Consider the following 57671-nt stretch of genomic DNA (forward strand, 5'->3'; position numbering starts at 1 on the left):
AGCACCTCGCCGACTGGATCGCCACCCGCGGCTACGCCACCAGCTGACCCACACCACGGCAAGGCCGCACCACCGCAGCACCGCACCACGGCAAGGCCGCACCACGGCAAGACCGCACCACGGCAAGGACGCACCACCGCACCACCGCAAGGGCCGGACCCCACCACGGGGTCCGGCCCTTCGTCGACTTTTCCACCAACTGCGGCACGTATTGACAATTGTCGACTTCGGCATGAGGCTGAGGGGCAGTGAGAGCGCTCTCTCGCACCGGCCCCAACCGGCCACCACCCAGTCTGGCCAGGCACAACTCCGATGCCTTCGGCGGCGGCACCGGAGCTGTGCCTGACCCGTCCCCGACAGGAGTCACGATGGACAGGGCCGCACCCCTCTCCGGCATCCCCCGCCGACTGCGCCTCGCCACGGCGATCGGCGCACTGCTACTGCTACTCGGCACGTACCTGGTGTCCACCACCAACCGGGCCGACGCCGCCCCCGGCGGAGCCGGCGCTGACTTCGGCGCCAACGCCATCCGGGTGGCCGAGTTCCCCGCCGACTGCACCTACAGCCACCGGCTGCCGGACGACCCGATCGTCTTCCCGGGCCTGCCCGGGGCGTCGCACATGCACAGCTTCTTCGGCAGCACGGTGACGAACGCCAACACCACGGTGTCCGACCTGGTCAACTCCCAAAGCACCTGCAACCCGCGGGTGGACGTCTCGTCCTACTGGGTGCCGACCCTCTACCGCGACGACGTGCCGGTGGAGCCGGCGATCGCCACGTTCTACTACCTGGGCGAGGGCGTACGCGCCGACGTCGTCGCGAATACCCAGCCGTTCCCGCTCGGGTTGCGACTCGTCGCCGGCAACGCGAAGGCCACCGGGTCGAACGACAGCATCGCCCGGTGGTCGTGTCTGCACGCGGGACAGGTGCCGCCGTCGAAGAACTTCGTCACCTGCCCGTCCGGCACGATGCTGGAGTCGTACCTGGATTTCCCGCAGTGCTGGAACGGCCGCGACCTGGACTCGCCGGACCACAAGAGCCACCTGGCGTACCCGGTGAACCAGGCCTGCCCGAGCACCCACCCGGTGCACGTGCCGAAGTTGCGGCAGGTGCTGCGGTACCCGGTCAACGGTGACCCGTCGCGGTTCCGGCTGGCCTCCGGGCCCGGCTACACGATGCACGGCGACTTCTTCAACGCCTGGCCGGTCGCGGAGATGGCCCGGCGGGTCCAGGACTGCATCCGTCCCGTCATCAAGTGCGGTGCCGACGGGCGTCCGCTCTGAGCCGACAGTCGCACCCGCGGCGGCGGGTCCGGTCATGCCGGATCCGCCGTCCCGGGCGAGAGGAGGCCGGATGAGCAGAACCCCCGTGCGTACGCCCGGTTGCCTGTTCCTCGCGGCGCTGCTGCTCCTCGCCGCGTGCACAAGCGGGTCACCGACCGAGCCCGCGACATCGACCGCCGCGAGCGCGGCCACCGAGTCATCCACCACGGCGCCGTCCACCGCTACGACCGCTACCGCCGCACCGGTCGGGTCGGCTTCGCCGAGCGGCTCGGCGGACCCGTTCAGCGCCACCGACGTCGCGTGGCTCCAACTGACGGTGGCGATGAACGAACGCCTCCTGCCGGTGCTGGACCTGGTGTCGAGCCGGACCACCGACTCGGCGTGGCTGACGTTCACCGCTCAGCTCGGCACAGCGCATCGCGCCGATCTGCGCACGGCGCGACGGCTGCTCGCCGAGTCCGGCGCCCCGGCGACGAACCCGCACGAGGGCCACGACATGCCGGGCATGGTCACCGACGAGGAGTTGGCCGCGTTGCGGTCGGCCACCGGGGCCGCGTTTCAGCGGCGGGCCAGCCAGCACGTACGGGCACACCTGGACCAGGCGATCCGCATCGCCACCGCCGAGCAGCGGGTTGGAACCCACCCCGCGACCACGGCGTTGGCCTCGGCGGTCGTCCGGACGGGAGACGCCGACCTCGCCGGGCTTGGACGGTTGGACCGGCCGTGATGGCTGCTCGGCAGCGCGACGACGTGGGTCGACGCCACCGTTCACCCCCGCCGACGATCAGCGGAGCGGTCCTGTGCAAACGTCGGCGGCAGCGCGTTCCCGGCAGCGAGGGTCACCTCCCGGCCCGACCATCGGGACCGGAGCCGCCGATCGTGGCTGGCGACGACGATGGCACCCGGTCCGGTGCCGAGGGCTTCCTCCAGCTCGTCGCAGAGCCGCGGCGAGAGGTGGTTGGTCGGCTCGTCCAGCAACAGCAGTTCCGGCGGGTTGGCGACGACCACCGCCAGACCGAGGCGACGACGCTGCCCGGCCGACAGTTCGGCTACCGGACGGTCGAGGTCCGCCGACGCGAGCAGCCCGAGCGCCGACAGCGGCGCCGCTTCGGCCCGTTCTGTCCCGACCGCCGCGTCGAAGACCTGCCGGGCCGTCCGCCGCGCATCCGCGAAGATGCTGTCCTGGCTGAGCAATCCGATACGAAGATCCGGTCGCCGCCAGACGGCTCCGCCGTGGGTCAGGCAGCCGGCGATGACGGCGAGCAGAGTCGACTTGCCCACGCCGTTGGGGCCACTCACCAGGAGCCGGTCCCGGGCCATGATCTCCAGGTGTGCCAGCCGCAGTCGGCCGGGAACCTCCAACCGGTCTGCCGTGACGATGGCGTCGGTGCCGTCCCCGGGGGCGATGACCGGGGCGTGGAAACGCAGCGGCTCGGGCGGCGCGAGGACCTGTTCGCGTTCCAGCGCCGCCAGTCGACGGGTGGCGTCGCGTACACGGCGGGAGATCTGGTTCTGTACGCGACCGGCGGTGTGCCCGTACCCCATCTTCTCGCTGTCGCGTGGACCCCGGCCGTGGGCGACCTGCTGCCCGGTCACGGCAGCGGTCTCGCGCAGCTCGGTGAGGAGCGCCTGCTCGTCCTCGTAGCGTCGGCGCCAGCGTCGTGCCTCGGCGTGCTTGGACGCCAGGTAGGAGGTGTAGCCACCACCGTGGCGGACCGGCCCGTCCACCGCCGGGTCCAGATCGATGATGTCGGTGCATACCGCGTCCAGAAAGGCGCGGTCGTGACTGGCGACCACGACCACTCCGGGCATGGCGCGGAGCTGGTCCTCGCAGAACGCGGCGGCCGTGTCGTCGAGGTGGTTGGTGGGCTCGTCGAGCAACAGCGCGTCCGGCCGGCGGATCAGCATCGCCGCGAGGGCGAGGCGGCCACGTTGCCCACCGGAGAGCGCGGCCAGGGTCCGGTCGTGAGGTATCCCGCCGAGGCCGAGGCCGGCGAGCACCAGCTGGGCGCGCCGGTCGACATCCCAGGCGTCGCGGTCCTGCGCCCGCTCCAGGACTTCCGTGTACGCGGTCAGCAGCCGGTCGTGCTCCTCGGTGCCCTCCGGCGAGTCGGTGAGCGCCACACCGATCCGCTCCAACTCGGCGAGGTCGGACCGGGCCTCGCGGAGCGCGTCGTCGAGGATCCCAGCGACGGTCGCGGACGGGACGAAAGGCAGCTCCTGGTGCAGGAAGCCGAGGCCCGGTGGGCGTACGACGGTGCCGGAGTCGGGTTGGTCGACGCCGGCCAGGACCCGCAACAGGGTCGTCTTGCCGGTGCCGTTCTCGCCGATGAGGCCGATCCGGCGACCGGGCGCGGCGGTCAGCGAGACACCGTCGAGCACCCGGCGGGTACCACGGATCCGCACCAGGTCGTGGGCGATGAGAGCAGGTCGAACAGACATGGGACCTCGGGGAACAGAGATCCGGGCGCACACGGGTGGCCCGGCGGGAGCGGACATGACGACAGGGGCCGCGGCGACGGCGGCGCGATCACGCGCCCGTCGGCGGCCGGTCCGGGTGCTCACCCGGAGATGTCGTCGTCACCTGCCACGCTGCTCCGATCTCTGGCAACTCGGATCGAGGTTAACTCACGCCAACGGACCAGGCCCCGCCTGCCGTCCAGCGGTGCTGTCCCTGTTTCGGCCGATGCGCCTTCGTCCTCAGGCGGTCGTCAGTAGCCGGGCGATCGTCGCCGGCTCCGCCAGGTGCGGGAAGTGGCTACCGGGGAGCACTGTCACCATGACCTCCGGCAGGGTTTCCGTCAGCCAGGTCAGATAGCGGGGCGGCGGCGCGGAGGAGGTCACCCAGCGGTAGGGGATCCCCCGCTCGCCGATGGACCGCAGATCACGCTGCCGCTCGGCGGAGATCCCCTCGTCGGACCCGCGCAGGATCTCGCCCCAGTAACCCAGCAGCAGGTCCGGCCGGGGATCGGTCGCGGTGGTCACGATCTCGCGCGCCTCGGCCGGCAGGGCCTCGATGCCCATCCCGGCGAGCATGCCGTCCCACACCCGTCGCCAGTCCGGGCCGCGCAGCGTGGGCTCGGCCTGGCGTACGGCCGCACCGAACGGGCCGGGCAGCAGGATCTGGTCCAGATTCACCACGCCGCGCACGGGGTGGCGGGCCGCGTACGCGGTGGCGACCACCGCGCCGACGGAATGTCCCACCACGATCGGCTGGGCGAGACCCGCCCCGGTCACCTGCTCGTGTACGACGTCGGCCACCTCCGCCATGTCGTACGACGGCAGCCGGGGTGCGTCGCCGTGCCCGGGAAGGTTCAGCGCGAGGACCGGCCGGGCCGGTTCGATCGCCGCCAGCTCGCGGCGGACCGGGTCCCACTGCCGCGTGTCGAAGGTGAGGCCGTGCAGCAGCACCAACGGTGGGCGCATGTCGTCCGTCATTGCCTCACCCTCCTACGTCCGGGCGCTCGCCCGCAGCGAGTCGATGGTGAGGTCGAGGACCGCCTCCAGATGATCGATCTTGCCGGTGGAGAGCAGCAGCAGGACGCCACCCTGGATTCCGGCCAGCAGCGCCGCGGCGGCGCGCTCGGCGTCCACGTCCGCGGCGATGTCCCCGGTCGACTGCAGGTTCCGGATTCCCTCGGTGATCGCTTCCTGCCAGCGCCACATGAGCCCGGTCACGATCGCCTGCGCGCCCGGTGCGCGCCGGCCGGTCTGGCCGAGCAGCCCGTTGAGCGGGCACTTCACGCCCTGGGCGAGGTAGCGCTCGATGAGCCGGTCGCGCCACGCCAGCCAGGCCGGCCAGGAGGTGAGGTTGCTGAGCATCGGCTCCTGGTCGGTGAGCACCTGGTCGGCCTCGTGCTGGGCCACCGCGAGCAGCAACTCCTCCTTGCCGTCGGGGAAGTAGTGGAAGAGCTGCCCCTTGCTGGTGCCGGTGCGGGCCAGCACGTCCTCGAGGCGTACCTCGTCGACGCCGCGCTCGCGGATCTCGGCGGCGGCGCCGGTGACGATCCGCGCCCGGGTGGCCTCGCCCTTGCGGGTCAATGCCCGTGTCATGAGACCTCCTGGTCTGGACCTGCGGACCCAACCCTATCCAATTTTCTGGACTTGCAGGTCCAAATTTGGCGAGCAAAGGTTTGCGGCGCGGTCCGATCCGGGCCGACACCACGATCGGGAGGGGCACCACCGTGAACCACTACTACCTGCTCGGGCGGTCCGGCCTGCGGGTGAGCCGGCTGGCGCTGGGCACCATGAACTTCGGTGTCGACGGGTTCCACGCCGCGTACGGCAAGACCGAGGAGGAGGCGGAGCCGATCTTCCGCCAATACCTGGAAGCGGGCGGCAACCTCATCGACACGGCGGACTTCTACACCGCCGGAGAGAGCGAGCGAATCCTCGGCCGCCTGATCGACCGGGCCGGCGTCCGCGAACGGCTCGTGCTCACCAGCAAGGCCACCAACACCGTCGACCCGACCGACCCGAACGCCAGCGGCAATGGCCGCAAGCACCTCGTGCGGGCCGTGGAAGGCTCGCTGAGCCGGCTCGGCACCGACTACATCGACCTGTACCTGGTGCACACCTGGGACCGGATCACGCCGGTCGAGGAGGTCGTGCACACCCTCGACGACCTGGTGCGCGCCGGCAAGATCCGGTATGCCGGCCTCTCCGACGTACCGGCCTGGTACGCGGCCCGGGCGCAGAGCTACGCCGAGGCACACGGGCTGGCCCCGATGATCAATGTGCAGCTTCCGTACTCCCTGGTGACACGGGGCATCGAGGCCGAGTTCGTGTCGATGGCGCAGAGCCTGGGGATGGGGCTCACCGCGTGGAGCCCGATCGGCGGCGGGCTGCTCAGCGGCAAGTACCGACGGACCGGTGAGGGCCTGAGCGGGACCGGCAGGTTGACGAACCCCGACGCCGCGGGTCGGGAGATCAACCCCGGCGACTGGAGGGTGATCGAGGCGCTGGAGAGCGTGGCCGACGACCTGGGCCGCAGCATGGCCCAGGTCGCGATCAACTGGGTGGCCACCCAGCCCGCCGTGGCCTCGGTGATCGTCGGGGCGAGCAGCCCCGAGCAGCTCGCCAGCAACGTCGGCGCGCTCGACTTCGAGATCCCGGCCGACGCCCGTCGCCGGCTCGACGAGGCCAGCGCTCCGGACCTCGGGCTGCCGTACGGCATGTTCACGCCGCAGTACCAGTCCTGGGTGGTGAGCCCCGGCCTCGGCATCGGCGACAAGCCGGCGGGTTACACCCCGCCGGTGTTCAACGGGACCACCCAGCCCACGACGTGAGTGCCCCTGCGGACCACCGGTACGGGCGCCGCGCGCGCAGCGCCCGTACCGGTGTCACCGGACGGCGACGGTCACGGCCGGCTCTGCTCCGGAAGCTGGTTGCCGTAGTAGGCGCCGGCGCCGTGCTTACGGGTGAAGTGGCGGTCCAGCAGCCACTGTGGCGCGGCCGCCGCCGGGTTCAGCGACAGCGTCTTCAGGGCCATCTCCGCGACCGCCTCGCAGACGATCGCGTTCTCCACCGACTTGAGCGGGTCCTTCGCCCAGGTGAAGGGGCCGTGGTTGGCGGCGAGGGCGACGGGGTTGGCCAGCGCCTCGGCCTCTCCCCCGATCAGCTCGATGATCGCCCGAGCCGTGTTGAACTCGTAGTCGTGGGCGCACTCGTCGGCGGTCAGGTCGCGGGTCACCCGGATCGGACCGGCGAAGGTGTCGGCATGCGTGGTGCCGAGCACCGGCACGTCCCGCCCGGCCTGGGCGAAGGCCACGGCGTGCGTCGAGTGGGTGTGGGTCACCCCGCCGACGGACGGCCAGTGCAGGTAGAACGCGCGATGGGTCTCGCTGTCGACGGAGGGCCGCAGCTCTCCGGCGACGACCTGCCCGGTCTCCAGATCCACCGGGACCAGAAGGTCGGCGGTGAGATCCTGGTACGCCACGCCGGAGGGCTTGATGACATAGATGCCCGCCTCGCGGTCGACCCCGCTCACGTTGCCCCACGTCAGCTCGGCCAGGCCGGCCTGGGCGATGAGGCGGTTCGCGGCGAGGACTGCGGCGCGCAAGTCGGTGGATCCGGCCGTACTCATTGCAGGTGACGCCTTTCGGGTGGGGGTGGCATCCGACGCGGCGCGACGCGGTGCCGCGGCACGTTAGCGCTAACATTCTGCCCGGTCAATAGCAGGTGCGCAGTGCCGGACCGGGGCGCCGCGCCCACTCGTGGCACGACACGGGCGCAGTTTAGACGCCGACGCGGCGCGCGGCCCACCTCACTCGTCGACGCCGGCCACCCGGCTCAGCCCCGGCGTCGGCGTCGGATCGCCCTCGTAGAGCGCCACGTACCGCCGACGCAGCTCGGACGCCTGCGCGCCGAGCGCGGCGAGGTTGAGGATGTTGTGGCCGACGCCCCACGCCTCGGGCAGGGTGCAGACCCGCAGCGGGATCGCGTTCGCGTCGGCGATCCGGCGGGGCACGGTCACCGCCGTGGCGAGGTCCACCACGCCGTCGAGCGGGCTGATGGCGACCGCGGCGGTCCGGAGACCGGTCCGGCGCGACGGCTTCGGCAGGCTCCGCGCGATCGTCAGGTACTGGGTGACGGCGGAGAGCGAGTAGCCGCGTGACGTGATGCGATCCGGGAGGATGCGCCGCCCGTACAGGGTGACGAGCGGTCGGACCGCGAAGGCCGGCGCCTGGCGCGGATCCGGGCCGAAGAACGGCGAGAGCAACAGCAGATGCCGTACGAGGTCGCCGGGCACCTGGGCCAGCCAGGCGGCCAGCACCGCGCCGCCGGAGATCCCGACGACGCCCACCTCGTCGCCGAGGCCCGCCGCCACGGCCAGCGCCCGCGCGGCGTACGTCGTCAGCTCCTCGGCCTCGACCCGGTGGTGGGCCCGCTCGTCGACGGTCCCGTGGTGGGGAGCCCGGGGGATCCAGACGGTGTACCCGCGGTCGAAGAACTCCTCGGCCAGCCCGTCGTACTGCTCGGGCGCGAGGGTGTATCCGTGCAGCAGCAGGACGACCCGGCCGGTACGGGAGCCGTGGCTCAGCAGGCGGCTGCGCGATTCCGGCCGGATCGCCGGGTCCGCCGCCTCGGCCGCGATGACGGCCTCGGCGGCGCGGGTGGCGGTGTCGAAGTCGAGCGGTTCGGACGGTGCGACGCGTAGTCCACGGCGGCGCGGCGGCCAGAGATACAGCCCGGCGACCAGCGCCACGACCAGCGCCGACCCACCGAGGGCGAGGGCGATGATCTCCGGCATGCGCCGATGCTGACAGGAGTGCGGGTCGGGCTGTGCCGAGGGGTGCGCCCCGGTGACAGGGCGCACCCCGGTCAGCTATTCCTGAGCGTCCCCCGGCGCGAAGACGACCCGGGCGCGCAACTGCCGGAACCCGGTCCGTTCCAGTTCCGCGAGCACCGCGACCTGGTGGGAGTCCACGTCGGCGATGACCTCCCGGGCCCCGCCGGCGGCCAGCACCCGGACCGCCTCGGCCAGCAACTCGGGTCGGGCCGCCTCGTCGAGCAGGCCGAGATAGGCCAGCAGCGGGTAGCAGGCGTCTCCGGCCGTGCCGACCAGACCCACCGGCTCCCCCGCATCCAGGGCGACGCGCCATTCCTCGGTCGCGTCGCCGAGCCAGGCCAGCGGGTCGGTGGCCAGGTCGACGCCGGCGACCGCCCGCGCGATCTCGACGCCGGTCAGCACGTCCGGCTCGGCGATCCGGCCCACCAGGGCATTGATCTCCGCCACGTCGGTGGGCCGCCGGAAGTCGTAGCGCCCGGAGGACGCGGGCAGCGGGGTGCCCGCCCAGGAACACCTGAGCCGCTCCCCCCGCTCGACGAGCCCGGCGAGCCGGGCGGCCTCCATCGGCGCCCGCACCACGGCCAGCACCTCCGCGCGACGCCGCCAGTGCGCCGGCAGCGCGGCGTAGTACAGGCCGGGACCACCGAGCGCATCGTGGGCGGCGTGCAGCAACTCGGCACCCACCTCCGGCTCGGCGTCCAGGTCGAACCGGTCCAGCCAGGGCGCTCCGACGGCGCCCGGCGGTTGCAACCAGGCGGCCCGGCCGACCACCCGGCCGGCGCGCAGGGCGACCCAGGTGGTCTCGGGCCGGTAGCCGCCGCCGGCGATTCCGTCGGCGTAGGCGACCTGGCGCAGTTGGGGCAGCGGATCAGGCATGGAGTCGAACAGGTTTTCCTCGCCCGCGACGAGCGGACGGATGACCAGATCGGTCATGGGTGGGGCCTCCGGGAAGCGCGCGCCCCGGATCAGATCCGCGCGGACGCCGGAGCGCGGAGGGGGCGCAGAACATCGGACATTGTTCTGACCTCCTTCCAGCTCGACGGCGTGCCAGAGCACCATACGCGCGCCAGCCGTCGGGCCGCAACGGTGTGTCACAACGTCGGATTGGTCTCCGACCCACGCCGGTGGGCGCGCTGGTCGAACACGGCGATGCCGGCCAGGATCACCGCCGCCGAGGCCGCCACGGCGACCGGCGGAAGCAGCACCATCGGTAACGCCGCAACGAGCAGCGCCGCCGCACCGACGTACAGCATCCGGCAGCGTGGCGCGGATCGGCTCTCCTTCTCCAGGAAGCTCCGCCCGAGCAGGAACAGCACCGGGCCACCGAACATGATGACGACCAGGGCCCAGTCGATCGGCGGGCGCGGGTGCTCGATGACCTGCCCGAAGCCGACCGCCGTACAGATGATGCCCCCGACGATGATCAGCAGGCTGTAGCTCGCCCACCGCGACAGCTGGATCCCCTGCCCGCCCGGGGTCGCGGCCTGACCGGACCGGACGTGGTAGAAGTAGATCCGCCAGAACGAGACGGCCGTCACGAAGGCGGCGACGAGGGTGATGATCCCCGCCATCGTGAAGCCGGGAAAGCTGACGGCGGCGCCGGCTTCGAGCACCACCTCGGCGAGGGCGATCATGAAGAACTGGTTGTACCGCTCCGCGAGGTGGACGTGGGAGACCGCGACCCCCGCCCTGCCGAACCACCCCGAGCCGAGCCACGGCACGGGCCAGGCCGCGGCGGTGCCGGTCAGCTCGATGGCGAGGGCGAGGGTCCAGAAGACGCCCCGACCGAGGCCGCCGCTGATGCCGCCACTGATCCACAGCACGGCGGAGGCCGTGTGCCAGGTCAGCACCCGGGCCGCAAGCCTCCGACCGGGGTGGCCCCGCAGGGCGAGCGTCAGGAAGAGTGGTCGGCCGATCTGGATGATGACGTACGTGCAGGCGAAGACCACGCCGCGCCTGCCGAACGCCTCCGGCAACGAGACGGCCAGCACCAGCGTGCCGAACATCGTCACCAGCAGGACGGCCTGGAGGTCCGCTCGGCGAGGGTCGTAGGTGCTCGCCAGCAGGGCGTTGAGCGACCAGATCATCCACATCGCCGCGAAGAACAGGACCGTCTGGCCCGCCTCCGACAGCAGCGTGTGCCGGACGATTGTCAGGTCGTCCGCCACCCGCCCGGCGAGGCGGGCGAGCGCGAAGACGTAGACGATGTCGAACAGCAGTTCCAGGACTGTCGCCGAGTCGGGGCTCCTGCTGTCGCCGAGCCCACGCATGATCCTGGGGCGCGTCAGCACGGACGGCGGGACAGCTCAGCCGGCCACAGCCGCCGGCACGGGCACGCCGGGGCGGTGACGGTGTTCGACGACCTGCTCCGCTGCCATCGTCCCGGGCCCTCTCGCCGACCGTGCCGCCTGCTTCCTGCTCTGCGTACCTTATCCGGGTATGTGAGATTCTTCGTGATTTTGCCGGATACCCCCGTGTACGGGTCCGGCCGGTGCGGCCTCGCCCGTCGCGCCCCCATCGGCGGTACGGGCGATCATGCGTGCCGTCACCCCCCGGTAGGAGCGCGGGTCGACGGGGAACAGCCACTGCCGGGCGCGGGTCAGCGGGCCGAGGTTGAGCCCCACCTCGTCGAGCACCTCGTCGATGTTGTGCATCGAGAACGGGATGATGTTCGTCCCGCGGGCGTGCCGCCCGTTGGTGCGCGCCGCCATCCAGGCCAGGCGGGTGCGCACCTCGTCGCGCATCCGGTCCTCGGCGGGCAGGGTGATCCCACCCCGCAGGTACGCGGCCGTCCACACCGCCGCCATCTCCGCGCTGAGCGGACTGAAGAACGACGAGTTGTAGCCGGCGAACGTCAGCCGTGGCACGCCGAGCGGCAGGATCTGGCGGTAGAGCTGGAAGTTGCCCGCGTCGTCCTGCAGCCGGGCGTGCAGCGCGTCGTCGAAGAACGGCACGTGCTGACGGAAGCCGGTGCCGCAGATCACCAGGTCGGCGGGGAGCACGGTGCCGTCGGCCAGGCGGGCGGCGGGCCGACCGTCGTCGTCGACGAGCAGTTCGGTGATCACCTGGTCGCGGTGCACGACGACGCGGCCGTCGGCGACGCGCTCGAAGAAGCCCTCGGTGGCGAGGCTGACCGTGCTGCGGGCGATGTCCTCGAAGCTGCCGTTGGGCACCAGACCCAACTCACGCAGTTTGAGCTGCCGGGTCGCGACCGAGCCGACGCTGTCGACCATCCGTTGGCGTAGGCCGTTGCCCGGACCGTGCAGGAACCGCTCGAAGCCCTTCAGGTTGAGGTAGCGGAACAGCGCCTCACCCATCCGACTGAGCAGCAGGTACTTGTAGTTGAGCACGCCGCCGAGCTTGCGGGGCATCTTCCAGAGCAACTCCCGGGCCACCACGTGGGTGTGGGCGGCGAGGTCGCTCAGCGGGACCGCCACGTCGCACGACGACTTGCCGTACCCGACGACGAGGACGTTGCGGCCCCGGGCCGCCTCGAGGTCGTGGAACTCCCCCGTGGCCAGGACCCGCCCACCGGCGGCGGCGAAGGCCGCGTGCCCGTCGTACGACGGAACGACCGGGTCGGAGAAGATGCCGTTGGCGACGATCAGGTGGTCGTACCGCTGGACCGTCACCGGGTCCTGGGCCCCCGCCGGCCGCGACGTGACAAGCCACCCGGTGTCGTCGTTGATCAGCTCGGCGGAGGCGACCTCCGTGGACAGACGCAGCACGCCGGCGAGCCCGAACTTCTCCACGTAGCTCTCGAGGTAGCGCTGGACCTGCTCCCCCGACGGCCACTGCGGATAGTCGGCGGGCATCGGCAGGTCGGACAGGTGATAGGTGCCCTTGTTGTTCTGCGTGTGCAGACCGGGATATCGCCGGGTGCGACTCCACACCCCACCGACATCGGGCGACCTGTCGAACACGGTGACGTCGAACCCGCTCTGCCGCAGCACCTTGGCTGCGCTCAGACCGGCGAATCCGGCACCGACGATGGCGATCCTCATGGCATCCTCCGAAGCGCGTGAACCACTGCGGCAGCGGTGGTGAGCGCACGCTAACGAGCGGGGCGCGGCTGTCGCTATCCGCTGCGCGCGAGGTGTGTCCGCATCGCGCGGCCGACCGTTCCGTGTCGGGTGCACGGCTTTCCGACACGGTCCGTCCGGGTCGCGCCTTACGGTCAGCGCACCAGGACGACCGGGAGGGGTCGGATGGATGCGGTGACGGTCCGGACGGACGACGTCGACCAGGCCCGCGCCGAGGTCGGCCGGGTCTTCTGTCCGCATCGACTCACCCCGCAGACGGGAGTGCACGCCGTCCAGTTGCGGATGGCGGCACACCGGGTCGGCGGGGTCGGTGTCATCGACCTCGACTACGGGCAGGCGGTACGGATCCAACCGCCCGCCCTGGAGAGCTTCTACCTCGTCCAGATCCCCCAGGCCGGCAGCACCGAGGTCCGGCACGCCGGAGACACGGTGACCTCGACACCCGACGTCGCCTCGGTCCTGTCCCCGTACGACCCCTCGGACATGCGGTGGTCCGAGGGATCCCCACACCGGATCTTCTACGCCGACCGGCGCTCCGTCGACCGGGAGATCGCCCGCCTGCTGGGTCACCCGGTGGACGACCCGGTCCGCTTGGACATCGGCATGGCCATGACCACGCCGAGGGCGCAGGCGTGGGCACGCGGGGTGGCGTTCCTCGCCGACGAGCTGGCACAGCCGACGGACGCGTCGCTGTTCGACCACCCACAGGTCTCCGCCCGTTTCGAGCAGGGGCTCATCGGCCAACTGTTGCTGGCCCACCGGCACAGCCATTCCGACCTGCTCGCCGAGCCGGGCCACCACGCCAACCCCGGGCGGCTGGTCCGCCGGGCCTGCACGCTGATCGCCGACCACCACGGCGAGGCGCTGACCGTCGGTGACGTCGCGGAGGCGCTGCGGGTGAGCGTACGGACGTTGCAGGACTGCTTCCGGCGGGAGCTGCGGACCACCCCGACGGCGTACCTGCGTGCGTGTCGCCTCGACGCGGCGCAGCGATCGCTGCGGGCGGCCGAGCCGGGGGTCTCGGTGACGACCGTCGCGCTACGGCACGGGTTCGTGCACCTCGGTCGGTTCGCGACCGAGTATCGGAGCCGGTTCGGCGAGTCGCCGTCCGCGACCCTCCGCCGCTGAGCGGACCGGTCGCCGCCGGGTCAGCCCGGGCCCGAAGGGTGGACCGCCGAGAAAATCGTTATCCCGCAGCGGTCGGCGAGTCTCCTGAGGGGGGCGCTGCTGGCGATCAGGCACCGTCCTTCGTCGAGTAGCGATGTGACCACACGAAGGAGTCGAGACGATGCGCGCAACCGGCCCGGGTGAAGCGGACACCCCGAAAGGGTCCCGTGGAGTCCACGCGGAGCCCCGACGCCTGAGGCTTCCGATCGGCGTGCGGCGTCTGCTGTGGCCCCTGGCCGTGGCCGCCGTGGTCGCCGTACTGGTGACCGGGGTGATCGTCGTGGTGCAACCGACCGGGCCGACGCCCGCTCCCGCCGCGACGCAGGCGCTCGACCCGCCGCAGCCGACGACCCCGGAGGCCGGCCCACCCACCGCGACCACGCCCGCCGCCACGACGAGCCCGACCGGGCTGACCCCGACGCCGACGACCAGGCCGACGGCGACGCCGACGACTCGGCGTCCGGTCGCCCCGGCGGCGACAGCCGTGACCTCGAAACGCAAGGGTGTCGGGGTGTGGACCTTCGACGGGGTCAGCGCGGCGCTGGCCAGCTCCGGGGCGAGTTGGTACTACACCTGGGACGTGGCCCACCCGGGAGTCACCAGCCCGAAGACCGCCGAGTTCGTCCCGATGATCTGGGGGGCGAAGAGCGTCACCGCCGGCAACCTGCAGAAGGCCAAGCAGAACGGCCGCTACCTGCTCGGGTTCAACGAGCCGGACCTGAAGGGTCAGGCGGAGATGACCGTGGAGCAGGCGTTGGAGCTGTGGCCGCAGCTCGAAGCGACAGGTCTGCCGCTGGGCAGCCCGGCCGTGGCCTGGGGCGGTGACCGGCCGGGCGAGTGGCTCGACCGCTTCCTGGCCGGGGCGAAGCAGCGCGGTCACCGGGTCGACTTCATCGCCCTGCACTGGTACGGCGGCGACTTCACCACGGACAACGCGGTCAACCAGCTCAGGTCGTATCTCCAGGCGGTGCACGACCGCTACCAACTGCCGATCTGGCTCACCGAGTTCGCCCTGATCGACTTCGCCAACGGCGTTCGCTTTCCGACCCAGGCACAGCAGGCCGCGTTCCTCACCGCGGCGACCCGGATGCTGGGCGGCCTGTCCTGGCTGCACCGGTACGCGTGGTTCGGCCTGCCGGCCACCGACAAGGACCAGACCGGGCTCTTCCGCACCGGCAGCGAGGTGACCGCCGTGGGCCGCGCCTACCAGGCCGCGCGCTGAACCGGGTCCACGTGGTCCCGCCAGGAGTGCCGCGGCTCGTACCCCAGCACCCGGCGTGCCTTGTCGATGCTGAGCAGGGTCTCGTGCTCGCCCAACTCCTTGCGGACCTCGACGCCCGGGTAGACCTCGGCCAGCAGGCTGGCGCTGGACCTGCTCATGACGGTGTCGACGCCCGCGATGATGAACACGTCGGCGCCGGGCCGGTCGTGGGCGAGCGCGCGCTCGACCGCCTGGGCGCCGTCGCGGGCGTCGATGTAACCCCACAGGTTCCACCGCCGGGCCTGGGGGTCGGCGTCGAAGGAGGGGAACGGGGCGTAGTCCTCGACGTCCATCACGTTGGAGAAGCGCAGACCCACCATGACCAGCTCCGGGTCCCAGCGGCAGAAGTGCCGCGCCATCTCCTCCTCGAGGACCTTGTTCAGCGAGTACGTCGACTCCGGTCGCGGCGCGTACTCCTCGTCGACGGGCGCGTACGGCGGCGGGGTGTCGAACGGCAGCCCGAGCACCGTCTCGCTCGACGCCCACACCACCCGCCTGATCCCGGCCGCCCGGGCCGCGGCGAAGACGTTGTACGTGGCGGCGGAGTTGTTCGCGAACGTGGTCGCGTTCGACATCAGCCCGGGGGCCGGCACCGCCGCCAGGTGCACGATCGCCTCCACCCCGCCGGCGTGCTCGTCGGCGCCCCCGGTGAACGCCTCCACCACCTGCCCGTAGTCGGTCAGGTCGACCAGGAGGAACTCGCCGTCGACGTCGCGCGGATCACGGCCGCCGGCACGGTCCACCGCCAGCACGTCGACGCCCGCGGCGCGCAGGTGGGCGACCACGGCACGGCCGAGCTTGCCGGTGGCACCGGTGACGACGACACGCCTGGGCAGTGCGGAGTTGGTCATCACCACATCTTCGCCGGGAGCGGCGGGTGGCCCGCACGCGGGTGGCGCACTAACCGCCGGGGGTGATGAGCCCGCTCTCGTACGCCAGGACCACGAGCTGCGTGCGGTCTCGGACGCCGAGCTTGGTGATGATGCGGCTGACGTGGGTCTTCACCGTCAGGGGACTCATCCGCAACGCCTCGGCGATCTCCGCGTTGCTCGATCCCGTGGCGACCGAGGCCAGCACCTCTCGTTCGCGGGCCGTCAACGGGGCCAACCGCTCGGGTGAGCGCTGCGGCGGGCGTGGGCGGCGGGCCAGCTCGGCGATCACGGTGCGGGTCACGCTCGGGCTCAACAGGGCCTCCCCCTCCGCCACGACGTGGACGGCCCGACACAGCTCCTCCCGGCTCGCGGTCTTGGCGAGAAACCCACTCGCCCCGGCCTGCAACGCCTCGATTCGACCCGGGGCGAGGGTGAGCTGGAATCGCCGAACCCCGTCCGCCGCCACCGACGGAGGAAGTATCGGCGGGATCCTGAGCCGGTTCCGGAACGTCAGCGTGCCGACGTTGCTCCGGCCCGAGTCCGCGTACAGGTAGCCGGCGAAGCCGGCCGCGGGCACGACGACGAGCCCGCCCACCGCGCCGAGCCAGCCGAGCACCCGGCGGCGGCTGATCACCGGCGGACCCGGCGGCGCACGGCCCAGGCGATGAGCGCGAGGCCGATGATGATCACCCACCAGCCCAGCAGCACCTCGGGCATCGGGACGAAACCAGGGTCGTCCAGCCACACCTGCGGGGGGACGAAGAACCAACCGAGGCTGAAGACGAGCCCGACGAGGACGATGGCCAGCCCGGCCCAGAGGCGGCGGCTGACGAGCAGCGGAGCAGGTGTGCCGTTCATGCCGCAGACCGTACGAACCATCGGGTGGATCTCACATCCGCTGCACGAGGTACTCCCTGCGATGTACCTGCCGGTCCGCGCGTGGCCGGGCCCGCGGGTGCGTAACGTGCAGGGGTAAACGTTGACGCGACGAGGAGACTGCATGTCCAAGCCACCGCTTCCCGAGGCCGCGATCGCCATGCTCCGGAAGCCGAACCCGGCCGTGATGACCACGCTTCGCAACGGTGGTCAGCCGGTGTCCGCCGCCACCTGGTACCTGTGGGAGGACGGCCGGATCCTGGTGAACCTGGACGAGAGCCGCCGCCGGTTGGAGCACATCCGCAACGACCCGCGGGTGTCCCTGACCGTGCTCGACGAGGCCGGCTGGTACACCCATGTCAGCATCGTCGGGCACGTCGCCGAGCTGCGCGCCGACGAGGACCTGGCGGACATCGACAGGTTGTCCCTGCACTACACGGGCAACGCGTACCCGCGGCGCGAGCGCGCCCGGGTCAGTGCCCTGATCGAGATCGACAGGTGGCACGGTTGGGGTTCGCTCAAGGACAACGACCAGGTCGGCTGACGGCTGACTCTTGACCGTGGAGGGTGATCGGCTTAACTTCATCAATCAGATAAGTGTCTTTACTGATTGTGCGTCCACCCGACGTGGGAGTGTGCCGATGCGACAACTCCGCCACCGCCGTCTCACCGCCGTCGTCGCCCTGGCGACCCTGCTGATCACCGCCAGCCCGCCCACCGCCGCCAGCGCCGCCGAGCACCAGCAGCGCCGCGCCGGCTACCACCGGGTCGGCTACTTCACCCAGTGGGGCATCTACGGGCGGGCCTTCCCGGTCAAGAAGCTCGACACCTCCGGGGCGGCGAGCCGCCTCACCCACGTCAACTACGCCTTCGGCAACGTCAGCGAGGACGGCCGCTGCTACCTGGACGGCGGGCCGGGCGAGGGCGACGCCTGGGCCGACTACCAGCGACCGGTCCCCGCCGAGGAGAGCGTCGACGGCGTCGCCGACGCCCCCGGCCAGGCGCTCAACGGCAACTTCGGCCAACTCGCCAAACTGAAGGCCAAGCACCCCCAACTCCAGGTGCTGATCTCGCTGGGCGGCTGGAGCTGGTCGACGTACTTCTCGAACGCCGCCCGCACCGACGCCTCCCGCAGGGCGTTCGTCGCATCCTGCGTCGACCTCTACCTCAGGGGCAACCTCCCGGGCGCCCCGGGCGCCGCCGCCGGCGTCTTCGACGGCATCGACCTGGACTGGGAGTGGCCCAACTGGGCGGGTGAGCCCGGCAACGTCATCCGCCCGGAGGACCGGGAGAACTTCACGAAGCTGCTGGCCGAGTTCCGCCGGCAGCTCGACGCGTACGGGCGCACGACCCGGGCGCACCACCCGCTGACCGCGTTCCTGCCCGCGAACCCGGCCACCATGGACGCCGGCTACGAGGGCCGCAAGATCTTCACGTACCTGGACTTCGCCACCGTGCAGGGGTACGACTTCCACGGCGGCTGGGAGGCGGTGGCCAACCAGCAGTCGGCGCTGCGCGTACCGGCGGGATCACCGGACAACCCGGACTTCTCCGTCGAGGTGGCCATCGACGGCTGGATCGCCCGGGGCGCGCCGCGGGACAAGCTCGTCCTCGGCATCCCGTACTACGGCCGGGGCTGGACCGGCGTCACCGGCGGCGGCAACGGCCTCTTCGGGCCGGCCACCGGGCCCGCACCGGCCACCTTCGAGGCCGGCTACGAGGACTACAAGAAGCTCAGGACCCTGGTCGGCAACGGCTACACCGTGCACCGCGACCTGCGCGCCGGGCACGCCTGGCTCTTCGACGGTACGACGTTCTGGACGTACGACGACCCGGCGGTCGTGTTGCAGAAGACGCTCTACATCCGCCGGACCGGTCTGGCCGGCGCGATGATCTGGTCGCTGGACGGAGACGACGACAACGCCACGCTCACCAGGACCATCGGCCTCGGCCTCACCACCTGGTAGGCGTATTCGATCCACCCGCCCCGCCGCCGGCCGACTCCTCGGCTGGCGGCGGGCCGGCGGGACCGTGCCGGCAACTGCCGCTGCGTCACGCCGTCGGGATGCTGTTACCCGACGTGCCGAGGCGGATGTCGACGTCGGCGGGCTCGGTCATCTGGTCGTACGCCTTGGTCTTGAGCCGGTTGGTCTGCAGCTCGCCGTCGAGCAGCGCCGCCCGCAGAGCCTCCGCGTCCGCGATCTCTCTGCTGGTCACCGCGTCGGCCGCGGTCGTCGCACCCTGCACGACCTCCAGGTGAGTGCCGTCGGTGGGCATCAGCTCGGCCCACCTGGCCAGGCAGTAGACCCGCTCCGGCACCTCCTGGCACTCGCTGGTCAGGTCCGGCATCTCGTCACCGGTGCCGAGGTGGCTGGTGCGAAACGCGCCCAGTTCGTCGACGAACGCGGCCAGTTGCTGCTCCACCGCCGGCGCGAGCCGGGTCGCCACGACCTTGCCGAAGATCCACCGCAGCGCCGCCAGCTCCATACCGGCCCGCACCGGGAGGTAGAGCTTTGCCCAGCTGGCATTGAGGAAGTCACTCGGGTCGCGCTCGGGGGCGCGGGCCTCGCCGGCCGACCACCAACCGGGGTACGACACGAACGAGGCGCGCTCCCAGTCGAAGACGCGGTGCCAGAACTCGATCTCCCACGCCTCGTCCCGCACACTGGCCGGGAAGTGCGCCTCGACGATCTGCGAGACCATCTCGTTGACCGGCGAGAAGCCGCTGCGCAGGCGCGCCTCGAACTCGTCCGCGGCCTCCGCGGCTGCCGCCAGCGCCGCGTCGCGCCTGTCCTGCCAGTCCTGCAGGTCGGTCAGATAGCCCGCGACCAGCGCGTTGTAGGCGGCGTCGTCGGCGTTCTCGGCGACAGGCGTCGGGGTACGCCGGAACGTGGCGGCGAGCTGCACGTCGGCGCCGGGCCCGGCGAGCCAGCTGGCCGCGCCGACGTGGATGCGTACCCGCAGCGCCGGCTGACCGTCGGCGTCGGTGACCACCGGAACGCCGACCACCCGAGCCGCGATGCCGGACGGCGGCCGGCGAGTGATCAGGGTGAGGTTCTGCCGAATGGTCTCGATGTCGCCGTCCCACTCCCAACCGCTGTCGAAGACGACGTCGATGTCGTAGTCGGCGCTCATGTCGCCGGTGAATCCCCACTTGTCGAGTGTGACCACCGGGGAGTGGATGGTGCGGGTCTCCACGGCGGCCGGCACGCCGGGCGCCGGGGGCACCGGCTTGACCGGCATGGTGGGCAGCGCGGCGAGAGCGTTGTCCCTGATCCGCTGGCGCCCGTCGGTGATCTTCTTGGCGAACGCCAGCGCCGGGTCCTTCACCGTCGGCGCCCAGCACACCCGGGCGCCGTACCGCTCGTGGGCCAGCTCCAGCCGCTGCAGCACCTTGAAGTAGTGCAGCGTGATCGGCGTTGCCCGGTTGGGATTGCGGACGGTCCGCTTCGAGGTCGACTCCATGCCGGTCTCGCTGACCAGCTTGAAGTCGGTCCGGTGCTGGGTGCGGTAGCGGGCGGCGACCTTGGACGTGGCGGTCTGACTGTCCTTGACCGCACGGCGACTGGTCTCCTGGCTGGCCGCCGTCACGCTGCGCGTGTAGCCGATCGTGTGGCTGGCGTTGAAGGTGCCCCAGACGCCGGTCGGGCTGGTGTACTGGCCCGTGTGGCTGGCGTTGAGCCCCCAGGTGTCGGTGAGTGACTTCTGCCGCTCGAAGCCCTCCTGCAGTTCCGTGGTGAGCGCGCTGGTCAGCTCGACGTCGGTCTGCTTCTCCGTCTCGTCCTGCTCCTCCAGCGTCAGCTCGCGCTTGGTGTAGGTGCGCTGTTCCAGCACCGCCTCCTCGCCGGGCGCGAGCGCCAGCGCGTAGACGTGCTCGCCGAGCGCGAAGCCCACCGGCCGGATCCGGGTCCGGTCGAGGAACGCGATGCCCACGTCGGACTGGAGCAGACCGGCGACGAACTCCGCCTCCTGGTCACCGAGGAGGCTCTGGCGCCGGGCCGCTGGCTCACGGTTGGTCATGCCCGAGTCCTGCCCCGGCAGCGCCGCCTCCGCGGCGTCCATGTCGTTGGCCTTCCACAGCCCCGACAGGCCGAGTTCCTTGAGCAGGTGCGGCAGCCGGTCGGAGGAGAGCCCGCCGTACCGCATCGCCTCGATCAGCGCCTGCTTGACGTAGAACGGCAGCAGAGGCGTCTCGCCGTCGTCGAAGGTGAGTTGGACCGGCACGAAGTAGTTGGAGTAGACGTAGCGGTCGGAGTGCGCGGTGCTGAACCCCAGCGTCGCCAGATCCGCGTCGGCGACGACGACTTCACCCATCGGTGCTCCTCTAGAGTGGCAGTTTGAACAGGGTTTGCAGGCCCTGGTAGGTCATCTCGTGCGAGGTGACGAAGAACCCGGGAAACAACTGGCTGAGGGCGGCCTGCCGGACGACTGTCTCCCGCACGGCGTGCGCCGTCAGCTCCTCCAGGCCGGCGACGACCTCCGCCGGCACCCCGCCCTTCCTGGCCCGCTGGTAGGCGTCCGCGATCGCCTCCCAGCGACCGTCGAACGCCTCGCCGAGATCGTCGGCGACAGTGCCCCACGTCTTCTCGAAGCGCTCCAGCTTCGTCGACGCGGTCCAGTCCACGTTCGTGACCCGGGCCGCCTCGGAGTCGACCAACAGCAGGTCGCTGCGAAGCTCACCGACGGTCGTGGACGCCTTCCACCCGAACCGCTCGGCGAGGTGCGTGGCCAACGCCTTCTCCGCGCCGGCCGCGGACGGGCTCCGGGTGAACCCGACGAGGCGCAGCAGCAGGTCCCGGTCCGGGTGGCTGAGCAGGAGCTGGGTGACCGTCTGCCGGAGCACCGCGTCGGAGCCGCGCAGGGCCGCGGCCAGCTCCGGGTTGGCCGCGCGGACCGCCTCGACGACAGTGGCGAGCGACTTCTCCGCGAACGGCTGCAACCCCGGTGAGCGAGCGACCAACTGGGCGGTCTCGGCCGCCATCCGGCGGTGCACCTGTTGGCCGAGCCGCCAGGGTTGCGCCTGCCCGGCCTTGCGCAGCGCGCGGAACTCCTCGTACGCGGCGGTCTGCAACGCCCGGTTGAACACGGTGGTCAGGCGCTGCTCGAGCTGGCGGGCGATGGCGGCCCGCACCGCGGCGGCCCCGATGTCGCGGGGGGTCTTGGGCGGTTTGAGCTCGCGCAGGTCCTCGACTCGCTTGATGATCTCGTCGAGCGCCTGGTCCAGCTCTGCTCGGCTGGCCGAGCGACCGGCCGACGACACCGTCTCCGACATGCACGCCATCAGGACCGGCTTGCCGTCGGCGCTGATCAGCGCGCTGAGCCGGGCGCCCGCACCCGCGCCGGCGAACGCCTCGGCGTGCGCGGCCTGGTTGAACACGGTCAGGGTCAGCTCGGCGTCGACAAGCAGCGTCCGGCCCTGCCGGAACAACGCGTCGAGCACCTTCGGCGGAAACAGGGTACGCAACACGGCCAGGCCCACCTGCGGCGTGGCCAGCAGTGCCGCCCGGCCGATCGCGACGAGCAGCGCGGCGATCTGGGTGGTCAGGAGACGGACCTCGGCGGCGGCCTCCCGGGCACCCACGATCAACAGCGGCACGTACCGGATCGCGGCGCGCACCGCCACGCCACCGAGTAGCCGGACCAGGTGGACCAGGCCGGTGAGCAGCTGGAACAGGTCGCCGGCGATCCGGCCGAGCAGTCGACCGGCAGCGAACGGGTCGAGATCCTCCAGGTGTCGCCCGAATTCCGCCGCCCAGCCGCGCCAGAGCGTCAGCAGCCGCTCGGGCACGGTGCTCGGGTCCAGCGCGGCAACGACGCCGGCCAGCGCCTCGCGGACGACGGTGGCCTGCTCGGCAAGACGGTGCAGACCGGCGCGGGGGTCCGCGGTGAGCACGATCAGGGTGGTCAACTGCTCCTGCTGGAGGCGACCGACCAACTGCACGAGTTTGCCGAGGTCGACCACCACCGTCGCGAACGACTCCCCGACGCCCACCAGGAAGCCGTCGAGGAACAGCTTGGGATTGATGCCGTTCCAGGCCGCGTAGTGGCGCATCGCGTCGAGCAGCGCGGGGTCGAGGCCGAGCAGGAACCGGCGGAACTCGCCGTCGGTGTCGACGTCGGAGGCCGCCAGGTCGAAGAACTCCTCGGCCAGCCTGAGCCTCGCCAGCATCGCGACCAGGTCCCAGACGTTGTCGGCGGAGATCCGGCCGGTCATCGCCTGCAACACCCGGTCGCGGGTCATCGAGCGGGTGGCGTGCGCGTCCATCCAGTACCGCACGGTCAGCGCGACGACCTCCACCCGCGGATCCTGGGTACGCACGCCGTAGACCGCCGCCCGGTTCTCGGCGGACACCCGCGGCACACTGAACCAGTCCTGGATCATGACGGTCTCGCCCGTCGGCTGCCCCACCTTCCCCACCTCCTCCGGCGCAGTGCACTGTCCGGGCAAGGGGATTCGGGCGGTAGCGCTGGGTCGAGAACCCGACATCACTCCACTTCGGAGTGGGCTGGCGGAGGTCCGCGAAGGGATCGATATCGGCCAGCACTGTCGGGCCGACCGTCGACCCGTGAACGACCCTGGGGTGCGGGCGGTGCGGTCGACCGGGTCGGGCAGCTCAGCTGTCGTTCGTCTTGGCAGACGGTTGGCGATCGGCCAGCGCGCGCACGGCGGCCTCGATGAGCGCGGTCACCTGATCCATGTCACGAGCACGGTGTACGTCCACCTCGGCCGTCCAACCGTCGGGCCGGGCGAGCCGCACCGTCACGTCGTCGCGGCGGTGGACGAGCCAGCCGGCGACCGCCTGCACCAGCACCATGGCGGCGCCCGCGTCGTCGACCGCCACCCGCAGCGAGTCCGTGCCGTCTGCCGGCGACTCACCAGCGGACGGCTCACCGGCCGGCGTCTGACCGGTCGGCGTCTGACTGGCCGGCGTCGAGGTCACCCCGTCGCGCAGCCGATCCTCGGCGCGCAGCCAGGATGCCAGCGAGCGCCGCGCATCGGCGGACGGCCGATCAGGATGGACCGAAAGCGTGATCATCTCTGGCACGCGTCCTCCTCCCCAGACGACGACAAGCTGCCACCATCCTGCCACTCCGCGTCGGAACCGGCACGCCGTGTAGTCAACACCGTCGATCGGACCTTGACCACGTGTCGAACGGTTCATAGGCTCCGGCCACTGCGAGGCTTTCCCCGAGAAGGGAACCCGATACATGGCCCCATCGATGCGCTCGTTCTGGACGGTCCCCCCGAGACGGCTGGCGGGCGTCGCCACGATCGCGCTCCTGCTCGGCCTGACTCCCCTGCTCGGCGGCACACCGGCCGCGAGCGCCGCGCGGCCCGCACCGTGCCGCGACGACCCGACCGCACGGTTGGCCACGGTGCCCGCGCCGGAGGCCGTGTTCGGCTTCCCACTCGGCGTGGGTCAGGAACGGGTCGTCACCAACGAGGAGGTCCGCACCTACCTCACGGCTGTCGACAGCGCCTCGGACCGGGTCGTCACCGGAGTGCTGGCCACGAGCGTGGCCGGGCAACCCCTGCCGTACGCGGTGGTGTCCAACGAACGGCACGTCCGGCCGTCCGCCCTGCGCAAGATCGCCGACGACGTACGGGACCTGCGTGATCCCCGTCGGACCAGCGCGCGGACCGCCGCCCGGACGGCGAAGGACAGCCCGGCCATCGTCTGGGTCACCGCGAACGTGCACGGCGGCGAGAAGAGCGGCACCGACGCGGCCCTCAAGACGCTGTACGAGTTGGCGGCGGGCCTGTCCTGCGAGGTCGCCCGGCGCAACGACAACCTGGTCACCGTCATCGTCCCGACCCAGAACCCGGACGGCCGCGACGCGACCCGCCGGCAGAACGAGTTCGGCTTCGACCTGAACCGGGACTGGTTCGCCCGCACCCAGCAGGAGACCGACGGCAAACTCGAACTGCTGCGCCGCTACCCGCCGCAGGTCTTCGTCGACGCCCACGAGATGGGCGGCAAGCAGTACTTCTTCCCGCCCAACGCCGACCCGATCCACCACGAGATCGCCGGCGAGGCGGTGGACTGGATCAACCGGATCGGCGAGGCCAACAAGGCCGGCTTCGGCTACAACGGCGCCTGCGACGACACCGCCTTCACCGAGTGCTACTTCAACTACGACACGTACGACCTGTTCTTCATGGGTTACGGCGACACCGTGCCGACCACCGGCTTCGGCGCGGCCGGCATGACCTACGAGAAGGGCAGCGCGTCGGCGGTCGCCGACCGGGTCCAGCAGCAGTTCCACACCCAGTGGTCGACGCTGGGTTGGGCCGCCGCCAACAAGCGCGAGGTGCTCGACGGCTACTTCGACATCTGGACCGACGCCCTCGCCCAGGGCCGGGCGGGCACCCTCGAACCGAACGAGGTCGTGCAGCCCACGAACGAGGTCCAGTTCCCGGTGCCCGACCTCAAGATCCGCTCGTACTTCCTGCTGCCGGATCGGCAGCTCGCCGACGTCCGCCAGCTCGTCGAGCGGCTGCGCCGGATGGACGTCGAGGTGTACGAGGTGCAGACACCGACCCGGGTGCCGACCGCACGCGTCTTCGGCGGCCGGAGCGCCACGAACGTGACGGTGCCCAGGGGCGCGTACTGGATCCCGATGGACCAGCCGCAGAAGCACTGGATCCAGGCCATCATGGGCGAGGATCCGTACACGCCGTTCCCCTACTTCTACGACGTGTCGTCCTGGAGCAACCCGCTGCTGATGGGTGTCTCCACCATCTACACCGGCGACAACGTCCGACCGAAGGCCCAGCTCGTCCGCGCGATAGCCGGCGGCCGGACCGCCCCGGCGTGGCCGTGGGGCTCGTACACGTACCGGCTCGACTCGGCAGCCGCCGCGGAGCTGACATTCGGCCTGCTCGGTCGCGGCGTGCCGCTCACGCGCAGCGCGGACAGCAGCCTGGTGGCCCTGCCGGCGAAGACGCTGACCCGGGAGATCGACCAGCTCGCCACCTCGCTCGGGGTGAACCTGGCGCCGGGCGGGCCAGCCACCGGTACGCCCGTGACCCTGCCCGACGTGGGGCTGTTCCAGGGCACCGGCGTCTCCACCACCTCCGGCTCGCACGGCGAGGCCCGTTACGTGCTCGGCAAACGGTGGGGGCTCGACCTCACCCCGGTCACCACTGCCGACATCAACGACAACACCGAGGCGTTCACCGGTCGTACCGTGCTGGTGGTGCCGGACGGCAGCAGCGCGACAGGCGGTCTGACCGCCGCCGGCCAGGCCAACCTGCGTGCCTGGATCGCCCAGGGCCACACCTACGTCGGGCTGCGCAACGAGGGCACCCGGCTGGCTCGCGCGGCCGGGCTCACCTCCACCACCGAGAAGACCAGGCCGGCCGACTATGTGGTGATCGGCTCGCACCTGCGGGTCGACGTGGACACCACCAGCCCGGTCGCCCTGGGTCGCCCGGCGGAGGACTTCGAGTTCAACAACAGCGACCCGATCCTCAACCCGAGCACCACCGGCACGAACGTGCTCAGCTACCCGACGGGCGACACGTTCTGGGCCAACGGCTACACCGTCGGCGCGGACACCCTGAAGGGCACGGCCGCAGTCGTCGACGAGCCGACCGGCGCCGGTCGGGCGGTGCTGTTCGCGTTCAATCCGCTCTTCCGGGCGTACAACGAGAATGGCCTGCACCTGGTGGCGAACGCGCTGCTCTACCCGGCGGGCGCACCGGACGCCCGGCGCTCCGCCGGGGTCGACCCGGCGCGCGCCAGCGCCGCCGCCGCGCCGGTCACGCCGGACCTCGGCGGCGGGTGGCGGCCGATCACCGTCGAGGTCGCGGCCAGTGACCTGCCGCGCACCCGGGCCATCGTCGAACGCTTCACCACCGACGCGCGGACGTCCGCGAAGGACAGCTCGGCGTACGTCGTGATCCCCAACCCGCAGGGCCTCCAGGTCGACGAACACCCGTTCGCGAGGGACCTGGTACGCGCGCTGCGCGACGCAAAGGTGCCGCTGCGGTCGGTGGTCGGCTGACGATCCCGCACCGCGAAAGCGCCCGTCCCCGTGGTTGCGGGGGCGGGCGCTTCGGCGTGTGCTGGGGGACGGCTACGACCGGGCGTGTGCTGGGGGACGGTTACGACCGGGCGTGTGCTGGGGGACGGTTACGACCGCCGGGTGACCTCGGTGACGAACGCGCGCCAGGCCGCCGGCCCGAAGACAAGCGCCGGCCCGGTCGGGTCCTTGGAGTCCCGCACACCGACGATGCCGGGCAGATTGTCCGCAACCTCGACGCAGTCGCCACCGCTGGAGCCGCTGCGACTGGACTTGCGCCACGTAGCGCCGGTCAGGTCCATGACGTCACCACTTCCTTCATCAGGTCGGTTGACTGCCGCCGAGGTAGAGCCTCGTTCCGTACGGTCTCCCACTTCGAGAGAAGCGTAGCTATGTCATCGTCGTTGCTGATGACCGCCCCGCCAAGCTGGTTCTCCAACTGGCCCACCCATTTGCCATCGGCGGCCCGTGCCAGGATGAACGGACCGGTGAGCCCGGCATGCATGCTCACGTCGGCCGGCACGACGTGGACACTGATGTTCGGACGCTCGACCAAGGTCAACAAGTGCGTGATCTGTCCGACCATGATCCCCCGAAAGTCTTCGCCCGCCCGTCGCAGCACCTCCTCGCCGATGACCGCAACGAATTGCGGTGCCTTCGGCTGGGTGAGAATCGATTGCCGGTCGAGCCGAGCTGCAAGTCGCTTTTCGACATCCTCATCACCCAGCGCGTCGTCGCAGCGAATGACCGCTCGAGCGTAGTGCTCGGTCTGGAGTAGGCCAGGAATCAGGGACGGTTGCCAGGACCGAAGCTGAGTCGCGACGCGCTCGGCGTCGAGCCACGGCAGGAACCAGGATGGTGCGCCCAGCTCCGCCACCATGCGCTGGAACAGGCCGCCGTTCTTGACCGCCCGGTCCGCGCCCTTGATGAAGTCCATCGTCAACGCTCGCGTCTCACTCTCCACGGCACTGACGTGGGACGCGCTGAAACCGGCGCCCCGGCCGAAAGCCTCCTGCGTCATCCCGGCGGCCCCTCGGGACCGGCGGATCTCGTTCACGATGAAAGCGGCGAGCGGGTGCGGTAAGTCGGCCATGCAAAGCTCCCCAAACCGGAAGATCGACTACTCATGCCACTGACGGCGTGCGTTCGCCAGCTCGACCCGATCGAGCGAAACGCCTCCCGAGCGTAAGGGTCTCCACAGCAGAGTGTCACCACCGACGCGGCCAGCGCGGACCCAAGTCCCGGCAGAGGCGTCCGCACCGGGCTGTCAGCGGTCATCGGCGCAGATCTTGGACACTTTCCGTTAGGCGCACAGTTAGGCGCGAACGGAAAGTGTCCAAGATCTGGGGATGCGGCGGCGACCTGCGTCGTGCGGCGGCCCCTCGGGACCGGCGCGATTCACCATGAACGCCACGAGGGCGTGCGTCGCGTCGGCCAGGCGACGTTCCCCGACCTGCTGTCCCGGGAAGCTACGTAGCTGATGTCGCCAACCAGTCACGCCTGCGGTGACGGGTGCGCAGGTTCCGAGGAGAGCTTGCCCGAGTCGAGGATCAGGTCGATGGCAGTGATGCGATCGCCGTGAATGGTGACGCCGACAACGGCGACGAGCCTGCCGCGCCGGTCGCGGGCGACAACGCCGGCGAGCCCGTTGACCAGCGCGGGAGCGCAGAGGCGCGCGAATCGTGGTCCCGCGTCGGCGGCGCGGGCGGCCACGGCGTGGGCGCCGGTGAGCAGGGCGGGTGCGAGCCGCGCTCGGCGTCCGTGGTCGGCACGGAGCACCACGTCGGGGTCCAGCAGGGCCAGCAGTGCGTCGAAGTCACCGGCGCGGGCGGCGGCCAGAAACGCGTCGACGACATGTCGCTGGGCGGGCAGACCTGCCCTGGGCTGCGAGGCGTGGTCGCGCAGTCGTCGGCGGGCGCGGCTGGCCAGTTGCCTCGTGGCCGCTGGTGTACGCCCCACGACTGCGGCCACCTGCTCGAACGGCATACCGAACATGTCGTGCAACACGACCGCGAGCCGCTCGGCGGGTTCGAGGCTGTCCAGCACCACAAGCAACGCGATGCCCACCGCGTCCGTGTGCAGGCTGGCTGCCTCCGGATCACCGTACTCGCTGACCAGCGGCTCCCAGGTCGCGCCGAAGAACTCGCGGCGCGCCTGCCGGGCCCGAAGCATGTCGATGCACACCCGGCCGACGAGCGTTGTCAGCCAGGCCGCGGGATTGGTGATCGTGGCCGGGTCGGTGCGCGTGGTGCGCAGCCACGCCTCCTGCAGCGCGTCGTCGACCTCGGTCGCCGATCCCAGCAGCCGGTAGGCGACCGACCGCAGACGCGGGCGGTGCTGTGCGAACTGCTCCACGAACCACTGCTGGTCGTCCATCTCGTCTATCTCCCGAACGCTTCCCGCCGCAGCATCGCCCAGAGTGTCGGGGCGCCGTCCGCGGTGGTGACAGCCACGGTCTGCTTGACCCACGCCGTGTCGCCAGCCTGGGCCAACAGGCAGGCCGCCAGGTCCGCGCGGCTGGTGAAGATGCCGTCGGAGCGATTCTCGGAGAGCCGGTAGCGGGTGATGGTGTCGCCGTCGAACAGCCCCGACGGGCGCACGATCGTCCAGTCGAGATCGCTGTCGCGCACCAACGCCTCCATGGCGCGCATGTCGTCGTAGGTGGTCCTGCCGATGGTGGCGGTGACCAACGGCTGGATGACGCGGTTGAGGAGGAAACCACCCTCGGCGTGGTGATGTGGCTCGGTGGCGCTGGAACTGACCACCACGAGCCGCCGCACACTCTCGCGGCGCATCGCCGCCAGGATCGTCGCGGTACTGCGGCTGTAGAGCAGAACCGGTTGCCGGGTGAACGGCACTCCGAGCGTCGACAGCACCACCTCGGCGCCGTCCAACGGGGCGTCCACTGTGACATCGGCCGCCACCACCTCCAGGCCGGGGCCGCTGACCGGGAACGACTGTGGCTGCCGGGTGACCGCCCGTACCTCGTGGCCGGCGGCCAACGCCTGCTGTACGAGGCGAAGGCCCGTGCCCCCGTTCGCGCCTAGGACGACGATACGCATCTGGTGTGCTCCCCTTCGAGATGGTCTGTCGAGGAGAACGTCGATCCACGTGGTTCGTCTGTGACAAACCGCAGGTCACGGCGATCGACGTACGGGTGACTACGGCGCGGCCACCTGCATCGACACCGGCGTACGGCCGGCGGCGAGGTAGCCCCGACCGGGCGGGCCGGTGAGGTACTGGTCGGGTTCCAGAGTGATGTTGTGGGCCACCGCCGCCGACCGGTTGCCCGGGACCAGCACGAGACGTGTCCCCGCCATCACGATCGCGTTGACCAGACGGGTGAGCGGGCTGGGAAAACCGGTCAGCAGGGGGGCGGCGTCCGCGGTGACGACCAGGGCCCGCTGCCCGCGCGCGGCGGGGCTGCTGATGTCGTCGAGCAGCGTGGGGCTGCTCGCGAAGCCCTGTTCGCTGGGCAGCACGGTGATGCGGTCGACGTCGTCGACGACCACCGCGTACGGCTCGTCGCCGAACGCGGCGGCGGCCTCGCGCAGGTCGCTGTCCCGGAACGTGACACCGGTGAGCACCCGAAGCCCGGCGTCGTCGGGGAGCAGCTTCGGCAACGGGGACTGGGGCGAGGCGACAGCGAGTACGCCGATCCCCCGCCGCCGCAGCGCGTGCGCCACGGTGGCCGCCGCGGTGGTGCGGCCCGTCCCGCCGGCGCCGGAGATCAGCAACAGGTGCGAGTCGGCGTGGAACAGGTCGATGCCCACCGTGGTGTGGTCCGGCCCGCCGATGCCCAGCGGTATCCAGGTGGACGGCGCCCCGGTGTCGGCACTCGAGGAGAGCGCGGCCAGGTCGATGCGCGCGGGCAGGGCGGGGAACCGCCGGGGCAGCAGGTGCGCGGGTGTGTCGTGCGGCGCGACGGCGTCGGCTCCCGTCGCTAGGCACACCTGCACGTGCCGGCCGCTGCCGGCGTCGATGGCCCGTCCGGGCAGGATCTGTGGGCTGGCCATGCCGGTCTGCAACTGCATCCGGCGCGTCTCCTCCTTGGGAAACGGTAGGAGCAGCCGTCGGTTGTAGAGCGTCGGCAGCCGGTGGTTGAGCATGTCCTGGCCGCCGAGCGGCACCACGTGCACGCCGAGCGGAGCGCCCGCGGTGATGACGCCCCGCAGGGTGACGAGCAGTGACGTCTCGACGAAGGCGGGGTCGCTGTGGTCCTCGAAGTGCTCCCACCCGTCGACGACGACGACGATGTGCGGCCGGGGGCCGTCCGACGGAGGCACCGTCGCGGCGCGGCGTTGCACCTCCTGATCCAGCCAGGTGACCAGGCGACGGATCCGGTCCGGCTCGGCCGCCGAGAGGACCCCGCCGCAGTGCGGCAGCGCCGCGTACTCGGCCAGGCCCGCCGGGTGCCGTTCCACCACGTACAGGTGGGCCTGGTCGGGTCGGAAGCGGGCGGCCAGGCCGGTGATCAGGGTGCGGGCGAACGTCGTACGCCCAGACTGCGGGCCACCGGCGACGAGCAGGCGGTCGACTCCGGCCAGGTCGAGGTAGTCCGCCGGCTGCGCCTGCCGTGCCGGGTCGTCGGCCAGGCCGAAGGGCACGGCGGTCGCCGGCGCGGCGGCCGTCCACCGCGACGGCAGCTCGTCCACCGTCAGGGTGGCCGGCAGCGGGGGCAGAATCGGCCGGAAGGGCGCCGACAGCCCGGACCGACCGGCGGCGTCCTCGATCGCGGCGATGACGCGTTCCTGGTCGGTGGGTCCCGCGCCGGCCGTCTGCGCCGCGACGGGCCGAGGGGCGCCGAGGTCGGTCGGGGCCAGGACGCGCACGGCGGCCGGGGCGGCACCACCGCTGGGCGGGGGGTCGCCGAGGTAGCCCGACTGGAACGGCTGCGGGATCCGGGTCTCGGCGGTGGTGCACAGGATCATGCCGCGCCCCCGCAACGCGCCCGGGATGGTGGCGGCGTCGGGGACTCCGAGCACCTCCGTGCTGTCCGCCGGCTCGTTCTGGCGAAGGCTGATCCGCAGCGACACGTTGTTCTTCAACTCGGGCGACAGTTTGCCCTGCAACGACTGGGTGGCCAGCACGAGGTGCATGCCCAGGGACCGCCCCTTCGCGGCGACGTTCACCAGCTCCTTGACGAAGTCGGGTACGGCGTCGAGCACCCGCCCGAACTCGTCGAAGATCATCACCAGTCGGGGCAGCGGCGGCAGGTCCGCCCCCGCCAGGCGCTTCTGCCAGTACCTGTCGATCTCCCCGTCGTACCGGGCCAGCAGGGACTCCCGGCGGCTCACCTCGGCCCGGATCGAGGCGAGCACCCGGGCCGCCGCCGCGTCGTCGAACACGTCGGCGGGAGTCTCGCCGGTGGACCGGATGAGGGAGACGACGTGCGGACACCGTTCGAAGGGCAGAAACGCGCTGCCGCCCTTGAAGTCGACAAGCACCAGGTTGAGTTCGTCCGGCCGGTTCGCCAGCAGCAACGACGTGACGAGGGTCTGCAGCAGGATGCTCTTGCCGGCACCCGTCGCACCGCCCAACATGGTGTGCGGTCCCTGGCCGGCGAGATCGACGTACACCGGGCCGGTGGCGTCCGCGCCGAGCACGACGCGGGTCCGTGGGCCCCGCCCCCGCTCCCAGAGCGCGCGCACGTCGTCGCCGGTGGGCGCGCCGAGGTCCAGGAGGTCGAGCAGACGCACCGCGCCGGGGATGGCGTTCTGGGCCGCGCCGAGCGTCGCCCGGTCGCGCATCGGCGCCAACGCCCGCGCCAGCCGCTCGGCGGTCGTCGCGTCGAGACGATCGACCCAGACCGTCGTCGCCGGGCCGTGCGGACTGCTGGTGAGCTGTGCCGAGTCACCCGCGGTCTCGATCAGACCCCGGCACTCGTTCATGCTGTGCCGGTCGGCGCAGATGAGATAGACCCCGACCGCCGGCCCGTCCCGCAGCACCTCGTCCATGCCGGACAGGTCCCGTAGCGCCAACGCGCCGTCGAGGACGACGACCACGTCGTCGAACTGCTGCGGGCCGCGTTCGGCACGCCGCGACGCGATGAGGGTACGCAGCTCCCGTACCCGGTCGGCCCGGGTGGCGGTGGTGTTGCCGATCCGGCAGGGAAAGGACGTCGTCTCGCCCGCGTCGACGTGCGGCAGCCAACGCGCCCAGGCCAGTCGGCCCGCCGCGTCGGCGCTGAGCAGCACGATCCGCAGGTCGTCAGGGCCGCGCAGGGTGGCCAACTGGACCAGCAACCACCGCAGGACGGCGTGCACCGGCTCGTCGTCACCCGTCACACCGAGCACTCCGACGGCACGCAGGTCCACGGTGACCGGGACGGCCGACAGCTTCGGGGGCTGGAAATCCGGCCAGGGCTCACCGCGTACGGTCACCGACGCCAGCTCGTCGGCGACCCCGACCCGCAGCGCCAGCGCGTGCGGGGAGTCCGCCCGGCGCGTCCACAGATCGGAGCGGGCCCCTCTGGCGATGTCGACGATCTCGGCGCGGCTCGGCGCGAGCGCCCGGCGTGCCTGCTGCTCGGCGGTGACCTGGGTGGCGATCGTCGCCTCGACGACCTTGCGCGCCGCGGTGAACTCGGCCTCGCGCTCGGCGTCCTGCTTCTTCTGTGCGGACTGGTGCAGCAGCAACCCCCCGATGGAGACCGCCGCGCCGAGCAACAGGATGGGTGACTGGGTGAGCAGAGCGGCCCCCACGGAACCCGCGGCACCCAACAGGTAGGCGGCCACCACGGGACCCCTGGTCACGCTCGGCTGGATCGGCAGGGTCACGTCGGCGGTGGGGACCACCGGGGCGCGGCCGAAGGCGCGGTCGAAGTCGAGTCGACCGTCCGGGGCTCGGACGAGTCGCCGCGCCCCGGCCGGCACCGGGGTCCACCGCAGCTCGTTGCCGCCGATCTGGAGCACTGTGGTCGGCGAGACGGCGGTCCGCTCGGCGATCCGCACACCGTCGACGTACGTGCCGTTGCTCGATCCGCCGTCGGTGACCGTGGCCGTGCCGTCCGGTGCCACGTCCAGCAGCGCGTGCGTGTTCCGGGAGACGTCGGTGTCCCGCAGTGGCAGCGCCGCCGCGGAACGACGAGCTATCGGGTGGGCCCCGGGGCGCAGCGCGACGGCCAGGCCGGCGTCCGGGCCGTCCAGCACCTCCAGCACACCCGTCGCGCCAGCCGTGGCCAGGCGACCGACCGGCCCGGGGCCGCCCACGCTGATCACCGAGCCGCTGAGCAGCGGACTGTCGCCCAGGCTCGCGGCCGGGTCCAACGCGACGGCCCCGACGAAGCAGCGACGACCGGCCACGGAGGCGGGCAGCGCGGCGAGCACAGACCGCACGCTGCTGGTGGGCGCGGCGATCACTTCGACGTCGTGCGCGGTCCCGGTGCCGGGATCCCACACGGTCAACCGCAGGATCATGACTGTGCCCTCACCTGTCCGAGCCGTACGTCCACAGTTGCAGCCCCTCGTCCCCGCCCAGGGCGGCAGCGCCGGCGGGGCTGAGCGCCACCACGTCGGACGCCAGGTCAATGCCGGTGAAAGGTCCGGGCCGGTAGGTGTGCACCGTCCGGCCGGTGGTCGTACGCCAGATCCGGACCTCGTCCCGGCGGACGGTGACGAAGAGGTCGTCCGGGCCGAATGCCGTGGCACCGGGAGTGCCGGCCTCGCTGACCAGGGTGGCGAGGATCCGATTGGGGCCCGTGCTGCGGATCAGCACCTCACCGTCGCCCGTGACCTCCGCCCACGGCGTCACCGGTCCGTCGATGCGGGCCGCGTCCTGGCCGCTGGTGGTCTCGAAGGCGCGCAGGGAACCCCGCTGGTCGAGCGTCATGAGCACCCGGCCGTCCTGGCTGAGGCGGATGGTCTCGACGTCCGCCTGTCGGGTGACCACGTCGATGCGGCTGTCCGGAGACAACAGGGGCCACACCTTGACCTCGCCGTGGCCGAGGGCCGCCATGCTGGTGCCCTGCGGGGTGAACAGCAGGGTGGAGACGCCGCGCCCGACGGTCAGCGTGGTCGTGTTCTGCAGGTTGGCGACGTTCCAGAGCTTGACGACGCCGTCCTCCCCACCGCTGGCGAGGGTCTTGCCGTCCGGGCTGAAGGCCAGCACGTTGATCCTGTTGGTGTGCCCCGGGACGACGACCGTGGCCCTGCGGTCGGCGACGTTCCACAGCGTGATGCCGAACGTGGCGGTGTTCGCACTGGCGAGGGTCTTGCCGTCCGGGCTGAACGCCACCGCGCTGACGGGGTCGTCGCGCAGGGCCACCAGCGCCGCCTGCCGCTGGTGGAGGTAGAGGTGACCGCCCGCGATCAGGCCGGCCACCACCACGAAGCACAGCACCGCCCACGGCCGCCGAGAGCCGAGTGGCCGGAGGGCACGCGGTGACCAACCCGGCAGCTCGCGCGACCGTTCGGCGATCCGGACGTCGCTCGGCGCGGCGGCCCGCAGTGTGTCGACCACCCGCGCCGGGTTGACACCGACGACGTCGCCGACGACCCAGACCGGCTTCTTGCCGGCCTCTTCGTGGAGAACGCCGGTGCGCCTCCAGACGTCGGTGGTGGAGGCCGGCACGCCACCTGTCAGCTCGATGCCGATCCTGGGCTTCTCAGCTCCTGACCACACCGTGATGCTGGGCACGTCCTTCCACAGCACCTCCTGCGGTGATCCGCCACCACGTTCGAAGCGCACCGAGCGGCTGCCCACACTCAGCTTGCCGTGCGGGGGATCGACGATGCTCCGCAGCATCAGGACCCCCGCCAGCGGTGGCAGGAGTACGGCGGGGAAGACCGTCCATTCCGGCAGACCGACGACAAACACCAGGTTGGCGACCAGGACGGTGACCCAGAGCAGGGCGGCGAGAAAGGCCAGGCGGGCGGCGATGTTGATCCTGCGTACGCGCTCCGGCACCGCGACCACGAAGCCGGTCGTCGACGAGCCGGTCGACCGGGTCGCCGCCGGTCGCCGGCGAGGTGGTGCGGGGCCGCCCGGCTGCGCGGTCGTGGCCTGCCGCTCCCAGGCCTCACCCTCTGCCTCGGGGTCGCCGCCGGCAGGACCGGGCCGTTCGGTGGCAGGGCTGTCCCGCCGGCCAGTGGCAGGGCCGTCCCGCCGGCCAGTGGCAGGGCTGTCCCGCCGGCCGGTGGCGACCGCGCTGACCGGGACGCCGAGGAGCGCACGGGCCTGCTCGACGGTGAGCCGTTGGGCCACGTCCCGCGTGAGCAAACCGGCGATCACCGTGGACAGCGGTTCGTCGCAGCCGATGGCCGGCAGGTCGTCGTAGAGGACGGCGTGCAGGGTGGCCGCGGTGGAGGGCCCCTCGAACGGAAGCTCACCGGTGACGGCCTGGGCGAGGGTCACACCCACCGACCACAGGTCGGCTGCCGGCGTGGGGTCGTTGCCGTGGAACAGCTCGGGAGCGAGGTAACCGGTCGACCCCATCATCCCCTGGCGGGTCAGGCGAGCGTCCCCCACAGCCCGTGCGATGCCGAAGTCGAGCAACTTCACCTCGTCACCCGGCAGCACCATGATGTTGCCGGGCTTGACGTCCCGATGCACCACACCTACCGAATGCGCCGCCTGCAAGGCGTCGAGCACGCGTACCGCGATGGCCGTCACCCGCTCCGGTGACAGCGCCCCCTCCCGGTCGAGGAGATCGGCGAGCGTCGGGGCGTCCACCAGCTCCGTCACGATGTAGGCGGCCTCGTCGTCGGCCGTCGCCGGCACGAGATCGTAGACCGCGACGACGGCCGGATGGTTGATCCGTCCGGCGGTGCGCGCCTCACGTAACGCCCGCTCGCCGAACAGCCCGCGCTCCTCGCCGGGCAGGCCGAGCGGGGCGCGGATCTCCTTGACGGCGACCGTGCGCCCGATCAGCTCGTCGCTCGCCCGCCAGACCACCCCCATGCCGCCCCGACCGAGGACGCTCTCCAGCCGGTAGCGCCCGGCGACGAGACGCTGCGCCGGCTGCGGATCTGGCACCCTCGTGCTCCTTGCCATCGTCCACGGAAGTCGGTGCGAACCATACTCCGATCGGTTGCGCGGCAACGTCCGTCCACAGTGACGTCAGTCAACGCGTCACAGCCGGTGCGACAGGCGTTGACGTCAGGCTCAGCGGTCCGAGTCGTACGCCCACAGCCACAGCCCGGAGTAGCCGCCGAGGGCGACGGTGCCGGCGGAGCTGATTGCCACCACCGACTCCGGCACCCTCTGGCTGGGGACGACTCGTGGCTTGTACAGGTGCGCGGTGCGGCCGGTCGTGGTGTGCCAGATCCGGATGTCGCCCGCCGACGCAGCCACGAACAGGTCTCCCGGGCCGAAGGCGGTGGAACCGAAAGTGCCACTCGAGTCACCGACCAGGGTGGTCACGACCCGGTTGGAGCCGGGCGTGCGGAGCACCACCTTCGAGTCGGACGTGGTCTGCGCCCACGGCGTGAGGGGCGCGTCCACCTGGGAGGTCTGGCGACCACTCGCGGTCTCCCAGGCGTGCAGACCGCCCCGGTAGTTGAAGGCGACGAGCAGTCTTCCGTCCTGGTCGAAGCGGAGCTCGTCGAAGTCGATCGGCTCGGGCTCCGGAGCGATGGGGAGATCGACGCGCGCGTCCGTGGACGACAGCCGCCACATCATCACCCGCAGCCCGCCGAGGACGGCGATGCTGTCACCCTGTGGCGAGAACACCACGTGGTCGACGCTGCCGTAGTCGCCGAACGTGAGGTCGGCCCTGTGCTGCCGGCTGGCAACGTCCCAGAGCTTGACCACGCCGTCGTGCCCGCCGCTGGCGAGAGTCTTTCCGTCCGGGCTGAACCTGAGCACCTCGATGCCCCTGGTGTGCGCGGGAACGGTGGCCATCGCCGTACGGTCGGCGACATTCCAGAAGGTGATGCTCGACGTCTCGTCCTCGGCGCTGACGAGTGTGGCGCCGTCCGGGCTGAACGCCAGCGTGCTGACCCGATCGCCGTCGAGCTCCACCATCGCCGACCGACTCTGCCGTACGAAGACGTGGCCGGCCACGACGAGCACGACCAGCAGCAGGGAGGACAGCACCGGGATCGGCCACCGACGGCCGAGCGGCAGGAAGGCTCGGGTGGACCCGCCCGGCGTCTCGTCGGTCGGACCGGCGATGCGGACCTGGCCGGGAGCGCTGGCTTTCAGGTCGTCCACCACTACCGAAGGCTCGGCATCGAGGTCGCCGACGATCCAGACCGGGCCGCTGTCGTTGTGGTCGCGCAGTACTCCGCGTGCTTTCCAGCGGTTGATCGTGCCCGCCGGAGCGTCCGAGGTCAGCTCGATGCCGAGCCGGGAGCGCGTGGCCGATCTGCCGGCACCGGGCCCGACCGTGACGGCGGCGACGTGCTCCCAGAGCAGATGCGTCGGCTCCCGCCGCCGGAAGTGCATCCGCATCGAACGGTTGGTCAGCTGGACCCAGCCGTGCGGCGGGCTGACGATGCTCACCATCAGCCCGGCCCCGGCCAGCAGCGGCAGGAGGATCGCGGGGAACAGCGTCCAGTCGGGTCGGCCGGTCATCAGCAGCAGGCTGGCGAGCAGGCCGGCCACCCACAGGACGAGGCCCACGACGACGAACCGGGCGGCGATGTTGACGATGACGGTTGTCCGCGGCACCTCGGCGAGGACGTTGACCGCCGGCTGCTCGGTCGATGGCGTGTCTGGCGCGACCGGGCGTTGCCGAGGAGGCGTGGGCCCCGCCGGCTGCACGGTGGTGGCATGCCGTTCCCAGGATTCGCCCTCGGGGGCGGGGCGAGCGGGGCCGGTGTGGTCGTGCTCCCCGACCGCGGCGGCGGGGCTGTCGCGCCGGCCGGGCACGCCCGCGTTGACCGGGGCGTCGAGAAGGCCACGGGCCTGCTCGACGGTGAGCCGTTGGGCCACGTCCCGGGTGAGCAGGCCGGCGATCACCGTGGCCAGCGGCTCGCCGCACCGGATGGGCGGCAGGTCGTCGTAGAGGACGGCGTGCAGGGTGGCCGCGGTGGACGCTCCCTCGAACGGAAGCTCACCGGTCACGGCCTGGGCGAGGGTCACACCCACCGACCACAGGTCGGCCGCCGGCGTGGGGTCGGTGCCGTGGAACAGCTCCGGCGCGAGGTAACCGGTCGACCCCATCATCCCCTGGCGGGTCAGGCGGGTGTCCCCCGCCACGTGCGCGATGCCGAAGTCGAGAAGTTTCACCTCGTCACCGGGGAGCACCATGATGTTGCCGGGTTTGACGTCGCGGTGCACCACACCTACCGAGTGCGCGGCGGCCAGTGCGCCCAGCACGCGTACGGCGATCGTCGCCACCCGCTCCGGTGACAGCGCCCCCTCCCGGTCGAGGAGATCGGCGAGCGTCGGAGCCTCCACCAACTCCGTCACGATGTAGACGGCCTCGTCGTCGCCGCTGGCCGGGACCACGTCGTGGATCGCCACGACCGCCGGATGGTTGATGCGCCCCGCGCTGCGGGCCTCGCGCAGCGCCCGCTCCGCGAACCGCAGACGCTCCTCGGTCGGAAGCCCGAGGGGAACGCGGACCTCCTTGACCGCGACGGTGCGTCCCATCAGCTCGTCGGTCGCCCGCCAGACCACCCCCATGCCGCCCCGGCCGAGGACGCTCTCCAACCGGTAACGCCCCGCGATGAGCTGGTGCGGCGACTGGGGATTCGGCACCTTCGCGCTCCTTGCCATCGGGCATTACAGTCGGTGCGAACCATACTCCGGGCGATCGCGCGGCGGTGTCCGTCCACATAGGAGTCGATTTACGTCTCGTGCCTGGTGCACGCGGGCTACGGGGTTGGGTTCGACCGAGAACGGCGCGGCTTTCAGGGGGGACGGGGCGATGGCGACCGGGTTCGGCTTCGACAGGGACGCGGTCCTTCAGGCCGTGCGGCAGCTGACGGATGTGCGCTCCGAGCTGGAGTCGGCCCGGCGGCAGACCGGCCAACTGCCCAAGACCGGCTCCCACGACGTCGACCAGGCCCTCTATGAGTTCACCAAGGCCGCGGTCCACCACCAGACACGCCTGGCGGCCGCGGTGGCAGCCGCCGCGGACGGGCTCAACGACGTGGTCACGGGCCACGCCCAGCTGGACAGCGCACTGGCCAACGAACTATCGACAAATCAACAAGCAAAAGGGGACGAGCGATGAGTGACGTCAGCGTCGGCTACGAGGGCCTCCAGTCGGCCGCCCGCACCTTGACCACGGGGCAGGAGGAGATGACCCAGAAGTTGACCGCCCTGAAGTCGATGATCGACCAACTGGTCAACAGCGAGTTCCGCACCCAACTGGCCTCGGGTCGTTTCCAGGACTCCTACCAGCAGTGGACCACCGGTGCGCAGAACATGATCGGCGGGCTGGAGGGCATGTCCACGTTCCTGGTCGGCGTCGTCCGCGAGCACCAGGACCTGGACGCCAGGCTGGCCGGGGGCATCAACGGCTGATCGCCCGACCGACGTGGAACAGTGGCAGGTCCTCGACATCTACGACGGCGATCCGACCCCCGGTGAGCCGGCCTCGATCCGTGCGATGGCGGCCGACTCCCGTCGCGCGGTCGGGGAGGCCGACGAGCACGGCACGCGACTACGCGCCATCGCGGCGCTCAGCGGCGCGCTGGCCCTACGGGGCGACTTCGCCGCGACCGTCGAGCAGGAGCTCGCGCTGCTTCCCGCTGAGGCGAAGGCCCTGGCGGACGCCCACCTGGCCTGCACCCGAGCCCTTTCCTCGTTCGCGGACGAGTTGGAGCGGGTCCAGCGGCAGTCCCGCAGCGCGCTGCAGAGGGGGATGGCGGCCGACAGTCAGTACCGCAGCCTGCTCGATCAGTTCTGCGCGTTGACCCGTCGGAGTCCCCGCGGGTCGGGGATCTGGCGAGGCCTCACCGAGTCCGACGCGTCCGGAGAACGTGAACCGGTCTACTCGATGGCCAGCTCCGTCGGCCGATCGGCGCGGCTGTGCGAGGCGGAACGCCAGGAGGCGCGGGCCTCTGCTCTTCAGGCGAAGGGCCTCTACCAGGAGGCCGCGGGTCGGTGCGCCACGGCGATTCGGGCCGCCACACTGACCTCGACGCGACTGAACGCCGCACGAAGGTCAGCGCCGGACACCGGAGCGTCCTCGAGCACGACCAGCGGACGCATCGCCGGACCCGCCGGCAAGAAACCGCAGTTACCTCCACACCCGCGCCACAATCTGGAGAGAGTCCAGCCGGGCAGCCGCACGAAGGCGGCCAACACCGTCGTCCTCCCCACCGCGGACGTCACCAAGGACATCGACGACATCAACAGCGGTCGGGCAACCTGGGATGCCGGCCGCCAGCGCTACGTGGTGAACGGACGTACCTACATCCCCAAGGACGGGAGAATGGTCCCCGAGTCCGGGCCCGGCCTGGAGGCGTTGGACCATCAGGAGTACGAGTCGCTCAAGGCCTACATCAGGTTTGACGGCGACCTCGATGCGGCCGACGCCGAGCTGTCCAGGGACCCCTACAACACGCCGGCGCACCGGGCCCGCGCGCTGGAGGTCTTCCGCCATCACAGCAAGTACCAGGAGTGAGTGGTGGTCTATCAGATCCAGTTCGAGAAGGAGATTCCCGCTGCCCGGCTGCGGCGGTTTCTCCAGGACAGCTATGGCATCGCGCCCGCGGGGGTCTACGTCGGACGGGTCGCGGACCGTCCGGTCGACGATCCTCGGCCGGTCGCCATGTTCACGCCGCCCGACCATGACGAGGAGTTCGGCTGGGTCCTGGTCGGCGACACCGAGCTCGCCGATGCGACAGGTCAGGACGAGGTGGAGCTGGCGGTCGCCCTGGCCCGCGCATTCGGGGTCCGGGCGGTGGTCGACGACGGAAGCCTCTACCCCGACAGGTGGCGGCTGGTCAGCACCGATGGCAGCAGTGGTCTGGTGCTCACGGACGAGGACGCCGCGGCCGACGGCAGTCTACGGATCGTGCACGCCCTCGAACCGATCGCCGGCGAGCCCGACCTGACAGTTGTGCGGCCGTCGGGCGGGGCCGACGACTGACGACCGGCAAGCGTCGTTGAACGGACATGGCCCGGCGCACGGCCTGTCGTCGACGCACCGATGTCGCGGTCGGATCGGAGATCTCACGATGCGTCCTCGTCGTCGCCCCGGCCACCACGGCGTCGACGCACCGTGCCGGCGGCCAGCAGGGTGACGACCGCGGCGGTCAACTGGAGTGCGGCGCCCAGCAGATCGACCAGGCCGGAGATGGCGTCAGAGTGCGTCACAAGATCCATGAACGGCCTCCGGGTTCGTGCCCACCGTCCGCTTTCTGCGGAAGGCCCTCCCCCGGGCCCGAGCGGTAGCCGCCAGAGCGCCACCGCCATTGTGGCACTCCCGCCCCACCGAAAAACAGGCCTCCGACCGATCGACTGACGTCATACGTTACAACTTGACGAACGGCATGTTATCGCTCACAGTCGATGTCGAGGCGAACGGCGTTCGCGGCTCGCGGGAGAGCCCTCGCTGATCGGCCTCGGCGTCACGGCGTCCGGCCGGGCAAGCGGGCGTCGCATCAGGATTCGACAGCGGCCGCCGACCACGTGCGGCGGACGACGCGCGTCCGCACCCGGGCTGCCGCCGAGTCCCCGACCCCGTACCAGAGGAAGCGCCGATGAGATCAAGGATCGCACTGCTGGCCGCCGCGCTCGCGACGGCCCTGGCGACGATGACGGCCGTGGTCACGGCCGCCACCCCGGCGTCGGCCGCGACGCTCACCCAGGTGACGAACTTCGGCACCAACCCGACGAACCTCCAGATGCACCTGTACGTGCCGGACCGGGTCGCGGCCCAGCCGGCTCTCCTGCTCGCCCTGCACTACTGCACCGGCAGCGGCCCGGCGGTGCACTCCAGTTTCGGGCTCAGCACCCTCGCCGACCGCTACGGCTTCATCGTGATCTACCCGTCGGTGACCCGCAGCAGCAAGTGTTGGGACGTCTCCTCCCCCCAGGCGCTGCGGCGCGACGGCGGCAGCGACCCGATCGGCCTCAAGTCCATGGTCGACTACGTCCGGGGCCGCTACCCGGTCGACGCCAACCGGATCGCCGTGGGCGGGTTCTCCTCCGGCGCCATGATGACGAACGTCATGGCCGGCCTCTACCCGGACCTGTTCAACGCCGGGTTCAGCTCCTCCGGGGTTCCGTTCGGCTGCTTCGCCACCACGAACGGCGCCGAGTGGAACAGCGAGTGCTCCGGCGGGCGCATCGTCCGGACCCCGCAACAGTGGGGCGATCTGGTGCGCAACGCCTATCCCGGCTACACCGGCAAACGTCCCCGGATGCAGATCTGGCACGGCACGACGGACACCACGCTGAGCTACGTCAACTTCGGCGAGCAGATCAAGCAGTGGACGAACGTCCAGGGCGTCTCGCAGACCCCCGCCTACACCGACTCCCCGCAGGCCAGCGCCACCCGCACCCGGTACGGGGGCACCGGCGGCACGGCGCCGGTCGAAGCCATCAGCTTCCAGGGGTACGGCCACTCCATCCCGTTCGACGCCGCGCAGGCCGTCCGGTTCCTCGGTCTGGACGGCACGAGCCCCACCACCCCGCCGCCGAACCCCACCACCCCGCCGCCGAACCCGACCACACCGCCACCGGGCGGCACGGCCGGACCGTTGCGTAACGTCAACGCCGGTCGCTGCCTGGACGTCCCGGCGAGGTCGCAGACGAACGGCACCCAGGTGGCGTTGTGGGACTGCAACGGCGGCACCAACCAGCAGTGGACGCCGACCGCCGCGCGACAACTCCAGGTGTACGGCACGAAGTGCCTGGATGCCGAGGGCGCGGGGACCACGTCGGGCACCCGGGCGATCATCTGGGACTGCAACGGCGGCACCAACCAGCAGTGGAACATCAACTCCGACGGTACGGTCACCGGCGTCCAGTCCGGCCTGTGCCTCGCGCCGAACGCCGGCGGCACCGCCAACGGCGCCCAGCTGGTCCTCTCGACCTGCAACGGCACGAACTCCCAGCGGTGGAGCAGAAGTTGACGCGGTGACCGACGGGGGGCGTACCCCGGTTGTCGCTTGATCGGTCGGTGGCCCGGCGCGGGAGGGATCCCGAGCCGGGCCATTGGTTGTCCGAGGAACTCCGCACTGGTGCACGCGCGGGGGTGTGGTGCTCAGCGCGGGTGGAGTCCCGCTGCTCGGGCCCGGACTCTGAACAGCGGGACTACCAGACGCGACCCGACCACCTGGCCGGACCGACGATCCCCGGTGCGGGCAGGGAGGACGCTTCGCCGCGCACGCCGAGGCCGACCCGCGCCGGCCGCAATCCACCCGCCCACGCCGCCGTCGGCGTCTCCGGACCAGGAGTCACAGCGCTCACGATCGCCCCGGAGCCAGTGGAGAATCGGCGACTGTCCGTCACGTTAGCGCTCACAGGACGCGTATGTCCATAGATGACGGTCAGTGCGATTGGAGGGGTCGGTCGTCGAGACGCAGCAGGTGACGGCCACCTGAGGGAAGCCTTGCCGGCCTCACGACCCGGGCTGCCCCTTCGACGCCGGCCGTCGCGGTGGTGCGGCACTGTCGCGCACGATCAGCTCGGTGGCCAGTTCGACCCGGGGGCTTTCGGTCTTCTCCCCGCCGGCGAGGCGCAACACGGTCCGGGCGGCCAGCATGCCCATCTCGGCCAGGGGCTGACGGACGGTGGTCAGCGGCGGTGAGCACCACCTGACCTCCGGCAGGTCGTCGAAGCCGACCACGCTGATGTCGTCGGGCACCCGCAGCCCGCGTTTGCGGACCGCCTCGTAGACGCCCAGCGCCATCTGGTCGCTGGAGGCGAAGATGGCGGTGGGCGGGTCGGGCAGGGCCAGCAGTTGGGTACCGGCGCTGAATCCGGCCTCGTGGTAGAAGTTGCCGGGACGGATCAGGCTGTCGTCGAGGGGGATGTCGGCGGCGCCGAGGGCAGCCCGGTAGCCGTCCATCCGGGCCCGGCTGCACATCAGGTGCGGCGGCCCGGCGATGAAGCCGATGCGGCGGTGGCCCAGGCTGATCAGGTACTGGTTGGCACTCAGGCTGCCGGCCCAGTTGGTGGCGCCGATGGTGGGTGACTCCTGCGGGTCGACGCCGGCCGGGTCGATGATGACCACGGGCAGGTGCAGGCGACGCAGCTCGGCCTGCAACGGCGGGTTCACCATCGAGGTCACGAAGATGATGCCCTCGGTGGAGCGCGTACGCATGTTGTCGAGCCACTGCTTCGCCGAGGAGATGCGCCAGTGGATGGCCGACACGACGGTGCCGACGCCGCTGGTCTGGCCGACGTCCTCCACGCCGCGAATGATCTCCACGGCCCACGGGCTGTCCAGGTCGTTGAAGACCAGGTCGATGAGAGCGGCGTCGGTACGCCGGGCCGGCGAGCGGCGGCGGTAGCCGTGCCGGTTGAGCAGCGCCTCGACGCGTTCCCGGGTGTCCGGAGCGACGTCGGATCGCCCGTTGATGACCCGGGAGACCGTGGGCACCGAGACACCGGCCAGCCGCGCGATCATCGCGATGGTGACGTTCCGGCCGTTCTCCGCGCCCACGGTCGCTCCTTCGTCTGCCGGGAGGCTTCAGGTCTGCTCGCGGTGGTGCGGTGTCATCCCTTGACGCTGCCGGTGAGGCCCCCGATGAGCTGCCGTTCGGCCACGGCGTAGAAGCCCAGGGCCGGCAGCATGGACAGCACGACGTACGCGAGCACCCGGGCGGTCTCGACCGAATACTGGCCCTGGAACGCCTGAACACCGACGGGAAGCGTCCACCAACTCTGGTCGGTGAAGACGACGAGCGGGAGCATGAAGTTGTTCCAACTGGTCACGACGGCCAGCACCGACACGGTGGCCAGGGCGGGACGGGCCATGGGCAGCAGGACCCGCCAGAAGAACCCGAAGGAACTGCAGCCGTCCAGGACGGCGGCCTCCTCCACCTCGGCCGGGATGGTCCGGAAGAACTGGCGCAGGATGATGATGGTGATCGGCAGCCCGAAAGCGGCCTGGGGCAGGATGACGCCGAGCGGATTGTCCAGCAGGCCCATGCCGCGCAGCAGGACGAACAGCGGCAGGATGGCCACCGCGAACGGGAACATCAGACCGATCGCGAACAGGGTCACCAGGAACTCGCGGCCCCGGAAGGCGTACCGCGCGAAGACGAACGCGGCCATCGCCGCGGCGGCGACGACGATGAAGGTGCTGCTCACGGCGATGAGAAGGCTGTTGCCCAGCTGCCGCCAGAACACTCCGGCCGTCAGGATGTCGGTGTAGTTCGACGGCACCCAGGGGTCGGGCCACCCCAACGGGTTCGTGGAGAGCTGACCGTTGTCCTTGAAGCCGCCGAGCACGCCGAACCAGACCGGTACGACGATGAGCGCTCCGACGACCACGCAGACGACGTGCAGGACGAGGCTGCGGGTCCGCTGGGCGCGATTCACCGTGCCGGTCATCGCTGGCCTCCCTGGTTGGTGATCGCGCCCGCGGTGTCGCGCCGCAGGACGATGCGCTGGTAGAAGAGGGCGAAGACGAGGCTCAGCAGGAACATGATGATGCTGATCGCGCTGGCGTAGCCGACCTCGAAGCGGCGGAAGCCGTACTCGTACATCGTCACGGCCATGGTCTCCGAGGAGTGGATCGGCCCGCCCCGGGTGAGCACCCAGACCATGTCGAAAAGTTGGATGGTGCCGATGACCGACAGGAAGATGCTGATCCGGATCGTCGGTCCGAGCAGGGGCAGGGTGACGTGCCGGAACGCCTGCCAGGCGCTGGCGCCGTCGGTGACCGCGGCCTCGGACAACTCCTTGGGGATGCCCTGACGGGCGGCCAGGAAGAGCATCATGTAGAGGCCGAAGTACTTCCAGGACACCACGAGGAAGACGGCGTACAGCACCGTGTCCGGGTCGGCGAAGACCGCGCCGGCGTCGGCGCCCAGCCACGTCGCGATCGCGTCACCCAGGCCCCGGTTGGGCGAGAACACCAGGTCGAACAGGACGGCCGTGGTGACCTCGGCGAGCACGTACGGGGCGAAGAAGATCAGCCGGTAGACGGCCCGGCCGCGCAGCGGCTGGTTGAGCAGCATGGCCAGGGCCAGCGCCGCGGGCAGTTGGACGAGCAGGGACAGCAGCACCAGCACGAAGCCACGCCACAGGTCGCCACGGAAGGTCGGGTCCTGGAGGGCGCGGGTGTAGTTGTCCAGCCCGATGAAGTTCTCCGGCAGCCCGAAGCCGTTCCACTTGTAGAGGCTGCCGTAGCCGGCCACCAGGATCGGGGCGATGACCAGCAGCAGGAACAGCACCAGGGCTGGTGTGAGGAAGATGGCGAGGACGCCGCCGCGGCCCGGCCGGGGCTGGCGGCCGCGCTGTCGCGCGGTGCCCGGCCCCGGTGCCGGTGGGTCCGTCGCCGTGTCGCCGTGCCTGGTGTCCGACACGGTCGATGGCCTGGTCATGCCTACTCCACGGGGGTTTTGCCGGCTACGGATGGGTGGGTGGTCACGGTCAGACGGTCTTCGCCACCTGCGTGATGTCCTTGACGATCTGCGCGGGCGGCTTGCTGCCGGCGACGAGCTCGGCGACGCTGTCGTTGATCTGCGAACCGAGCGCCGGCGCGTACGCCTGGTCGAGGTAGAGCTGGAAGCCGGTGTAGCCGGCCAGGGTCTGCGCGACGAGCTTGCCGTTGGCGTCCGGGATGGCCGACGCGGCGTCCTTCACGGTCGGCAGCACGGCGCCGGTCTGCGCGGACTTGCGCTGGTTGTCGGCGCTGAGCAGGAACTTCAGGAAGTCGACGGTGGCCGCGGGGGCGTCCTTGCCGATGGCGAAGCCGTTGCCGCCGCCGAACACCTCGGTCGTGGCGCCCTTTCCGCCCTCGACGGTGGGGAAGGGGAAGAAGCCGAGCTTGTCGCCGAGGCCCTTCTTGCTCGTGGAGCTGGAGGCCTGCACCGCTGGCGCCCACTGCCCCATCAGCTCCATGGCCGCCCCGCCGTTGCCCATCGTGCCGGCCTGCCCGTCGGGCGTGCCGTACGCCGCGCCGAGGAACCCCTTCTGGAAGGGCTGCAGGTCGATGAGCTCCTTGAACCGTTCGCCGGCGGCGACGAGGTCAGGGGAGTCGAAGTTCTTGTCGTCGACGGCCTTCTGCAACGCGCCCACGCCACCGATGCGCATGGCCAGGTAGGACCAGTAGAAGTGGGCCGGCCACTTGTCCTTGCCGGCGAGGGCGATCGGGGTGATGCCGGCGGCCTTGAGCTTGCCGACCGCCTCGAGCACGCCGGCCCAGGTGGTGGGTGCCGCGGTGATGCCGGCGCGGGTGAAGAGATCCTTGTTGTACCAGAAACCGACCATGCCGATGTCGAACGGGACGCCGTAGATCTTGCCGTCGATGGTGTACGGCTCCATGGCGGCGGGCAGCAGGCTCCCGATCCACGGCTTCACGTCGTCGGTGATGTCCTTGACCAGGCCCGCGTCGACCTGCTGCTTGAGCACGCCACCACCCCACGACTGGAAGAGGTCCGGCGGGTCACCCGCCTGGGTGGCGGTGGTGAGCTTGGCCTTGAACGCCTCGTTCTCCAGGGGCTGGATGTCGACTGTGACGTTCGAGTGCGCGGTCTTGTACTCGGTGGCCAGCGCCGCCCAGACCGGAAGCATCGGCTCGGTGTTCTGGATGTGCCACCAGTTGATGGTCTGCGGCGCGTTGGGGTCGCTGGACTTCTCGTCGCCGCTGCAGGCGCTCAGCAGGTAGGCGCCGGCGCCGGCACCGGCGAGGCCGAGCAGCGTTCGGCGGGAAAGGTGCGTAGTCATGATCCATCCCTTCGGGGACTCACGGGGTGCTCGGACGCCGGCCGAGCCGGCGGGTGGGACTTATGGATCTCCGGAACTTTCATTGCTTCGCCGGTATTACCGGTCGATGGCCGGCACGCTACGAGCTGTGGCCCCAGCGGTCAAGACCTCTGTCCTATTGCGAAAAGACCGGCTAGCGTAGGCAGGACTTCCAGTGATCCGGGACCGCAAGTTTCCGGAAGTTCCAGACAGTCGTCCAGAGGAGCCCTCGTGTCGACCGACATCGCTAACGTGGTGACCGCTGCCCGGTCGATCCGCAACCCTGTCCTCGCCGGATTCCATCCGGATCCGTCGATCCTGCGCGTCGACGATGACTACTACCTGGCCACCTCGACCTTCGAGTGGTATCCGGGCGTGCGTGTGCACCATTCGCGTGATCTCGTGAACTGGCGCACCCTGGGCGGGATCATCACCGACCGCCGCCTGCTCGACCTGCGCGGCTGCGGTGACTCCAACGGCGTGTGGGCGCCCGACCTGACGTACCACGACGGTCAGTTCCACCTCGTCTACAGCGACGTGGCGAGCTTCGCCAGCGGCTACTGGGATCCCCAGAACTTCCTGGTCACCGCCGAGGACATCGCCGGGCCGTGGTCGGACCCGGTGAAACTGCACGGGCGCGGTTTCGACGCCGCCCTGTTCCACGACGACGACGGCACCACCTGGCTGCTGAGCATGAGCGCGGACTGGCGACCCGGTCGGGACCGTTTCGGCGGCATCGAGATCCAGCAGTACGACCGGGCCGCGCGCCGCCTGGTCGGCCGGCCCCGCATCCTGTTCACCGGCACCCCGGTCGGGGTCACCGAGGGCCCGCACCTGTACCGCCACGACGGGTGGTACTGGCTGATCACCGCCGAGGGCGGCACCAGCTGGGAGCACCAGGTCACCGTGGCGCGGTCCCGGGAGCTGTTCGGGCCGTACGAGGTGGACCCGTCCGGCCCGCTGCTCAGCTCGGTGGGTCGGCCCGACCTGCGGTTGCAGAAGGCCGGTCACGGCAGCCTGGTGCGCACCCAGGACGGCGAGTGGTATCTGGCCCATCTGGTGGGTCGCCCCTACTCACCGCTGGGCAGCTGCGTGCTGGGCCGGGAGACGGCGATCCAGCGGGTCGAGTGGCCGGCGGATGACTGGCCCCGGATCCCGGGCGGGGTGCCCGCGGAGGAGGTCGTCGCGCCGGACCTGCCCGCGCACCCGTGGCCGGCGGAGCCCGACACCGACCACTTCGACGCCCCCGAGCTGGGTCTGTGCTGGTCGACGCTGCGCCGGCCGGCCACCGACGACTGGATCGACCTGCGGTCGCGGCCGTCCTACCTGCGGGTGCACGGCGGGCAGTCGCCCGTCGGCCGACAGGCCCCCAGCCTGGTCGCGCGCCGCGTCGAAGCGACGCACTGCTCGCTGGAGACGGTTGTGGAGTTCGACCCGGTCGACCACCGTCAGCTCGCCGGGATCACCGCCTACTACAACACCCTCAACTGGCACCACCTCTACCTGACCCGCGCCGACGACGGGCGGACGGTGCTGGAGCTGCTCAGCTCCGACAACGGGCGGCGCACCCCGCACCCGGAGCTGACCGTCGACGCCAGCGGCGTCACCCGGGTCGGTCTGCGGGCGGTGTTCGACGGGCCGGTGGTGGGCTTCGACTACGACCTGGGCGCCGGGTGGCAGCGCCTCCCCGTCGACCTGGACGCGACGATCCTGTCCGACGAGCACGCCGCACTGATCATCGACGGTGAGCCGGCCGCGTGGGGCTTCACCGGAGCGTTCGTCGGCCTGTGGGTGCAGGATCTCGGCGGCGACGGGGTGTACGCCGACTTCGACCTGGCCACCTACCGGGAGCGGTGAGCACGCGGACGGCACCGCCGGGGGTGCCGTCCGCGTTCCCGTCCCGTCGTCCTACTTCACCTGGGTAGCGACGGCGCGAACCTGGCCGAGGGTGGTGCGGAAGCCGTGGCCGGACGCGGCCGGGTCCTCGTCGACCAGGCCGCTGACGGCCATGGCCTGCGAGCGGGACACCACGACCGCGTCGTCACCGGCCCCGGCCACGTCGAACACCCCGAAGTCACCGCTGAGCGTGCGGAACGTCGGGGCCGCCGGGTCCTTGGCGAGATAGAGCACCACGACCTGACCCGCGATGAGCGTGGACATCTGGGCCATGTCCGCCACGCCGCGATCCAGGCTGGCGAGCGTGATCCGCGTCCCGGCCCCGACGGACGTTCCGTTCGCCGCGCGCAGCACCTCGTCCACCCGGAACCCGGTCGCCTCGACCTCACCCCGGACCACCAGGTCCGCGGCCTCGCTGAGCTGCCGCACCGTGCCGTACCCGCGCAACTTGCCCTTGATCGCCGGGCGCACGGCGCCCGTCGGCGCGGCCTCGGTCGGCGCGGCCTCGGTCGGCGCGCCGGCGCTGGGCGCGGCGACCGGGTCGGCGGCGTCGGCGCTACCGCAGGCGGACAACGCCGCCACGGCGAGCACGGCGGCGGCCGTGACCCACAGAGACCGGGTACGGCGAAGGTGGACTGCCATGGACTGCTCCTTGCGTATCGGTGCCGTCCCGGGTCGTTCCGCCCGGGACGCGGCACTGCTCACGCCATCTAACTGGGCGCCCCGGCGACCGCGCACCCCGGTAGCCGTCCTCGCGCCCAACGCCCGACGACGACGAGATGAACACGCGTCGTCACGGCCCGCTGTCGTCGATTGACGGCACCGCGACGCACTGATATCTGTTAATACAGTTTCCAGATGCTCGCGGTGCCCGCCGGGGCCGATCGTCGCGCCGGGCACCGACCGGCCGGCGGCATGCCGCCCCTTCCCCGAGGAACACAATGGTCCGCAAGAGAACAGCCGCCTACGTCGTGGGCACCCTGCTGACCGGCGTCGCGGCGGTCGGCTACGGCCTGCCGTCGGCCAGCGCCGCGACCGCCGGCCCGATCACCGGCCTGGGCGGCAAGTGCGTCGACGTCGCCGGGGCCAATCCGACGAACGGCACGCCGGTCCAGCTCTACGACTGCAACGGCAGCACGGCCCAGACCTGGACGGTCGGCAACACCGACGCCTCGATCCGCGCGCTCGGCAAGTGCCTGGACGTCACCGCCGCGTCGACAGCCAACGGCGCCAAGATCCAGTTGTACGACTGCAACAACACCGGCGCGCAGAAGTGGACGGCGAGCAACGGCGCCCTGGTCAACACCGCCTCGGGCAAGTGCCTCGACGTGACCGACCGGAGCACCGCGAACGGCGCCCGGTTGCAGATCTGGACCTGCGGCGGCACCACGAACCAGCAGTGGACGCTGCCCGGCGGTGGCACCCCCGGCCCCACGCCCACCGCCACCGTTCCGGCCGGCGTCAACCTCGACGACCCGGCGAAGAAGGACGTCGCCATGCAGCTCGTCTCGGCCGCGGAGAACTCCTCGCTCGACTGGCGTGCGCAGTTCTCCTACATCGAGGACATCGGCGACGGCCGCGGCTACACCGCCGGCATCATCGGCTTCTGCTCCGGCACCGGCGACATGCTCGAGCTGGTCGAGGCGTACACGCGCACCAAGCCCGGCAACGTGCTGGCCGGATACCTGCCGGCGCTGCGCGCCGTCGACGGCACCCCCTCGCACGCGGGTCTGGACCCCAACTTCCCCCGCGACTGGCGGACCGCGGCCAACGACTCGGTGTTCCGCGCCGCGCAGGAGGCCGAGCGGGACCGGGTCTACTTCAACCCGTCGGTACGCGACGGCAAGAACGACCAGGTCCGGGCACTCGGTCAGTTCGCCTACTACGACGCGGCGGTGATGCACGGGTACGAGGGCATGCGCCAGATCCGCAGCCGCGCCCTCGCGCGCGCGAAGCCCCCGGCGCAGGGCGGCGACGAGCGGACCTGGCTCAACGCGTTCCTCGACGAGCGGGTCATCGAGATGAAGAAGGAGGAAGCCCACTCGGACACGTCCCGCGTCGACACGGCCCAGCGGGTGTTCCTCAACAACGGCAACCTCAACCTGAACACGCCGCTGGCGTTCGCCGTCTACGGCGAGCAGTTCCGCATCGGCTGACGCAGACGCTCAGGGCGCCGCCCCCGCGGCGCCCTGAGCCGTCCCCCGTACGCGACCCCGCCTCGACGCTGACGACACGGCGCAGGGCCGCCGCCGGTCGGTGGGATGGCCCAACCGGCGGGCACGAAAACGGGATCCCGCGCTGGCACACTTGCCGGCATGGTCGACTGGTACACCCGAGCCGAGGCCGGTAGCGGCGTCACCCGGCTCTCGGAACCGCACGTCAACGAACTCCTGTCGCCGAACTTCTGGTGGCTGCGCGGCGACGATCGGGACCTGGTGATCGATGCCGGGCTCGGGGTCGTCGCCCTCCGGGAGGCGATCCCGGCCATGTTCGCGCGCGATCCGATGGTCCTGCTCACCCACGCGCACCTGGATCACGTCGGCGGGGCGGCCGAGTTCGCGGACCGGGCCGCGCACCCCGCCGAGGCGGACCTCCTGGCGGCGGGCGTACCGGCGAGCCTGTACGGCGCGGAACTCTTCGACAAGCTCGGGATCGACGCGGCGGGCGCACCCGTCCCGGAGCTGATGATCGACGCCCTGCCCGATCCCGACTACGACCCGGCCGCCTACCGCATCGCACCCATGACCCTGCACCGCCTGCTCGACGACGGCGACCACGTCGACCTGGGCGGGCGAACACTCACCGTGCTGCACCTTCCCGGCCACACACCGGGCAGCATCGCCCTGCTGGAGGAACGCACCGGGACCTTGTACTCCGGCGACATAGTCTACGAGGGCGCGCTGATCGACGACCTGCCGAACTCCGATGTGGCCGACTACCGACGCAGCATGGAGTTTCTCGCCGACCTCGACGTGTCCATCGTCCATCCCGGCCACGGGCGCAGCTTCGACCGGACCCGCCTGCGTCAGTTGGCCGAGGCCTACCTGCGCAGAGACGCCTGAGGCCCGTTTCCTGAGGGCGGTCGTGCCGAGGCGGAGTCCGGGCGGCGATCCGGCAAGGTGAGGCGGACCCTACCCGGCGGCGCCGTCCGGCGCGGCGACGAGCGAGTCCAGGTGACGGCGCAGAACCTCGCGCAACAGGCCCGGCGGGAAACGCCGTGGGAACATCACGGCCTGCAGTCCCAGCCCGTCGAGCAGGGCACGCAGGCGGACACTCTCCACCTCCACGTCGAGGTCCGCGGGTAGACCGCCGGCCGCCTGCGCGCCCCGCAACGTGCGCTGAACCAACTCGTCCAAGGCCTGCTGCATCGCCTCGGCGTGGACGAGCAACGACTGACGAGTGCGGGCCGCCGCGGTGAACGTGTGCCGCAGGAGCATCTCGTCGCGTCTGAGGTCGTCGAGCGGCAGAAATTCGGCCAGGAGTTCCTCGGTGCGGCGGCGTCGATCCGCGCGGCTGCCGGCGGAGTCGCCGAGCAGGCACTCGGCGTGCGCCCAGACCCGCTCGCCGACGCGGCGGCCAAGCTCCTGGACGGCGAAGATCATCAACTCGTCGTGGTCGGTGAAGTAGTGCCGAACCGATCCGATGGCCAACCCCGCCTCGTCGGCCACATTGCGCAACGTGGCCGCCTCCAGGCCGTCGCGCGCGACGACCGCGTGCACGGCGTCGGCCACCACGCGACGACGTTGCTCGGGATCGACGATCTTTGGCATGGGGTTTTTATAGCACGTTCATGCCATGATAATTTGGCACGACGGTGCCAAATACGGGAGGTGCGACAGTGAACGGCTGGGTCGTGGCGGCGATCATCGTCCTGGCGCTGATCGTCCTCGTGGTGAAACGGCTGGCCGGCGAACCCCTGAACAAGCGCGACCTGTGGGCACCGCCGGTCATCCTCACCGCCATCGGCCTCTACATCCTGCTCAGGACCGACGGCCTGCGCACCGTCGACTACGCCTGGCTCGTGGGTGGCTGCGCACTGGGCCTCGCCCTCGGCTACCTACGCGGCTCGCTCGTCGTCGTCTACGAGAAGCGCGGCTTCCTCTGGCAGCGCTACCGCCTTCGCACCTTCGCTGCCATCGCCGGCACGCTCGTCGCGATGCTCGGCTACGGCCTGCTCGCCGACCATCTCGGGATGCAGGCGCCGGCCCGTCCGATCCAACTCACCATCGGCATCAGCTTCATCGGTGAGGCCCTGGCCGTGACCCGTCGGGGCATCGACCTACGGGTGCCGTTCGCACCCGAACGCCGATGACGACAGCACGGCACCGGTGAACCGAACGGGCCAGCGGCTCAGCTCTCGACCCAACCGTGCGATCTGGCGTGGTCGACCAGCGACTGCCGGATCGCGGAGATCTGGGCCCCGGTCAGCGTCGGCACCCGCTCGATCAGCAACTCCGTCACCTCGTAGGTGAACTCGCGCGGCGACAGGACGTCGCACATCCCGTCATCCTCCCCGGTCTGCCCGGTCCGCGTCGGCACCACGTCCGGTGCCCGTTCCGGCCGGGCGACCGCGACCGACTCGACGATCCGCAGCGCCGCCACCTTCAGACCACGGTCGCCGGCCTCCACCTCGTACTCGACACGCATGCCGGGATGCACCAGATGCCGCTGCTCGCCGAAGTCGTTGGCGTGGACGAAAATGTCCTCGCCACCTTTCGCCGGCGCGATGAAACCGTAACCACGTGCCTCATCGAACCGAATGACCTTACCTGCCGCCCACACAGCCACCACCCACTCCCACCACTCAGCCAGGATCTCGACTACTTCCACACAGTGCCCGACAACCGTACCGAATACCTCGCGACTTGGCTCCCACGATCACCGCGGGCGCCATTCCGCGCCGGGGGCGCGGCTGGCATGCTGTTCGTACCATCGCCACGCTCGTGTGGGAGGTCGTCGTGTCGATCGAGGATCGCGCAAGGAAGCCGAGGCTGCCGCCGCGCTGGTTCATCCGGACGGCCTGGTCGGTGCACCGAGGGCTCTACCGGGTGTTTCGCGGCCGAGTCGGGCTCTGGCGGCCCCGCCCGGACCGTTGGGGCACCCTGCGACTGACCACGACCGGTCGCCGTACCGGCCAGCAACGCGGTGTCATCGTCGCGTACCTGGAGGACGGGCCGAACCTGTTCACGTTGGCGATGAACGGCTGGGGCGAGGGTGAACCCGCCTGGTGGCTCAACCTGCGGACCCATCCGGAGGCGACAGTCGACCTGGTGGACGGGCGGCGGCTGGTCCGTGGGCGCGCCGCGACCGGGGACGAGCGGACCCGCCTGTGGGCGCGCTGGCGCGACATCGACACCAACCTGGACGCCTTCGCGGCCCTGCGCCCGTCCGAAACCGCGGTGGTGGTTCTCGAGCCCCGCTCCGGCGCCGAGGGCGTTGCCGGCCAGCCGCAGCCCGACGCCTGACGCGGTAGGCCCGCTCCCCCACACCGCCGCGCGTCCTGCGACAACAGAGCCGCGCCCCGGCGAGGATGGCGGATCCGGTCGGGGCGCGGCTGGGTGGTGTCGGTGGGCGTAGGAGCTGTCGTCGTCGCACTTGTGGTCGGCGGCGTCCGCGTCGTCGGCGGGCTTCCGCGGCGTCGTCGGCGTCGGCCGCGGCGTCGTCGGGCGTCCGCGGCGTCGTCGGGCTTCCGCGGCGTCGTCGGGCTTCCGCGGCGTCGTCGGCGTCGGCCGCGGCGTCGTCGGGCGTCCGCGGCGTCGTCCGTGTCCGCGTCGTCGGCGTCGGCGGCGTCGGCCGCGTCGGCGTTGGCCTTGCCGGGGCCGTCGACCGGCTCCTACTCGGCCTTGACCACCGAGCCCAGCGGTCGATCATGACCGGGGAAATTGTCGCACACCTGTTCTAGTGTGTCGTCATGGTCGAGGAGTTGGCGCAGGCAGACGACGTCGTCGTCGCCTGCGTCGACGACGCCACCTGGGCCCTCACCGAAGACGAGCTGATCGCCGCGCTCGACGCCGCGCACCGCGTCGAGCAACGCCTCGCCGCCGTCAAGCTGGCGTTGGTGCGCGAGTTGGACGGTCGCGGCACCGCACTGACGCAGGGCGCGTCCAGCACCGCGGTCTGGCTGCGCGAGCGACTGCGGTTGACAGTCCCCGCCGCGCGCCGGCTGGTCGATCTCGCGGCCCGCGTCGACGCGGCCCCGGCCGCCGTGCGGGAGGCTCTGGCGACCGGCGCGGTCAGCGCGGAGCAGGCCCGAGTCATCGTCGACACCGTCACGGCTGTGCAGACGGCCGCCGGGCCGGAGGTCGCCGACAAGGCCGTCGGCGTGCTCACCGACTGGGCCGGCCAGTTCGACCCCATCCTGATGCGCAAACTCGGCGCCCGCATCCTCGACCACGTCGCCCCCGACATCGCCGACGCCGCCGCCCACGCCGCACTGGACGCCGAGGCTGCCCGGGCAGCCCGCGACCGAACCCTCACCCTCTCCGAGCAGACCGACGGCCGGCTGCGACTCACCGGCACCCTCGACGCGGAAGCCGCGGCGCTGCTCCGCGCCGCCATCGACCCCCTCAGCGCACCCACCGGGCCCGACGACACCCGCTGCGCCGGCCAACGCCGCCATGACGCCCTCGCCGACGTGTGCCGACTCGCCCTGCGCACGGGTGAGCTGCCCGACAGCGGTGGTGACCACGCCCAGATCGTCGTCACCACCGGCTACGACTCGCTGGCCCGCGAGTTGGGTGTCGGCGCACTCGACACCGGCCCGCGCCTCACCCCCGACACGGTGCGCCGACTCGCCTGCGACGCCGCGATCCTCCCGGCCGTCCTCGGCGGCTCCAGTCAACCCCTCGATGTGGGCCGGCAACGCCGCCTCATCACCGGCCCCCTGCGACGCGCCCTCGTCCTACGCGACCGCGGCTGCGCCTTCCCCGGCTGCGACCGCCCACCCCGTTGGTGCGACGCCCACCACATCCACCACTGGGCCGACGGCGGCACCACCACCCTCACCAACGCCGTCCTGCTCTGCGGCCACCACCACCGACACCTCCACCACAACGACTGGACAGTGCGGTTGGCAGGCGACGGCCACCCCGAATTCATCCCACCCGCCTGGCTCGACCCCCAACAGGTCCCCCGCCGCAACCACTACCACCGGCGGCCCTAGACACGACCAGCCGAGGGCCAACG

48 protein-coding genes are annotated in these 57671 nt (G+C 71.2%); 19 read left to right on the top strand and 29 right to left on the bottom strand.

The window, feature by feature from the left end:
- The first annotated feature begins 368 nt into the window (after window positions 1–368).
- On the top strand, window positions 369–1283 hold the full coding sequence (locus ACPXBU_RS14440) for a DUF1996 domain-containing protein (protein WP_425758380.1): 915 nt from the start codon (window positions 369–371) through the stop codon (window positions 1281–1283).
- Window positions 1284–1353: 70 nt separating this feature from the next.
- A complete protein-coding gene (locus tag ACPXBU_RS14445) occupies window positions 1354–2010 on the top strand; it encodes a DUF305 domain-containing protein (protein ID WP_425758381.1) in 657 nt (218 codons plus the stop codon).
- A 41-nt stretch (window positions 2011–2051) separates the two neighbouring features.
- Here ACPXBU_RS14445 and ACPXBU_RS14450 read toward each other — a convergent pair whose 3' ends face one another.
- From ACPXBU_RS14450 to ACPXBU_RS14460, 3 genes are all read right to left on the bottom strand, one after another.
- Window positions 2052–3725, bottom strand: a complete 1674-nt coding sequence (locus tag ACPXBU_RS14450; RefSeq protein WP_425758382.1) for an ABC-F family ATP-binding cassette domain-containing protein — start codon at window positions 3723–3725, stop codon at window positions 2052–2054.
- Window positions 3726–3983: 258 nt separating this feature from the next.
- Complete coding sequence (locus tag ACPXBU_RS14455; protein ID WP_425758383.1) at window positions 3984–4721, bottom strand: alpha/beta fold hydrolase; 738 nt, start codon at window positions 4719–4721, stop codon at window positions 3984–3986.
- 12 nt (window positions 4722–4733) lie between these two features.
- Window positions 4734–5336, bottom strand: a complete 603-nt coding sequence (locus tag ACPXBU_RS14460; RefSeq protein ID WP_425758384.1) for a TetR/AcrR family transcriptional regulator — start codon at window positions 5334–5336, stop codon at window positions 4734–4736.
- Window positions 5337–5467: 131 nt separating this feature from the next.
- On the opposite strand from ACPXBU_RS14460, the gene ACPXBU_RS14465 reads away from it, so the two are divergent.
- On the top strand, window positions 5468–6571 hold the full coding sequence (locus ACPXBU_RS14465; RefSeq protein ID WP_393360901.1) for an aldo/keto reductase: 1104 nt from the start codon (window positions 5468–5470) through the stop codon (window positions 6569–6571).
- Window positions 6572–6642: 71 nt separating this feature from the next.
- On the opposite strand, the gene araD is transcribed toward ACPXBU_RS14465, so the two are convergent.
- The 5 genes from araD to ACPXBU_RS14490 all read right to left on the bottom strand — a co-directional run bounded on the left by araD (window position 6643) and on the right by ACPXBU_RS14490 (window position 12578).
- Complete coding sequence (gene araD / locus ACPXBU_RS14470) at window positions 6643–7368, bottom strand: L-ribulose-5-phosphate 4-epimerase AraD (protein ID WP_393360904.1); 726 nt, start codon at window positions 7366–7368, stop codon at window positions 6643–6645.
- Between the two features lie 180 nt (window positions 7369–7548).
- Complete coding sequence (locus ACPXBU_RS14475; protein ID WP_425758385.1) at window positions 7549–8535, bottom strand: alpha/beta hydrolase; 987 nt, start codon at window positions 8533–8535, stop codon at window positions 7549–7551.
- A gap of 75 nt (window positions 8536–8610) precedes the next feature.
- Complete coding sequence (locus ACPXBU_RS14480) at window positions 8611–9507, bottom strand: acetyltransferase (protein WP_425758386.1); 897 nt, start codon at window positions 9505–9507, stop codon at window positions 8611–8613.
- Between the two features lie 158 nt (window positions 9508–9665).
- The gene (locus ACPXBU_RS14485) at window positions 9666–10865 is read right to left on the bottom strand and encodes a low temperature requirement protein A (RefSeq protein ID WP_425758387.1); all 1200 of its coding nucleotides are present in this window, start codon (window positions 10863–10865) and stop codon (window positions 9666–9668) included.
- 138 nt (window positions 10866–11003) lie between these two features.
- Entirely contained in the window at window positions 11004–12578 is a 1575-nt protein-coding gene (locus ACPXBU_RS14490; RefSeq protein WP_425758388.1) for a flavin-containing monooxygenase, read from the bottom strand.
- A 213-nt stretch (window positions 12579–12791) separates the two neighbouring features.
- On the opposite strand from ACPXBU_RS14490, the gene ACPXBU_RS14495 reads away from it, so the two are divergent.
- Together ACPXBU_RS14495 and ACPXBU_RS14500 are read left to right on the top strand one after the other, a co-directional pair.
- Complete coding sequence (locus ACPXBU_RS14495; protein ID WP_425758389.1) at window positions 12792–13745, top strand: AraC family transcriptional regulator; 954 nt, start codon at window positions 12792–12794, stop codon at window positions 13743–13745.
- Window positions 13746–13995: 250 nt separating this feature from the next.
- Window positions 13996–15006: a glycoside hydrolase family protein gene (locus tag ACPXBU_RS14500; protein WP_425758390.1), complete on the top strand. Its 1011-nt coding sequence runs from the start codon at window positions 13996–13998 to the stop codon at window positions 15004–15006.
- Here ACPXBU_RS14500 and ACPXBU_RS14505 read toward each other — a convergent pair.
- From ACPXBU_RS14505 to ACPXBU_RS14515, 3 genes are read right to left on the bottom strand one after another with little or no spacing between them, the layout of a single operon-like run.
- Window positions 14988–15896: an NAD-dependent epimerase/dehydratase family protein gene (locus tag ACPXBU_RS14505; RefSeq protein WP_393360924.1), complete on the bottom strand. Its 909-nt coding sequence runs from the start codon at window positions 15894–15896 to the stop codon at window positions 14988–14990. The genes ACPXBU_RS14500 and ACPXBU_RS14505 overlap by 19 nt on opposite strands.
- 49 nt (window positions 15897–15945) lie before the next feature.
- A complete protein-coding gene (locus ACPXBU_RS14510; protein WP_425758391.1) occupies window positions 15946–16551 on the bottom strand; it encodes a DNA-binding response regulator in 606 nt (201 codons plus the stop codon).
- On the bottom strand, window positions 16548–16775 hold the full coding sequence (locus tag ACPXBU_RS14515) for a hypothetical protein (protein ID WP_425758392.1): 228 nt from the start codon (window positions 16773–16775) through the stop codon (window positions 16548–16550). Before ACPXBU_RS14515 ends, ACPXBU_RS14510 begins: the two co-directional genes overlap by 4 nt.
- Before the next feature lie 142 nt (window positions 16776–16917).
- Here ACPXBU_RS14515 and ACPXBU_RS14520 point away from each other — a divergent pair, with 142 nt between their 5' ends.
- Window positions 16918–17337, top strand: a complete 420-nt coding sequence (locus ACPXBU_RS14520; protein WP_393360932.1) for a PPOX class F420-dependent oxidoreductase — start codon at window positions 16918–16920, stop codon at window positions 17335–17337.
- A gap of 97 nt (window positions 17338–17434) precedes the next feature.
- Entirely contained in the window at window positions 17435–18760 is a 1326-nt protein-coding gene (locus ACPXBU_RS14525) for a glycoside hydrolase family 18 protein (protein WP_425758393.1), read from the top strand.
- A gap of 85 nt (window positions 18761–18845) precedes the next feature.
- On the opposite strand, the gene ACPXBU_RS14530 is transcribed toward ACPXBU_RS14525, so the two are convergent.
- The 3 genes from ACPXBU_RS14530 to ACPXBU_RS14540 form a co-directional block, all read right to left on the bottom strand.
- A complete protein-coding gene (locus tag ACPXBU_RS14530; RefSeq protein ID WP_425758394.1) occupies window positions 18846–21107 on the bottom strand; it encodes a hypothetical protein in 2262 nt (753 codons plus the stop codon).
- 10 nt (window positions 21108–21117) lie between these two features.
- On the bottom strand, window positions 21118–23202 hold the full coding sequence (locus ACPXBU_RS14535) for a hypothetical protein (protein WP_425758395.1): 2085 nt from the start codon (window positions 23200–23202) through the stop codon (window positions 21118–21120).
- A gap of 205 nt (window positions 23203–23407) precedes the next feature.
- Window positions 23408–23830, bottom strand: coding sequence for an effector-associated constant component EACC1 (locus ACPXBU_RS14540; RefSeq protein WP_425758759.1), 423 nt, complete (start codon window positions 23828–23830; stop codon window positions 23408–23410).
- Between the two features lie 172 nt (window positions 23831–24002).
- Here ACPXBU_RS14540 and ACPXBU_RS14545 point away from each other — a divergent pair, with 172 nt between their 5' ends.
- Window positions 24003–26804, top strand: a complete 2802-nt coding sequence (locus ACPXBU_RS14545) for a M14 family zinc carboxypeptidase (protein WP_425758396.1) — start codon at window positions 24003–24005, stop codon at window positions 26802–26804.
- Window positions 26805–26932: 128 nt separating this feature from the next.
- Here ACPXBU_RS14545 and ACPXBU_RS14550 read toward each other — a convergent pair whose 3' ends face one another.
- The 7 genes from ACPXBU_RS14550 to ACPXBU_RS14580 all read right to left on the bottom strand — a co-directional run bounded on the left by ACPXBU_RS14550 (window position 26933) and on the right by ACPXBU_RS14580 (window position 39470).
- Entirely contained in the window at window positions 26933–27124 is a 192-nt protein-coding gene (locus tag ACPXBU_RS14550; RefSeq protein WP_425758397.1) for a DUF397 domain-containing protein, read from the bottom strand.
- Window positions 27115–27915, bottom strand: a complete 801-nt coding sequence (locus ACPXBU_RS14555; RefSeq protein ID WP_425758398.1) for a helix-turn-helix domain-containing protein — start codon at window positions 27913–27915, stop codon at window positions 27115–27117. Before ACPXBU_RS14555 ends, ACPXBU_RS14550 begins: the two co-directional genes overlap by 10 nt.
- 401 nt (window positions 27916–28316) lie before the next feature.
- A complete protein-coding gene (locus tag ACPXBU_RS14560; RefSeq protein WP_425758399.1) occupies window positions 28317–29198 on the bottom strand; it encodes a sigma-70 family RNA polymerase sigma factor in 882 nt (293 codons plus the stop codon).
- 5 nt (window positions 29199–29203) lie between these two features.
- Entirely contained in the window at window positions 29204–29884 is a 681-nt protein-coding gene (locus ACPXBU_RS14565; RefSeq protein WP_425758400.1) for an NAD(P)-dependent oxidoreductase, read from the bottom strand.
- A 99-nt stretch (window positions 29885–29983) separates the two neighbouring features.
- A complete protein-coding gene (locus ACPXBU_RS14570) occupies window positions 29984–34240 on the bottom strand; it encodes an FtsK/SpoIIIE domain-containing protein (RefSeq protein ID WP_425758401.1) in 4257 nt (1418 codons plus the stop codon).
- A gap of 10 nt (window positions 34241–34250) precedes the next feature.
- A complete protein-coding gene (locus ACPXBU_RS14575) occupies window positions 34251–36797 on the bottom strand; it encodes a WD40 repeat domain-containing serine/threonine protein kinase (protein ID WP_425758402.1) in 2547 nt (848 codons plus the stop codon).
- Window positions 36798–36926: 129 nt separating this feature from the next.
- Window positions 36927–39470 (bottom strand): protein kinase domain-containing protein, encoded by a 2544-nt coding sequence (locus ACPXBU_RS14580; RefSeq protein ID WP_425758403.1) that lies wholly within the window; start codon window positions 39468–39470, stop codon window positions 36927–36929.
- A gap of 169 nt (window positions 39471–39639) precedes the next feature.
- Here ACPXBU_RS14580 and ACPXBU_RS14585 point away from each other — a divergent pair, with 169 nt between their 5' ends.
- Genes ACPXBU_RS14585 through ACPXBU_RS14600 form a run of 4 tightly spaced genes read left to right on the top strand, consistent with a single transcriptional unit; the run spans window position 39640 to window position 41814 of the window.
- Window positions 39640–39948 carry a hypothetical protein gene (locus tag ACPXBU_RS14585; RefSeq protein ID WP_425758404.1) on the top strand — a complete coding sequence of 103 codons (309 nt, stop codon included), beginning with the start codon at window positions 39640–39642 and terminating at the stop codon, window positions 39946–39948.
- A complete protein-coding gene (locus tag ACPXBU_RS14590; protein ID WP_393360969.1) occupies window positions 39945–40241 on the top strand; it encodes a WXG100 family type VII secretion target in 297 nt (98 codons plus the stop codon). Before ACPXBU_RS14585 ends, ACPXBU_RS14590 begins: the two co-directional genes overlap by 4 nt.
- 13 nt (window positions 40242–40254) lie before the next feature.
- Window positions 40255–41346 (top strand): hypothetical protein, encoded by a 1092-nt coding sequence (locus ACPXBU_RS14595; protein WP_425758405.1) that lies wholly within the window; start codon window positions 40255–40257, stop codon window positions 41344–41346.
- A 3-nt stretch (window positions 41347–41349) separates the two neighbouring features.
- Window positions 41350–41814, top strand: a complete 465-nt coding sequence (locus ACPXBU_RS14600) for a hypothetical protein (RefSeq protein ID WP_425758406.1) — start codon at window positions 41350–41352, stop codon at window positions 41812–41814.
- Window positions 41815–41897: 83 nt separating this feature from the next.
- Here ACPXBU_RS14600 and ACPXBU_RS14605 read toward each other — a convergent pair whose 3' ends face one another.
- Window positions 41898–42050, bottom strand: a complete 153-nt coding sequence (locus ACPXBU_RS14605; protein WP_393360977.1) for a hypothetical protein — start codon at window positions 42048–42050, stop codon at window positions 41898–41900.
- Between the two features lie 377 nt (window positions 42051–42427).
- Here ACPXBU_RS14605 and ACPXBU_RS14610 point away from each other — a divergent pair, with 377 nt between their 5' ends.
- Window positions 42428–43804 carry an extracellular catalytic domain type 1 short-chain-length polyhydroxyalkanoate depolymerase gene (locus ACPXBU_RS14610; RefSeq protein WP_425758407.1) on the top strand — a complete coding sequence of 459 codons (1377 nt, stop codon included), beginning with the start codon at window positions 42428–42430 and terminating at the stop codon, window positions 43802–43804.
- Window positions 43805–44292: 488 nt separating this feature from the next.
- On the opposite strand, the gene ACPXBU_RS14615 is transcribed toward ACPXBU_RS14610, so the two are convergent.
- The 4 genes from ACPXBU_RS14615 to ACPXBU_RS14630 are packed head-to-tail and all read right to left on the bottom strand — an operon-like array spanning window position 44293 to window position 48572.
- Window positions 44293–45339, bottom strand: coding sequence for a LacI family DNA-binding transcriptional regulator (locus ACPXBU_RS14615; protein WP_425758408.1), 1047 nt, complete (start codon window positions 45337–45339; stop codon window positions 44293–44295).
- 53 nt (window positions 45340–45392) lie between these two features.
- On the bottom strand, window positions 45393–46232 hold the full coding sequence (locus ACPXBU_RS14620) for a carbohydrate ABC transporter permease (protein ID WP_425758409.1): 840 nt from the start codon (window positions 46230–46232) through the stop codon (window positions 45393–45395).
- Entirely contained in the window at window positions 46229–47227 is a 999-nt protein-coding gene (locus ACPXBU_RS14625) for a carbohydrate ABC transporter permease (protein ID WP_425758410.1), read from the bottom strand. Before ACPXBU_RS14625 ends, ACPXBU_RS14620 begins: the two co-directional genes overlap by 4 nt.
- 49 nt (window positions 47228–47276) lie before the next feature.
- Window positions 47277–48572 carry an extracellular solute-binding protein gene (locus ACPXBU_RS14630; RefSeq protein ID WP_425758411.1) on the bottom strand — a complete coding sequence of 432 codons (1296 nt, stop codon included), beginning with the start codon at window positions 48570–48572 and terminating at the stop codon, window positions 47277–47279.
- A gap of 249 nt (window positions 48573–48821) precedes the next feature.
- Between ACPXBU_RS14630 and ACPXBU_RS14635 the strand changes: the two genes are divergently transcribed.
- On the top strand, window positions 48822–50447 hold the full coding sequence (locus ACPXBU_RS14635) for a glycoside hydrolase family 43 protein (RefSeq protein WP_425758412.1): 1626 nt from the start codon (window positions 48822–48824) through the stop codon (window positions 50445–50447).
- 51 nt (window positions 50448–50498) lie between these two features.
- Here the strand turns inward: ACPXBU_RS14635 and ACPXBU_RS14640 are convergent, their stop codons facing one another.
- The gene (locus ACPXBU_RS14640; protein WP_425758413.1) at window positions 50499–51128 is read right to left on the bottom strand and encodes a hypothetical protein; all 630 of its coding nucleotides are present in this window, start codon (window positions 51126–51128) and stop codon (window positions 50499–50501) included.
- Between the two features lie 299 nt (window positions 51129–51427).
- Here ACPXBU_RS14640 and ACPXBU_RS14645 point away from each other — a divergent pair, with 299 nt between their 5' ends.
- The gene (locus ACPXBU_RS14645) at window positions 51428–52642 is read left to right on the top strand and encodes a chitosanase (protein WP_425758414.1); all 1215 of its coding nucleotides are present in this window, start codon (window positions 51428–51430) and stop codon (window positions 52640–52642) included.
- A 159-nt stretch (window positions 52643–52801) separates the two neighbouring features.
- Window positions 52802–53548 (top strand): MBL fold metallo-hydrolase, encoded by a 747-nt coding sequence (locus tag ACPXBU_RS14650; protein ID WP_425758415.1) that lies wholly within the window; start codon window positions 52802–52804, stop codon window positions 53546–53548.
- A 69-nt stretch (window positions 53549–53617) separates the two neighbouring features.
- On the opposite strand, the gene ACPXBU_RS14655 is transcribed toward ACPXBU_RS14650, so the two are convergent.
- A complete protein-coding gene (locus tag ACPXBU_RS14655) occupies window positions 53618–54256 on the bottom strand; it encodes a TetR/AcrR family transcriptional regulator (protein WP_393361007.1) in 639 nt (212 codons plus the stop codon).
- A 68-nt stretch (window positions 54257–54324) separates the two neighbouring features.
- Between ACPXBU_RS14655 and ACPXBU_RS14660 the strand changes: the two genes are divergently transcribed.
- Entirely contained in the window at window positions 54325–54798 is a 474-nt protein-coding gene (locus tag ACPXBU_RS14660; RefSeq protein WP_425758416.1) for a DUF1453 domain-containing protein, read from the top strand.
- A gap of 38 nt (window positions 54799–54836) precedes the next feature.
- On the opposite strand, the gene ACPXBU_RS14665 is transcribed toward ACPXBU_RS14660, so the two are convergent.
- On the bottom strand, window positions 54837–55268 hold the full coding sequence (locus ACPXBU_RS14665) for a cold-shock protein (RefSeq protein WP_425758760.1): 432 nt from the start codon (window positions 55266–55268) through the stop codon (window positions 54837–54839).
- 176 nt (window positions 55269–55444) lie between these two features.
- Here ACPXBU_RS14665 and ACPXBU_RS14670 point away from each other — a divergent pair, with 176 nt between their 5' ends.
- Together ACPXBU_RS14670 and ACPXBU_RS14675 are read left to right on the top strand one after the other, a co-directional pair.
- Window positions 55445–55951, top strand: a complete 507-nt coding sequence (locus tag ACPXBU_RS14670) for a nitroreductase/quinone reductase family protein (RefSeq protein WP_425758417.1) — start codon at window positions 55445–55447, stop codon at window positions 55949–55951.
- 446 nt (window positions 55952–56397) lie between these two features.
- A complete protein-coding gene (locus tag ACPXBU_RS14675) occupies window positions 56398–57648 on the top strand; it encodes a DUF222 domain-containing protein (RefSeq protein WP_425758418.1) in 1251 nt (416 codons plus the stop codon).
- Window positions 57649–57671: the final 23 nt, after the last annotated feature.

The organism is Micromonospora sp. DT231, from assembly GCF_049847025.1.
Taxonomy (GTDB): domain Bacteria; phylum Actinomycetota; class Actinomycetes; order Mycobacteriales; family Micromonosporaceae; genus Micromonospora.

Bases quoted from the DNA above. Each gene is read 5' to 3' on its own strand.
- ACPXBU_RS14440 (WP_425758380.1), top strand. From the start codon at position 369: ATGGACAGGGCCGCACCCCTCTCCGGCATCCCCCGCCGACTGCGCCTC.
- ACPXBU_RS14445 (WP_425758381.1), top strand. From the start codon at position 1,354: ATGAGCAGAACCCCCGTGCGTACGCCCGGTTGCCTGTTCCTCGCGGCG.
- ACPXBU_RS14450 (WP_425758382.1), bottom strand. From the start codon at position 3,725: ATGTCTGTTCGACCTGCTCTCATCGCCCACGACCTGGTGCGGATCCGT.
- ACPXBU_RS14455 (WP_425758383.1), bottom strand. From the start codon at position 4,721: ATGACGGACGACATGCGCCCACCGTTGGTGCTGCTGCACGGCCTCACC.
- ACPXBU_RS14460 (WP_425758384.1), bottom strand. From the start codon at position 5,336: ATGACACGGGCATTGACCCGCAAGGGCGAGGCCACCCGGGCGCGGATC.
- araD (WP_393360904.1), bottom strand. From the start codon at position 7,368: ATGAGTACGGCCGGATCCACCGACTTGCGCGCCGCAGTCCTCGCCGCG.
- ACPXBU_RS14475 (WP_425758385.1), bottom strand. From the start codon at position 8,535: ATGCCGGAGATCATCGCCCTCGCCCTCGGTGGGTCGGCGCTGGTCGTG.
- ACPXBU_RS14480 (WP_425758386.1), bottom strand. From the start codon at position 9,507: ATGACCGATCTGGTCATCCGTCCGCTCGTCGCGGGCGAGGAAAACCTG.
- ACPXBU_RS14490 (WP_425758388.1), bottom strand. From the start codon at position 12,578: ATGAGGATCGCCATCGTCGGTGCCGGATTCGCCGGTCTGAGCGCAGCC.
- ACPXBU_RS14505 (WP_393360924.1), bottom strand. From the start codon at position 15,896: ATGACCAACTCCGCACTGCCCAGGCGTGTCGTCGTCACCGGTGCCACC.
- ACPXBU_RS14515 (WP_425758392.1), bottom strand. From the start codon at position 16,775: ATGAACGGCACACCTGCTCCGCTGCTCGTCAGCCGCCGCCTCTGGGCC.
- ACPXBU_RS14520 (WP_393360932.1), top strand. From the start codon at position 16,918: ATGTCCAAGCCACCGCTTCCCGAGGCCGCGATCGCCATGCTCCGGAAG.
- ACPXBU_RS14525 (WP_425758393.1), top strand. From the start codon at position 17,435: ATGCGACAACTCCGCCACCGCCGTCTCACCGCCGTCGTCGCCCTGGCG.
- ACPXBU_RS14530 (WP_425758394.1), bottom strand. From the start codon at position 21,107: ATGGGTGAAGTCGTCGTCGCCGACGCGGATCTGGCGACGCTGGGGTTC.
- ACPXBU_RS14540 (WP_425758759.1), bottom strand. From the start codon at position 23,830: ATGATCACGCTTTCGGTCCATCCTGATCGGCCGTCCGCCGATGCGCGG.
- ACPXBU_RS14545 (WP_425758396.1), top strand. From the start codon at position 24,003: ATGGCCCCATCGATGCGCTCGTTCTGGACGGTCCCCCCGAGACGGCTG.
- ACPXBU_RS14550 (WP_425758397.1), bottom strand. From the start codon at position 27,124: ATGGACCTGACCGGCGCTACGTGGCGCAAGTCCAGTCGCAGCGGCTCC.
- ACPXBU_RS14555 (WP_425758398.1), bottom strand. From the start codon at position 27,915: ATGGCCGACTTACCGCACCCGCTCGCCGCTTTCATCGTGAACGAGATC.
- ACPXBU_RS14560 (WP_425758399.1), bottom strand. From the start codon at position 29,198: ATGGACGACCAGCAGTGGTTCGTGGAGCAGTTCGCACAGCACCGCCCG.
- ACPXBU_RS14565 (WP_425758400.1), bottom strand. From the start codon at position 29,884: ATGCGTATCGTCGTCCTAGGCGCGAACGGGGGCACGGGCCTTCGCCTC.
- ACPXBU_RS14570 (WP_425758401.1), bottom strand. From the start codon at position 34,240: ATGATCCTGCGGTTGACCGTGTGGGATCCCGGCACCGGGACCGCGCAC.
- ACPXBU_RS14585 (WP_425758404.1), top strand. From the start codon at position 39,640: ATGGCGACCGGGTTCGGCTTCGACAGGGACGCGGTCCTTCAGGCCGTG.
- ACPXBU_RS14590 (WP_393360969.1), top strand. From the start codon at position 39,945: ATGAGTGACGTCAGCGTCGGCTACGAGGGCCTCCAGTCGGCCGCCCGC.
- ACPXBU_RS14605 (WP_393360977.1), bottom strand. From the start codon at position 42,050: ATGGATCTTGTGACGCACTCTGACGCCATCTCCGGCCTGGTCGATCTG.
- ACPXBU_RS14610 (WP_425758407.1), top strand. From the start codon at position 42,428: ATGAGATCAAGGATCGCACTGCTGGCCGCCGCGCTCGCGACGGCCCTG.
- ACPXBU_RS14620 (WP_425758409.1), bottom strand. From the start codon at position 46,232: ATGACCGGCACGGTGAATCGCGCCCAGCGGACCCGCAGCCTCGTCCTG.
- ACPXBU_RS14625 (WP_425758410.1), bottom strand. From the start codon at position 47,227: ATGACCAGGCCATCGACCGTGTCGGACACCAGGCACGGCGACACGGCG.
- ACPXBU_RS14630 (WP_425758411.1), bottom strand. From the start codon at position 48,572: ATGACTACGCACCTTTCCCGCCGAACGCTGCTCGGCCTCGCCGGTGCC.
- ACPXBU_RS14640 (WP_425758413.1), bottom strand. From the start codon at position 51,128: ATGGCAGTCCACCTTCGCCGTACCCGGTCTCTGTGGGTCACGGCCGCC.
- ACPXBU_RS14645 (WP_425758414.1), top strand. From the start codon at position 51,428: ATGGTCCGCAAGAGAACAGCCGCCTACGTCGTGGGCACCCTGCTGACC.
- ACPXBU_RS14650 (WP_425758415.1), top strand. From the start codon at position 52,802: ATGGTCGACTGGTACACCCGAGCCGAGGCCGGTAGCGGCGTCACCCGG.
- ACPXBU_RS14655 (WP_393361007.1), bottom strand. From the start codon at position 54,256: ATGCCAAAGATCGTCGATCCCGAGCAACGTCGTCGCGTGGTGGCCGAC.
- ACPXBU_RS14675 (WP_425758418.1), top strand. From the start codon at position 56,398: ATGGTCGAGGAGTTGGCGCAGGCAGACGACGTCGTCGTCGCCTGCGTC.